Genomic DNA, 57,671 nt, shown 5'->3' with positions numbered 1-57,671 from the left:
CACAGGCAGTAGATACGGAATGGCGTATCGGACGATGTAGCCAAAAAACGAAGGCATGGGTACCCCTTCCTTTTCCGCAATGGAGCGCACCAAAAAATTGGGTCCGTTGCCGATGTAAGTGAACGCGCCAAATAAAACCGCGCCGCTGGAAATAGCCCGCAACAGCGGCATAGTCAGATACGATAAGGCAAAGGCCTGTACATCAGTGTCTTGGTTTATGTTGAGATGATGGCTAGCCATACTCAGCGACAGGAAACTGGCGTACGTGGGCGCGTTATCCAGAAAAGCGGAAAGGCTGCCCGTTAGCCAATAAAGGGCAGTGGGCGTCAGATTACCGGCCACCGAAGGCTTGGAGGCAACGGCCGCCGCCGTCTGCAAGGCGGGCATCATGGTCAGGAAAATGCCGAAAAAGAGAAAAGCTACCTCGTGCATCGGCTCGAAAGTGAAGTGATTGGCACCTAAGGCTTTGCGGTCGGCGGTACGGTAGCAGCCCCAGGCGGCCACTAGCTGGAGCATTTCGCGCACGAAGGAGAGGTGCAGTCCGAAAACATGGAGCGCCGGTACCCACGACACGCGCGCAGGGTCTAGGAAAACGCTGACCAGCACCAATAGCAGCCACGGAAGGTTTTGTGCCCCGTTGAAGTCGTAGAGCGGCAGGCCTTTTTCCTGCCGTTCGCGGCGCCTTTCGTTGCGGGAGAGGCGGCTGGGATAGGGGTTACGGCGGTCTTTCAGCCAAAACAGCAGTAAAAGCGCGCCGGTAGCCACCAGCCATGGCAGCAACAAGTGCCAGGCAGTCCAGAAAAAAGGCACGCCGCGCAGGTACCCAATAAACAGCGGCGGATCGCCGAGCGGCGTGAGCAGGCCTCCGGCATTGCTGACCAGAAAAATGAAAAAAACGATCTGGTAGGGCTTGGCCCGTTGGTCGTTGAGCCGAATAAACGGCCGGATCAGCACCAGCGAGGCGCCGGTGGTGCCAATGACGCTGGCCAGCATAGCCCCGGCCAGCAGCAGAAGCACGTTGCGGCGAGGTGTGGCTTCTAAGTTGATATTCAGATACATAGTGCCGCCGGTTACGTATAATGCCGTGAGCAACACCACGAACGAGGTGTATTCGGCCAAGGTCTCGACGGTGGTGTGCCAGTCGTGGCGGACGAAGCCGTAGTAGCCCAGCATCAGCAGGCCCAGGCCAACGGCAATGGACGCGTACCAGCGCGTCCAGAACTTAGGAAAGAACAATGGCCCGGTGGCAATCAGGGCTAACAGACCAAAAAAAGGCAGCAACAACCAGTAAGCCACTGGCCAAGAAGCGCCAGCATCCAGAAACATTGGCGCAAAACCAGGGGCGGCACGGTTAAATTCGATCATAGACCCGGCAAAAGTATCTTATTCTCAAAAGGCAGAGGTACTGCTGCGAGGATGGGATATCGCTTATATATAGCATTTCTAAATAAAGCTTCCGGTTGTTGTGTAACTTTGCAACTTCTGGTGCCGATCTTGGTTTTATAATCGATACCAGCCGCAAATCCGTATGAGGAGGCGCGCACTGTACTCACGTTTTCAAGACCACTACCATGGCTGATCATATCACCACTCCCGCTGCGCCCATCTCGATCTACGCTGAGGCCAGCCCCAACCCCGAATCCATGAAATTCGTGCTCAATACCACGCTTCTGAGCGAGGGGGTGAGCGTCGATTACCCGAATGTGGAGGCGGCGGCCAACTCGCCGCTGGCACAGGAGCTGTTCAATTTCGACTACGTAGGCCGCGTTTTCATCGCCGCGAACTTCGTAACGGTTACCAAAACCACCGATTTGCTGTGGGCTCAGCTCATCCCGGAGCTGCGCACGTTCCTGAAATCGTACGTGGAGTCGGGCGGCCCGATTTTCACCGTCGATCCGGCTGCTGAGCAGAAAGCTGCGCAAGCCGCTGCCGCCGGCGACTCGTCGGAAGCCGACCAGCAAACCAGCCAAAAAATCATCGACCTGCTCGATAACTACGTGCGCCCCGCCGTAGAGCAAGACGGTGGCAACATTACCTTCCGTAGCTACCAAGATGGCGTCGTGACGGTGAACCTGCAAGGCTCGTGTTCGGGCTGCCCATCGGCGACGGTTACCCTGAAGTCGGGCATCGAAAACCTGCTCAAGCGCATGGTACCCGAAGTAAGAGAAGTGGTTGCAGAAGGCGTTACGGCTTCTTTCTAAACAACCTCAAGCCAGAAATTAAAAAGCCCGGCCATTTTTGGCCGGGCTTTTTAGTGGGCATAGCTAAACGGATATTTACACAAGTATCTGCAAATAAGATAGTTGCTAAAACGCCGGGAAAGGGTTGAGAACGGCGGGTTCGAGAGCGGCGGGCCAGAACTCGGGCTATCTGGCCGGGCCTCGCGAAGCGTCTGGGGCCGCAAGCGCTGCAACGAATCGGCTACAGACCTTCGCGCAAGACAGGCGTACCTGCGGCACCGACCATTCCCAACCCACTTCCACAGCACACCTACTTGGTGTAGAAAAAAGCACAGTAGCGCAGGCTCGCCGTCCGCGTCCGTCGGATAGCATCCGGCGGCGTGGGGCACGCAGACCAACAAGTCCGCACTACTGGCTTAGGAGAGTATAGGCGTGGTATTTGATTGTTTATCAAGCCTTTGGTTTAAGGGTAAAGGCTCTGGAAATATTAAAGCCAAAGTAGATGTCGCCTTTCTGCCACTTGCCGGTGGTTTGGGGAATGAAAAACTTCTCGATCATGCCGCGGGAGTTGGTGAAGTGCAACTGAAACACGTGCCCCCCGGTCTCGATGTCGAAGCCCGCCGACAAGGAATTGCGAAACTCGTCGGCCGTGTGGCCGGGCAATAGGTAGTAATATTCCATCGTGAGCGCCACGCGCTTGGTCAGCTTTTGGCGGCCTGCAAATCCCAGCGCGTACACGTCGTTTTGCTCCGCGCGGGTATCGACCAGGTTGCGGTGCACCAGCGTGGGCATCAGTTGCAGCGATAAATTGGTGCTGAACTTCCGCGCAATCAACGCCTGGTACGTGTAAGTGAAACGCGTATCCGTGGGGTGCTCCGGTCCCGTAAATTTCAGCGAATTCAGCGCCGCGCTGGCAAATACCGTTACCGAAACGGGCATGGTGTGCAGGCCGGTGCTTTGGCGCAGCAGCCGGTATTTGCCAAACCCATCGAAGGTTTTCTCCAGCGAACTGCGTCCGACGCCCACCGTCAGCTTGTCGGTAAGCCCATACTCCAGGCCCAGACGAATCGTGGCTTCGTCCAGGCCGAAGAAATTGTAGGCGCCGCTGTTGAGCGTCCCAAATCGGTGCGAAATCAGAAACAGCAGCGTGCCCTGCCCCGGCGTTTCCACCGAGTGCCCGTTGATGACGCGCGTGCCCTTGAAGGTGGCCTGCGTGTAGTCGGTGTGGAGGCTGTCGGTGGTTTGGGCTTCCAGCTTTTGCAGCAGGTCATCCTGGGCCCGCGCTTTGCTGCTGCACATCAGCAGCAAAGCCACTGCCAGCCCATACGCGCCAAATGAAGAAAAACGATGCTTCATATCTCGTTGATATTAAGGCTGTTGTGGAGCAGGTTCGCAGGCCAGGGACACGGTTACTTCCACAGTTTTGGCAATGTTTTCGCGGACCAGCGCCGGAATCTCGATGTTGTAATCGGCAGGGGCCACAATGAACTTCGACTTGGCCAAGAGCTGGTTGCCCTTCAGCTCCAGCGTGCCCGGTACCTTGATGTGGCGCTTCACCCCATGAATGGTCAGATCGCCTTCTACCTGCACCTCCTGCGGACCCGGCTGGTTGAGTTGCGTGGGCTGAAAGTTGAGCAGCTTGCCCGCAAACGTCGAACGCGGAAACTTGTCCGATTCGATGTAGTTCTCGTTGAAATGCTCCTGCATGAGCGTGCGCTTAAACTGAAACGCCTTCATCGTCACCGAAAAAGCCACTTGGCCGCTCGTCAGGTCCAGCAGGGCACCCACTTGGTTGTTGTGGGCTTCAATATCTTCGATGAACGTGCTGGAGAAGAAGGAAATCATCCCGGTTCGGGTCGAATATTTACTCGCCGCATCCGGACGCGCAAGCGGGAGCAGATACAGCACCAGTAGCAACCAGTAGTTCATAAGCGTAGCCGTTAGGGTGAGTTTCAGTTATTCGGAGCGCCGTCGTCTACCCACTTCTTGATGCGGGCAATGTCGCAGTCGGCGAGCTTGGGCAAGCCAAAAGGCATCTGCTTGTAGCCCGGCGCATGGCTGACGACGCCCACCAGCAAGCCGCTGCTAGCGATGCGCTTCACGTCGGCGTAGTTTTCCAAGTTCACATTGCCATTTGTGATCTGACTGTTGTGGCAAACGCGGCAGTTCTGCGTCAGAATCGGAGAAATGGTGCTCGCGTACGTGACGGCCGAAACGTCGCAAGTGACCGCGGGCTGGTCTTTGAAAAGATCCTCGGCGTTGTCGTAGGCGCAGCCGGCCAGCACCGCCAGCGCACCCAGCAACAACCCGCGTATTGAGCGACGGCTTCCAAATGGTTTGTTCATAATTATTTATAAATCAATTAATTATGGGGCGGCCGCAAACCACAGATCACCCGATTCATTCAGGTCATGCCCTTCGACGCGCCCGCGTGTGTCGTTGTCGGCGATGTAGTAATAGAGGGGTCGGCCTTTATAAGTCAGCTGCAAATTGGCCTTGCTGGTATTGCCGTAAGGCCCGGAAGCAGAGCCCGCATCGGTGCGCGTAATGGTGCCGAAGTCGCTGGCTTTCAGCGAGGAAGGCACGGTAGGCGCGCTCATGTACACAGGCGGCCAGGTAGTGGCGCAGCTGCCGGTGCAGTTGGTCGCGAGCGTATTGGGGTTTTTGGTGTCTTTGGCAAACACGTACATCGTACGCCCTTGTGTGTCAGTTAGATAGGTGCGGCTAACGGTCGCATTGGTAGTTTTGTCAACCACACTCTTGCTGGCAATCACCACCGAATACCCGGGATTTACGACGTGCCAGATGGTACCCACGCCGTTGCCGCGGGTTTCGCCCGGTAATTCGCGCACGTTCTGACCATTGACCGCTGGGGCGTAGTAATACAAAGGCCACCCTTTGTAAGTCGTTTGCTGGCGGCCGTCGGGAGTGGTTTTGGAGCCAAAATCCGAGGCGTTTAACGCCTTCGTGACCAGCACGTTAGGCTCGTAATAGACAGGCCAAACGGCCGAGCAGCCACCGGTGCAAGCATTGGTGCCGTCGACGTCGCGGGCAAAGAAATAAAGCGTGTTGCCTTGCGAATCGGTGAGGTAAGGCCCGAGAGTAGCGGAGGTAGCCAGCTTCACCGTGGCTTGCGCATCGGTGATTTCGACCGGCTTGTTGTCGTCCTTGTCGTTGCAGCTAACAACCAGCAACGAAACCGAGCTAAGTAGTGAGGCGCCTAGCAAAAAGGTGAGGCAGCGCATCAGAGTAAAATAAGAGAGTCTTGACATGGCTGGTGAATTAATTGTCTGTAGCTCAATGGTTTGGAGGTGAGTCGCTGGCCTCGGATAAGGCACAGCAAGGACTGCTCGGGTGCACACAGAGTGTCCGGGGAAGCAGGCTTTGTCGCGAGCAAAGCCAAGGCAAGAGTCAGGAAAGTGGGTGGCAGCGCTACGGCTGCACGAGGGGCTGCATGGGCAGCAAGCTGTATTTAAGCGAGAAGAAAGCGCCGGCGCTGCTGAGCTTGACTTTGCCAAAGCCCACCCCGCCCAGCGGGATTTTCACGTAGGGTTCGCCCTGCACCGACCAGCGCCCGCCCAGTGCCCGCTCGTACCCCGCCGACAGATTGAGCACGCTGAAGAAGTGGTTGGAGCCGTTGTGGCGGGTCCACTCGCGGTTCAGAAGCTGCCCCGCCGAGTAATATGCGTAGCGGTACCGTTCGTTGCGCATTAGCAAGGACGAAAGGCCCGCCCCGGCAAACAGTGCGTATTGCGGCCGGCTCACGACATCGTAGCGCAGGTTGAGCGGCAAATCCAGGATGCGGCAGTTGGCATACACCTCGTCGAGCTTAAGGTAGTTGGTCCAGTAATGCTGTGGGGGGTGGTAATCGCTGCCCTTGGCATCGTATTTCTTCACCGACTTGATCAGGCCGGCCGCTATCCGCAGGCGAGGCGTGACCCGATACTCAAGCATCAGGCCCAGGTTGCTGCCCGGCGACGTCAGGCTGGAGGAGCGTACTTTGCTGAGTTCAGGGGCGTATAAGAAGTTGACACTGAAGCGATAACCCAAGCGTGGCGCGGGTTTTTCCGGCTCTTTACGAGCTGTCGAGTCCGGTGCGGGCGCGGTGGGCAGCGGCCGAGTACGAGCCACAGAATCACTGCTGACACTGGCCGGCAACGCTTTGTTTGACGCTTCGGAAGGTTGGTCGACCGGAACCAGCGCTTCCGAAGGAGCCGCCGCTATAGTCGGGTTTTCGTCAACTTTAACTGGGGCTTTCGGAGCCGCTGCGGTTTGTGAACTGCTTGTGTAAGAAGGTTTTGATGATAAGTCGGACCCCTTTTTTTCTAGATCAGTTCGTGGCCGCGGTGCTTTGCGGCTGCCAATGCCGGCTGCCAGTGCGAAAGTTGGTGAGCGCCGAACAACTGGCCGATTCGAGCCGGTAACTGTGCTGCGTTGGACCGCAGCCTTAGCCGATTCTACGGCCGGTTGCGTTGGCGTTGCGGGCGTGATGGCTCTACTACCAATCCCTGGGAGCGGTGACTGAACTGGGCGCCCAGATTTTGCTTTTGTAGAAGAAGCAACAGCAGCGGAGGCTAACTTCTTGGGAGTGACGGCTTTATTATGGTTATTGACAACTATTTGGTTATCAGGTACTTGTGTATTAGGAGAAGGGCTGATTCTCGGGCTGAAATGTACCCAGAGTACTGCCAATAAGGCGATCAAGGCTATTTCAGCGGCAAAAAAACCGGCGATTTTCCGGTAAACAAGTTGTTGAACAGCAGCTGCTTCCAGCTTTTGTTCCATTTGCAACCACGCGTTGAGGTTGTGTTCCTCCGGGTAGTTTTCCGCGCCCTGTCTGAACAGAGCGTCAAGCTCTTCATCCGACATTTCCGGCGTATGCATGGTGGCTAGTTTTTTTTAATAAATCCTTGAGGTGTGCCCTCGCTTTCGACAGGTTCGACTTCGAAGTACCCACCGAAATGTGTAGGCGGTTGGCAATCTCTTCGTGCGTGAAACCGTCGATAACGTACAGGTTGAATGCAGTGCGGTAGGCCGGAGGGAGTTGGTGAATCATATGCAGCAGCTCGTCGTAAGAAAGCGAGTCCAGGGCTGAGCCTCCTTCGTCGGCGAGGGCGTAAGCAGTTTTGTCCAGATCCTGCTGATGTTGGTGCTTTTCTTGGGCGCGGTAGTGGTCAATGGCCGTGTGAATCATGATTTTGCGAAGCCAGCCGCGGAAAGAGCCGCTGGTTTCGTGCTTCGTGGGATCGAAATGGCTCACGTCGCGGAATACTTTCATAAACCCGTCGTTGACTGCTTCCATCGCTTCGTCGCGCGTGCCGGCGTAGCGCAGGCAGATGCTCATGCTGTAGCTATAGTACAGCGAGTACAGACGGCGCTGACTTCCCCGGTCAGCACGCCGGCACCCGGCCAGTGTGGCCAGTAGCATCTCGAGGTCGTGTTCAGGTTGGGGCACGGTCGCGGGGTTTATATCTAACGACTCGGACGGACGGACAAAAGGGTTGCCTGTAGCTACACAAAAGATAGCGAAATAGTAATTCTTTATTTCAAGCTGTTGATAATGAAATAGTTGTGGTGTAAAGTTGGGATGCTGTTTACTCAGGATGAATTTGACTACAACAAAAAAGGCCGCTCCCAGTGTGGGAGCGGCCTTTTAGAAGCCGGAAATCGGGACTGGTTACTTAACAGCCGTCGAGAGCTTGGGAGCGTCGGCGCTGGCCACGCTAGGCGTGTTGGAAGTGCCGCGTTCGCGGGCTTCCTTGCGGCCATAGGTGTCGAGGATCAGCGGAGTCGCAATGAACAAGGACGAATACGTACCGAAGACGATACCCACCAACATGGCAAACGAGAACGAACGCAGCGTTTCGCCGCCGAAGATGTAGAGCACCAACACCACCAAGAATACCGTGGTGAACGTGATCATCGTGCGGGAGAACGTGCTGTTCAGGGCCGGATTCACAACCTGCGCAAACGTCAGGTTGGGGTTCTCACGCAGATATTCCCGGATGCGGTCGTAGATAACCACCGTGTCGTTCATCGAGAAACCAATAACCGTCAGCACAGCCGCCACGAACACCTGGTCCATTTCGTAGTTCAGACCCAACGCGCGGGCAATCGGGAAGGCCGCGATCACGAGCAGCGCATCGTGAAACAGTGCCACAACCGCTGCCATCGAGTACTGCCACTTTTCAAAGCGCAGTAATACATACACGAAGATGCCCAACAAGGTCAGGCCCAGGCTCAGAATCGAGGTTTTCTTGATGTCGTCGGCAATAGTAGCGCCTACTTTCGAAGTGCTGAGCACTTTCGGATTGTCGGCGCCATATTGCTTCAGGCCCGTAGTCAGAGCAGCCAGCACTTTCTGGTCGCCGGCAGTGCTTTCGTCTTCCGCCAAATAGCCTGTGGTGATGCGCAGACGATTGGCGGCGCCAAAGGTTTTTACCTCCGTACCCGCACCTTTAAAGTCATCGTTCAAGGCTTCTTTTACATCCGAAGCCGCTTCTGATTTGCTGAACTCGACGAGGTAGCTGCGGCCACCGCGGAAGTCAACCCCTAGGTTCGGGCCGCCTTGGATCGCCATCAGCACGAAGCCAACCACGATTACGACGGTCGAGAAGGCGTAAGCGATTTTGCGCTTACCCACGATGTCGAAGTTGACATTCTGGAACAGGTTACGCGACAGGAACGTGCTGAAGGTGATCTTCGACGTGTCCTTGCCTTTGGTCAACCACTCGATGATGAGGTGGGAAATGTAAACTGCTGACAGGAAGGAAGTTAATACGCCAATACCCAGCGTGATTGCAAAGTTTTGTACCGGGCCCGTGCCGAAGAAGCCGAGAATCACGGCAATCAGCATCGTGGTTACGTTGGAGTCGAAGATGGCCGAGAACGCCCGCTTATAACCGGCGTTGATGGCATCTTTCAAGCCGTGGCCGTGGTTGAGTTCCTCGCGAATCCGCTCGAAGATCAACACGTTGGCATCCACCGACATACCGAAGGTCAGTACCATACCGGCAATACCCGGCAGCGTGAGGGCCGTGCCAAACTGCGCCAACACACCCAGAATCAGGAACATGTTGAACAACAGAGCTGCGTCAGCTACCAAGCCCGCGCGGCCGTAGTAAATGGCCATGAACACCATGATGATGATCAGACCGGCAACCGAGGAGTAAAGACCTTGGTTAATAGCTTCTTGACCCAACGACGGACCAACTACCGCTTCTTCCACAATGCGGGTAGGAGCAGGCAGCTTACCGGCCTTCAGTACGTTGGCTAGGTCTTGCGCTTCTTCAATGGTAAAGTTGCCCGAGATGCTGGAGTTGCCACCGGCAATCTCCGACTGCACAACCGGGGCCGAGTACACATAGTCGTCGAGCACGATGGCTACCTGACGGCCGATGTTGGCGGCGGTCAACTTCTGCCACTTATGGGCACCGTTTGGCGACATCTGCATCGACACTTCCGGGCGACCGTTCTGGTCGTAGTCCTGACGCGCGTCGGCCACTACATCACCAGCTAGTGGCGGCGTAGCTGCGCTCGATTTGCGGATAGCATACAGTTGGAGGTACTCCTGGCCTTCGATGGTCGTCGGCTTCACGTCCCACAGGAACGTCAGGTTTGGAGGCAATACAGCGCGTACTTCCTGCGTTTTGAACAGCGAGTTTACGCGAGCCGTGTCGCGGACATTACTGCCCAACGCGCCTGGCATCGTGAACAAGCGAGCTAACAGGCTGCTTTGCTGAGGATTAGCGGAGTCGGCTTTCGCAACGTTTTTCGCGGCGTTCTTTTTGGCCAATTGGCTAGCCAATGAAGTTGAATCGCCCGTGGCAGCGGTGGCGGCAGTAGCCGTGGTATCCTTTTTTGCGGCCGGAGCGGCAGCAGTGCCTTGCAGTTTGTCAGCTTCTTCTTTGGCCGACAATACGCTGTTGAGTTGGTTGAAATACGGTGCGAACTCATCCGTGCGCCACACTTCCCAGAACTCCAATTTGGCCTGGCCTTGGAGCAGTTTGCGAACGCGGTCGGGGTTGTCGACGCCGGGCAGTTCGATTTGCAGACGGCCCGTGCCTTTCACACGCTGAATGCTGGGCTGGTTTACGCCGAACTTGTCGACGCGGGTACGCAGGATGTTGAATGAGCGGTCGATGGCTTCTTCTACTTCCTTGTCGATGGCGCCGATCACTTTCTCGTTGGTCGAGTTGATGTCGATGCCGCGGCTCTTGTTGGTAGTGTTGGCAAACAAGCGAGCGAGCTTGTCGTTAGGCGCCACCGTGCGATAAGCCTGCGCAAACAACGCCGTGAAAGGCGTCGAAGGGTTGGTTTTCTGCAGCTCCTGTGCTTGGGTCAACGCTTTGTTGAAGTTGGCATCTTTGGAGTTGCCGGCCATCGCGCGCACAATCTCCACGGGCGATACTTCCAGCGTCACGTGCATGCCGCCCTTCAAGTCAAGGCCCAGGCCGAGCTCGCTGGCGCGAACGTCGCGGTAGGTATAATCAACACCCAAGATGTTGGCAACAGGGGCGCGCCATACCGAATCGAGGTAGTGCTGGCGTTGTTGCTGATCCACCGTGCCATTGTGCGTGGCATAGGTCACGGCGTTGGCTTGCACCCGCCGCGAGATAAAGGTGAATGTGAAAAAGTAGGCGCACAGCAACGACACGATGAGTGTCAAAGCAATGATAAGTCCTTTGTTACGCATTTATAATAAAGAAAGGTGGTTACCTAAGAATGCCAAAGACGCATCGTCTGGCGTAGTCAATCTGCTTATAAATCAGGTGCTTATGAATGGCTAAATGCCAATTCATCGTTTTTAATTCCTGACTTCGGTGCGAAAGCTAGGGCGCCTGCGGCGACAACGCCGCGAGCAGCAACCGCGAGCGGAACAAATCCGGCACGGCACACGGGCGGGGGCGCGGCGCAGCCAGGCTGCGAACGGCTACGGCCCAGGTCAGTGGTTCGGGAGCAGGCAGCCAAGCCTCAACGGCTGGTGCCAGCCACGGGGCCAAAGCGGCCGTGGCTTCCAGGGTAACTTTTTGCTTTACCACGGCTGCCTTCGGAGCAGCGCCCACGTGCGCAGCCTTGCCCACCGGGACCCGGAAGGTAGCCACGGCCTGGTGGTTCAGCGACAGCACAAACAGCAGCGTGGCTGTGAGCATCGCAAAACGCAGGCGGGGTAAAAACGTGGTGACGGACAAGAACATGGTCAGGGTAATGGCTACAAATATAGCCAATTGCGCGGGCCAACGAAATAAGAACCTGTAGGCGGCGGCTGGTTTGGGGGTAAACGCAAGGTGTTGGCGGGGCGCAGGCAAACAAAAAGCGAGCGCTGCCGGTCCGGCAACGCTCGCTTTGGCAACAGCCTAAAGCTGCTTGCCGGTGCTTGCTACTCTGATTTGGTTTTGGTCGGAACCTTGCTTTTTAGGAAGGTAACGAGCACTTCCAGCCCCTTGTCAAAATGCCGATTGTTCGGGATGATGAGGTCGGCGTCGTGCTTAAAGGGCTTGATGTATTTCTCGTACGTGGGCGCTACGTGGTTGGTGTAGCGGTAGAGCACGTCCTCCAGATCGTAGCCGCGTTCGTCGCGGTCGCGGACGATGCGGCGCTGCAACTTCACATGCTCGCGGGCATCGATATACACTTTCAGGTCGAGCAGTTTGGCTACTTCCTCGAAGTAAAAAACGAAGATGCCTTCTACAACCACAATAGGAGCCGGATGAAAAACAAGTTCGCTGGGCGTGGCGTTGGGGTTGTTAAATGTATATTCCGGTCGGCGTACCTCCTGGCCCTGACTGATGCGCAACACATCGGCGGCGTAGGCTACAGAGTCGATGGAAGAAGGAAGGTCAAAATTTGTAACTCCTTGATCATCAACTTGTTGTGTTTCGCGCGGGTGGTAATAATTATCCTGCGAAATCAGACAAATGTCTTCCGATGGGAAGGCAGCCAGCAGCCGGCGCAAAAACGTGGTTTTGCCGGAGGCGCTGCCGCCCGTAATACCGACGATGAAAGGATGTTGCATGGGGTGGGGAAACGGCCCGTACCGGAAGGGCCAACCGTGCAAATTTACGAATGCGAAACGAGGAATTGGAAATTCGCCGCAAACTGCCCCTTATTTCTCTGCTCCAACGTCGCCCGCCGCCTGGGTATTGAGAAAGGCAACCAACTGTTGCACAGCCCGGGCGCGGTGGCTCATCGTGTTTTTTTGCGCCAAAGTCATTTCGGCAAAAGTTGCGTCGTGGCCTTCCGGCCGAAACACAGGATCGTATCCAAAACCATCTTTGCCCTGTCGCGTGTCGGAAATTGAGCCGCGCACTTCGCCATCGAACTCGTGCACTTCGCCGCTTGGCAGGATCAAGGCAATGACCGTCCGGAACTGCGCGCTGCGGTCGCTGGCCGTGCCCAACTCGTGCAGCAGCTTCGTCACATTATCCGCAGCCGAGCGCTGTGGCCCCGCATAGCGCGCCGAATACACACCGGGTTCTCCATGTAAGGCATTTACTTCCAGGCCGGTATCGTCGGCAAAGCAGGATACGCCATAGTGCTCCCACACGTATTCGGCCTTTTGGCGAGCATTGCCGGCGAGCGTATCGCGGGTTTCGGGCAACTCTTCCTCACACCCAATGTCGCGCATGCTGACTAGTTCGATGAAAGCAGGCAACAGCGGACGTACTTCGGTCAGCTTGTGTTCGTTGTTGGTGGCAAAGCAAATGCGCATACTTGTTTAGAAGTAAATAAGGGTAATTAGCCGCGTGAAGGCACAAAAATTGGCGGCACCAAACTACAACCTCAGCTTGGAATGCCCTGCGCATCCTGCGCTCATACGCCGCGTAACACCGGATAGCGCGCTTGCACCAGCATGTAGAAGCCATACGCCATCAAGCCCAGCGCTACTACCCCGAGCACAGCCGGGCCCATAGTTGCCAGCAAATCAAAGGCTTCATCGGTGGCGCCAACTGCCGAGGCTCGGGACTCACGGCCTGCTTGCACGAAGAAGTAGCCAATAATAACTAGCACAATGCCACGGGCTGTGTAGCCAATCTGTCCGGCACGGTATACAACGTTCTGCTGGTTCGGCGGAAGGTTGCTGGCGTTTATATACTGTTGAAACCTGCCGGAGTAAGCATTGATGAGCTGATAAATGCCAACGACGATAATAATCAGGCCCAACAACAACACCAGCCAGTCACCACCGGGCCAGCTGAGCACTTTGGCTGTGAGCGTTTGTTGGGTGTTGCCGCCACTGTCGGCGGCCCCATTCCAAGCTAGGCGCGCGGCAAACCACGCCAAACTAGCGTACACCAAGCCGCTGCCAATGTAGCTAAGCCGTTGGCCGATGCCTTTAGCACCGGAACCTTTGCTTTCCGTATCGCGCACGGCCTGCACGATTCGCCAGATGATGTAGCCAAGCAGCCCAAACGCAATCAGGCCCAAAAGCACTGGGCCGCCGGGTAGGCCCTGTAGCGTCTGCACGGCTTGTTTTTTATCGGCGGTTTGGCCACCCCGTTGGCCCAAAGCCGCTAGCAAAGCCAGAATGCCCATCAACAGATACACCACCCCAATGGCCGCAAAACCAAAGCGGGCCAGCATCCGGATGCCAGGGGAAGGGGAAGCCGGAAGCGCAGACGAAATGGAATCGGTTATGGACATAGGTAGGAGATCTGGCAGAAGGTGCCTCCTCCCGTACGCAGAAATCCCATAGCAAGGTTAAACGGCCGCCTGCCTGATACGCAGCTTGATTTCCCAGATCACACCAGCCTGTATCGAAAGCGTCTTACGTTAATGAAATAACTACTTGATAATTAAACAGTTGTATCTACTTGAATATAAGCTTGATACTGGCCCAAGAGCGCTGCACGGCTCTGGGAGCCTTTGCTAGCACGCTGGTATACGATCGGTCGAGAGGCACGCTGCGCACCACCAAACGGTAGGCGACCGGGCTGGCTATCGTCGGGCCAACATCGAGGTAGCGGTAGTGCTGCTGGCCCGTAGGTGCAACAGAAGCCAAACGGATATAGCCGGATTCGTGGTTGGTTTTGCGGTACAAATCGTAGGCTTGCACCACCGGCTCGCCGGCTACTTGCCACTCCAGCTGCACGTTGTTGCCCACGTATTTTGAGTGGAAGGCTGTAACGGTCGCAGTCCCAAACAGCATGGCCACGCTTGCCAACACAAGGCCTGCTACCAGCAAAAGTTTGAAGGTGAAATGCATACGCTCCGCAATCTGAAACCAAGAAGATAACGACAGCGCAGGATTAAAAGTATGTAAGTGCCGGGTGTGGCCTTGGTTTACAAGCAGTTTCGGGGAGCTTTGGTACGAAATCGGGTGGTAGGTTTTTGATTTACAGGGATAACACGTACTTTTGCAATCCCTTCCGCAAAATCGGCAGGCCCTGAAGGTTTTAACGGTATTACGACCATGAAAAAAGACATCCACCCCGAGTATCGCGAAGTCGTGTTTCAGGACACGTCTAGCGACTTTAAATTCATCACGCGCTCGACGATGACCTCCAACGACACTATCACGATGGAGGATGGCAAAACCTATCCTGTCATCAAGGTGGAAGTTAGCAGCGCATCGCACCCTTTCTACACCGGCAAAAACGTGTTCATCGACACCGCTGGCCGTGTGGAGAAATTCCGCAACCGCTACCAGAAGAAGTAATTATTTGGTTGTCAGCTTGGAGCGGCAACCCAGTAAGCAAAATATTTGGAACTCCCGCTGGCAAGTCTGGCGGGAGTTTTTATTTGTGCCAACTTGCCGTTGCTAGGCACGCGCAACCCGGCGCCTGCCTCCGGAAACGAACCACAGTCGACTTATTGCCATGACCGTTCTGCTCTTCGACGACCCCGACATTCGGCAAAATCTGTTGCCCTTTACCTTCACGCGGCCGGTGGCGGCTCTGCGCTGCGGCATCCTGACGATCGCCGAAAAGTGGCAGCATCGCTTGCGCCAGGAAGTTCATTACCTGACGGAGCCTTACTTGCAGGCAAAATACCCCGCCGGCCCCGTGGCAGGTGCCGCGCTGGTTATCAACGGCGCCATTTGCCCCGACGACGTGCTCGTGCAGCAGATTGAAAACCTCCAGCCCGGGCAGGCCCTTTTTTGCAGCGAAACCCTGGTAGCGGCCCACTTATCCGATGCTTCCAAGGTGGCAGAGCTGATCCAAGATGGTTTTGCAGACGAGAAGGAAGTTGCTGAACCCGTGACACTTATTCGGGAGGTGTGGCATTTGTTTCTGCGCAACGGCCGCGAAATCCGGGAAGATTTTGACATGCTTACCCGCGGTCGGCAATCCCAGCCCATCACCGATCCGCATACCATCGTCTACGGCGCCGAGAACATCTTCCTTGAAGAGGGCGTGAAAATCCGCGCCGCCATTCTGAACGCCGAAGACGGCCCAATTTACCTGGGCAAGAACTCGCAGGTACACGAAGGAGCCATTATTAAAGGGCCGCTGGCATTGGGCGAAGGATCTCATATCAATGCCGGCGCCAAAATGCGCGGCGACAACACCGTGGGGCCTTATTGCAAAGTAGGCGGCGAAGTCGGCAACTCCATCTTGTTTGGCTATTCCAACAAAGGCCACGACGGCTACCTCGGCAACTCCGTGATTGGCGAATGGTGCAACCTGGGTGCGGATACCAACACCTCCAACCTCAAGAATAACTACGCGCCGGTCAAGATCTGGAGCCACGCCAGAAGCCGTTTCGTGAACACCGGCCAGCAGTTTTGCGGCCTAATGATGGGCGACCACAGCAAGTGCGGCATCAACACCATGTTCAACACCGGCACGGTAGTAGGTGTGGGCGCCAATGTCTTCGGGGCGGGCTTTCCGCGCACGTTTATTCCCTCGTTCAGTTGGGGCGGGGCGGCTGGTTTCGAAACCTTCAAAATGCCTAAAGTAGCTGAAGTAGCTGAGCGCGTGATGGCCCGTCGGCACTTGGCATATGATGCTGTGGAACAAGGCATTATGCAGCACGTCTACGATGCCACGGCAAAAGACCGGGTGTGGGAACGGGCCAGTTAGAGCCTGCTGTCTACTTTCGCTACCCCGACCTTTCTTTGCGCTGGGCACAGCAAGGTCCTTTGTAGATTCAGGATGGCACTTTGTGGTAATTTATTGATAATCAATTGGTTGTAGTATAATGCGTTTTGCTGAAATTCCGGGCCAGAATGCGGTGAAGAAGCTGCTGGTGCAGTCGGTGCAGCGGCAGCATGTGGCGCATGCACAGCTGTTTCGCGGGGCTGAAGGCTCGGCGGCGATGGCGCTGGCTTTGGCTTACGCCACGTTTCTGAACTGCGAGGCCCGCCAACCCGACGATGAAGATTCATGCGGGCAGTGTGCTAGCTGCCAGAAGATTGACAAGCTCATTCACCCCGACCTGAATTTCATCCTGCCCGTTACTTCAACCAAGCAAGTGCCGAAGGACGCGGTCAGCAGTAAGTTTGCGGCCGAGTGGCGCAGCTTTGTGCTCGAAAATCCCTTCCAAGGCCTCAACGACTGGATGCAGCACATTGGCGCCGAGAACAAACAAGGCAGCATTTCGAAAGAAGAAAGCCTGCAACTGCTGAAGCTCGTGTCGCTGAAGGCGTTTGAAGCCCAATTCAAAATTGTGGTGATCTGGCTGCCGGAACTGATGCACCCGGCCGCGGCCAATGCCGTGCTCAAACTCCTGGAAGAGCCGCCGGCCGCTACCATTTTCTTGCTGGTGAGCCACGCGCCCGAGCAACTGTTGCCCACCATCGTGAGCCGCGTGCAACCCGTGGTAGTGCGCGCTTATTCGGAAGAAGAACTAGTTGATTATCTGCGAGATGTACAAAAAGTGCCCGAGGTGAAAGCCCGGCAGTTGGCGCAAATTTCCGATGGCAACCTGGGCGCAGCACTCGCCGCTCAAGATTCGGCCGACAGTGACTATTTCGCTTTGTTTGCGGAGTGGATGCGGCATTGCTACGGTCTGAAAGTAGATAAGCTGCTCGCCACCAGTGACGAATTTCAGAAGATGGGCCGCGAAAACCAGAAAGAGTTTCTGCAATACGCGCTGGGCCTGTTGCGCAAGGTGCTGCTGTTTGGGATCGACGCGAAGTTTGTGCCCCATCTGCCCGCCGCTGAGCAGCAGTTTGTCACGGGTTTCAGCCGCTTTGTAAGCCTGCACAATGCCGACCCAATTACGCGCGAACTCAACGAGGCGCACTACCACATCGAACGCAATGCCAACCCACGAATGGTGTTTATGGATACCTCGCTGCGGGTGGCCGAGTTGCTAAAAATGCCAGCCTAAAGGCTTCCAACGCCGAAAATACAGTTTGGTAAGTTGCTATAGCTAGTGCTAAATCAGCTATAGCTTATGCAAAGCGCGGGGGTGTTGTAGCTTTGTATTTCGCGGAAGCGTAGGCAAGAAACGAAATGCTATTGGTTTGGCCGCGGCATTATTTTGGCCTCCGTGGATGTTCAGGCTTCTGTATTGATTGAAGACTTATTTATGCCTACTACTCGTCCGATTCGCATTGGTACCCGCGGCAGCAAGCTTGCGCTGTGGCAAGCCCACCACGTTGCTGCGTGCTTGAAGCAGGAGCAGATTGCTTCTGAAATCGTCATCATCACGACTACCGGCGATGTGATTCAGGATCGCTCACTGGCCAAAATCGGGTCGAAGGGCGTGTTCACGGAGGAGCTGGAAGAAAGCCTACGCACCGGCCACATCGACGTGGCTGTGCACAGCGCCAAGGACGTGCAAAGCACCATTCCCGACGATCTGGAGCTGCTGGCCTTTATGAAGCGCGAACGGGTCAACGATGTCGTCCTGAGCTTCGATTCGACATTTTCTTTAGATCGGCCGGGCATTACATTGGGCACCAGCAGCACCCGCCGCAAGGCGATGTTCCGGCGTTTTTATCCCAACGCCAGCACGGCCGAAGCGCGCGGCAACCTGCAAACGCGGCTGCGCAAGCTCGAAGAAGGCCAGTACGATGCCTTGGTGCTTGCCTACGCCGGCGTGCATCGCATGGAGTACGACAAGCTTATCCGGCATATGCTGCCCGAAAAGCAGTTTGTGCCGGCAGCGGGCCAGGGCAGCGTGGCCATCGAGTGCGCCCATACCCTGGACGGTGAGCTGAAAGCTACCCTGCAGCGCATCCTCGACCACCCGGCCACGCACACCTGCCTGCTAACTGAGCGCGCGTTTCTGCGCACCATGGAAGGCGGTTGCAGCATTCCTTCGTTTGCGCTGGCTACTTTCACCACGACCGGTACGCTGCAACTCCACGGCGGCCTCATCAGCCTCGATGGGAAGCAGTACATCGACGAAACCTTTTCCACCGTTGACGCCCAACAGGCTGAGGCCATGGGAGTTCGGCTCGCGGAAAGCGTGCTAAGCAGGGGCGGCCGGGAAATACTTGACGCCATCCGGCATCACCGCACCGAAGCCTAAATTCTGGTAATTACTTACAAAAAAGCCGTCTGACATCAGCCAGACGGCTTTTTTGTAAGTAATTGATTGCTAATTATTTATGATTATTGGAAGATTTGCTTCGTAGCCAATAAATAATCAGGGCGAAGACAGCGCCACTAGTATCAGCGAGCATATCTTTTTGGGCATCCCAAATGTCGCCTTGGCTACCCAGGAATGCAGCGCCGGCCGATGGATCGCTTAAATCGGCGTATAGCCACTCGATAAGCTCGTAACTCATGGCGATGGTGGCAATGGCGAACAGCGCAAACAAATACGAAACCGCGCGGCTGCGGATGGTGCCGTTGCGGTCGGTGAGCTCGATGATGGCAAAGGCGTAGAAGCCCACGCTGAAGTGCGCCACGCGGTCGTACATGTTGCGCTTGAAGCCAAAAAGGTTGTTAAACCAATCAAAAGGCACCTTTTCGAAAGTGTAATAACCGCCAATGGTGTGCAGAAAGAGCAGCACGCTCATCAGCACATACGCCAAATTGGAGAAGCGCACGCCACGCATATACAGCACCACCAGCAGCACCGCAATCGCTACGATGGGCGTATTCTCGGCCACCCACGTCCCGCGCTCTGCCGGGTGAATAGCCAAAGCAGTAAATAAGAGCACGTAAAGGCCAAGCAAAACTTTGGGCAGCCACTGGGACTGAGCGACGGGCGTAGAGCGTTCGGGCATCAATAGGGGAGTTGGGTACGGTGCAGCTTACGTGGATTTTGGCATTTCGCCTCAGTTTGCCGCGCGGCCAACCCGGGATTTTCTCGCCGCTCCAGCCGAAAGCGCGTAATTTCGCTGTGTTATCTTTCAACTCTTACGCCTTTATGAAATCAATATTCCGCGTTACGGTGCTGCTGTGGGCCTTGTGGCTGGCGGCATCACCGGCAGTGTTCGCTGCGAAAGCCCCGAAGAAAACCAAGAAAGACGAGGTGGTGACCATCAGCACTTCGTTGGGTGACATCAAGCTGATTCTGTTCGATCAAACGCCGCGGCACAAAGCTAATTTTCTGAAACTGAGCAAAAGCGGCTTCTACAACGGCACTACGTTTCATCGTGTTATTCAGGACTTTATGATTCAGGGCGGCGATCCTAATTCCAAGGATGCGGATGCCGCCAACGACGGAGCCGGCGCTGATAACGAGAAAATGATCCCGGCCGAGATCCGGCCCGAGCTACATCATCAGTACGGAGCCGTTGCCGCCGCCCGCCAGGGCGATTTTGTGAATCCCGAGCGCGCGAGCAGCGCCTCGCAGTTTTACATTGTGCAAAACCACCGTGGCACGCCGCATCTCGACGGCGCCTATACTGTATTTGGCCAGGTGATAAGCGGGATGGATGTGGTTGACAAGATTGCTACACAGCCCAAAGATGAACGCGACCGCCCCACCACCGACATCAAGATGACGGTGAAAGTAGAAAAGCTGAAAAAGAAGAAAATCACGGAGCTGTACGGCTATCAGTATCAGTAAGCATGAAAAAGCGCATCCTGATTACGGGCTCGAACGGATTGCTTGGTCAGAAACTTGTTGCGCTACTTCGGGAGCATCCGGAGGCGGAACTCATTGCCAGCTCACGGGGGCAAAACAAGCTTGCCGACCTGTATCCGGACGTGAAGTTCGTGGCCCTCGACGTGACCAACGGCCCGCAGGTGCAGCAAGTGTTGGCGCAGGCGAAGCCAACGCACGTCATCCACACCGCCGCCATGACCAATGTAGACGAGTGTGAGCTAAACCAGGAAGCGTGCTGGCTGCAAAACGTGACTGCCGTTGAGAACTTGATAGCGGCTTGCGAAGCCTTGCACATTCACTTTGTACACGTCAGCACCGACTTTGTCTTCAGCGGCGAGGAAGGCCCGCTGACGGAAGAGGCGGTGCCGGCACCCGTTAATTTTTACGGTCAGAGCAAGCTGGCTGCTGAAAAGGCGGTGCAGGCCTGCAAAACGCCTTGGGCTATTGTGCGTACGGTGCTGGTGTATGGCATTGTGCACGAATACGGCCGTACCAACATTGTGCTCTGGGTGCGCGACTCGTTGCGGGCCGGCAAACAGATAAAAGTCGTCAGCGACCAGTTCCGTACGCCCACGCTTGCCGAAGATTTGGCCGAAGGCTGCTGGTTAGTAGCCAAACACAATGCGACGGGCATTTACCACATCAGCAGCAGCGAACTGCTCACGCCCTACCAAATGGCGTTGCAAGTAGCCGATTACTTTGGGCTAGATAAGTCGCTCATCGTGGAGGTGGATGCTACCACGTTTACCCAGCCGGCCCGGCGTCCGGCTCGAACCGGATTTATCATCTCGAAGGCACAACAGCATTTAGGCTATCGGCCGCATACGTTTCAGGAAGGTATTGCTTTGCTGGCGCGTCAAACGCAGGATGTATAGCTTTGATAACAAAAAACATAGACGCAAAAAAACCGCCGGCAAAGCCGGCGGTTTTTTTACACACCTATTGCAACAACCTTAAGGATATTGAAGCAGTCCGCATGTAATGCGGCAACTTCAATCCTATTTTTTATCTTTAAAAGTAAGATCCTGTTGATCCTACCAGCAATCCTCCCACCATAATGGCGGTACCGTTGCGCAGCGCTGCCTCCGCCGACTCAGGTGACACTAGCTCCCCGCCTAAAGTCAGGCAACCAGTAGTCTTTGTGCGTTGCCGTGAGGGCATATCCAGCAAAACCAGATCCAGAGCCAAGCTCCGACGACGACGAGTAAGCAAAGAGCAATTCATTATAAAATCACGAGCTGTGACAAGCAGTATTCAGAGGATTCTTGCTGTTATCTGTTACAAATATATAGTAGCAGTATAGCGAGATAAAGGAAGATATCGCAGCAGTTGTGACTACCCCGCCAGGGGCGTTGGTAGCCTCAAAATCACATTCGACAATCTGTGGGTATTATGCAATTGATTGATTAATAATTGGTTGTATTGCGTGCTGCTCGGTGTTCTCCTCAGTAAAAGTCTAGTTTCAGCGTGATTCGTGTGGCGATTGTGGAGTTAGTTTGTGACATTGCCTTGAGCAAGACCGGGAGATTTTATTGCCCTATTCATGCCGAGTTGCCGCAGCGCCAATACGGTCAAGACCAACGCCGCGCCGGGGAATAGAACCAGCCACCAGGCAGAGGTATCGAGGCGAGCGGTAGCCAGCGTTCGGCCCCAACTGGGCACTTCGGGCGGCAATCCAATGCCAAGGAAGGAGAGCGTTGCCTCCAGTGTGACTAATGCGGCCATACTCATCGGGAAACCAACCCATATCGGACGCCAAGCATTGGGCAGCGCATGACGCCACAACAGACGCCAAGTTGGCAAGCCAGCAGCTAGCCCCGCCTCCATAAAAGGCAGCGCACGCACGCGCAGCAGTTCCGCTCTTATCAGGCGAGCCGGTGCAGTCCAGGAAGTACCGATCAGGATTAAAAGCAAGCTGCCCAACGATGGTTGGAGCACAGCTGTGAGCGCCAACACCAAAATGAGTTGTGGCATTGACGAGAGCAGTGCCACAAGTCCCAAGAACAGGCTGTCGGCTGGAAGAGCCCAGCGTTTGGTAGCAAGTGGGGTACGCGATAAGATAAAGTATAGTATTGCGTATAAAGTAATGATTATCAATGATTTATAAAATAAGCTAATAGGTGGTATAGATCCGACGGCTATAAGAACCACTGGTAAAATCAGGGCACTGGAAACCCACCAGGGTGCGGCGATTTTTAGCGTGTGGTCGCCCCAGAAGCCGGCCATGCTACCGAGTGCAATACCGAGAAAAGTAGCGAGTAAGGCAGCAGGCAAACTCACCAGCAGCGTCGTCTGGGCGCCGAAGAGGAGCATGGATAATACATCGCGGCCCAAGGGATCGGTGCCCAGCCAATGAGGTGCATCCGTTCCGGGCCTTACAAGGCTGGAAGGTGCCACCGAAATGGATTGCTGGTCCGATGCGTCGGGTGGGTAAGGTATTGGTAGATAAGAAGTTGTGAAGGAAATAATAACAACAAACAGCAGCCAGCCCCAAGCCAGCTTCTGCATCCCCGAAAGCGAAGCCCAGTAGCGCCTCATGCCTGCAGACGAATGCGCGGATCGGCCTGAACATACAACCAATCCGTTAGCAGTTGCGCTGCCAGTCGAACCAGCGTGGTCAGGACAACGCCCCCCATAAGTACTGGGTAATCGCGGGTGGCCGCTGCCTCGGCTAACAGCAGGCCCATGCCGGGCAAGGCGAAAATCATTTCGACGATCACAGCTCCCGCCACCAGCGACGGCAAAAATTCAGTGATCAGCGTGAGCGTCGGCAGAAGGGCATTGCGAAAGGTATGCCGCCAAATCACTTGTACTTCCGATAAGCCCTTAGCGCGCGCGGTAGTGGCATAGTCGGTGCCGCGCTCGTGTTGCAGGGCCGCCTCGAGCTGCACAACCAGCCCCGGCAAGCTCACCATCACCAAGCTGACCACTGGCAACACCAAGTGATAAGCAAAATCAGCCAGCGCACTTAAGCTGCTTTCGTCTGAAGATTGGCTACCTAATCCGTAGGCCGGAAACAGAAGCAGTGCATCCGGGTTGGCAAACAGCAGCAACAACGCCGATGCCACCACAAAAAGTGGCACCGCATCCAATGCATATATTGTAGTCAGAACGGCGCGACGCCCACGCCCCGGTTTGGCCAACCAGGTACTTACTTGAATTGCTAAGCCAATGGCGACGACCGCGGCAACCAGCGTAAGGGGCAATGTGTAGCGCAATGCATTGCCAATCGTTTCGAGCACCGGACTGTCGTCGCGGTAAGAATGGCCTAAGTCGCCCCGCATAAGGCTACTAAACCAAACATGGTATTGGTTAGCTGCGCCATGCCATCGCCAATGCCTGGTAGCTACGCTTTCCTCTAGAGTAATGTAAAATAAGGGCAAGTCAAGCCCTAGGCGGTGGATTAGCTGACGTTCGGCAGCCTGTTGTTCGGCAGCGGAAGGCGTAGATAGCCCGCTGTTGTCGGAGAGGCTTTGAAGCTGCTGCGGAACCGACAAGGTTCGGCTTAACAAAAAGATAATTGACACAATACCCCACGCCGCAAGCAGGGTCCGCAGGAGCCGTTTGAGCAAGTAGCGCTTCATAGCTCTAATTGCTGGGGTCCGTCTTCGAAATAATGGTGGTAACGTAATAGTAGGGCTTCAGACCCGATACGTTTAGCTGTGCCAAGCGCTTGGCAGCCGCCAACCGGTTACGCATAAAGTACAAGACTACAAGCGGGCTTTCCTGCTGCATCAACTTCTGAAAACGGCGCAGCAAAACCGCTTTGCGCGTAGAATCCTCCTCCTGGGCTATAGCATCTATCAATTGGTCGCTGGCGGCAGTGCCAAAACGGGAGTAATTACCCAAGCCAATGCTTCGGGAATGGAGAATGGCAGCGAAGTTGAAGTTGAACGGATTGCCGTACAGCATACGTAAATATACGTCCACATCGCCCTTGCGAAGTTTGCTCGACATCAGTGTAGCCTCAGTAGGTTGTAGCTGAACCGGAATGCCAAGAGCGCCTGCCGCTGTTCTGAACTGCAACGCTGCCGCTTCAAAAGCTGGCTCGTTGATGCGGTAGCTGATGGTGAGGCTCAAGCGCTGGTCGGATTCGCTGGGTTTGGAACGCCGCACCCAACTGTTGTCGCTTTGTTTGCGCCAACCAGCCTGTTGCAACAACGCAACCGTCCGATTGGGAGCGTAAGCAACCGGAGCCAAGCTATCGTTATAATACCGCTGATCGTGCGGATTAATCAGGCCTACACTTGGGTAAGCCATGCCCTGTTGCGAGCCTTGGATAAGAGAAGTGACGTTGACCAAATGGCTCAGTGCCTGGCGTGTATAGCGATCTTGCAGCGCCGGATGGCTGGTATTGAAGCCCAGTGCCACCATATCGTACGAGTCACTGGTGTAGAAAGCCAAGCGCTGGCTTTCCTCGCTTTGTTTCAGGCGGGTAAAATCTTTCGCTGGCAACATCGGATAAATGTCGATGTCGCCGCGGCGCAAAGCCAGCAGGCTCGTTGCGTTATCCGGAATTATCTGAAAATCAATGGATTGCGGGTTGGCCTGCAATTGAGGCGGGATGGGCTTTATTTTATGGCCCCACCAGTTGGCTTTCCTTTGAAACGTTAAGTAACGTCCACTTTGCCAAGCAGTTAGCTTGTATGCCGTACAGCCCGGCAACCGCGAAGGGTTACGGCTAAGCTGTGCAGCTGAGTAACGCTGAACCAGAGCCGCCAACACAGGATTTGCTGCCGATTCGTGCTCTGAGAGAGCCTGCACCGCCCGGAGGCTAAAGCTTCGCAGCTGCCGTTGCGGGTCCAGCGCGTGCTCGGGTAAAATAGGAAAGTCGCCAGAGGACAAAACATACTCCAGCGACCGGCCCTTACATACAAATGTAAAATTCTGATAATCAGCAGTATCTATTTGAACATCCTGGATAAAACCAAATTTAGCCCTAGCTGCTTCGTTTGGCAAACCTGGCAAGTTCATGAGTTTCAGCGTGAAAAGCACATCAGCACCCTGCACCGGACGGCCATCGTCCCAAACCGCTGCTTTGCGCAAACGATAGGAGAGAAACGTAAACGAATTTTGGCGCTTTACTGTGGGCAAGGCTTCTGCCAGCCAAGGCACGTACGTCTGCTCCTTGGGGTCAACGGTGAGTAAGCTGCAGTATAACAAGTTGTTAGCTTGCAGCGCGTTGCTGTTGGCGGTCAAAGTCGCCAGCGGATCAAGATTTTGAGGATCAGAACTCCACCGGATACGAACAGCGTGTGTTGAAGACGACGAAGGGGAGCAAGCCGTAAGTCCAACGCCGCTCAGTAGCAGCAAGGCAATAATCAGTTGCTTCATTACTGGGCAGATGAACGCAAGTAGTGCCTCGGCAATTTAGCCAAGATTTCTACAGCAAAGCTTCTGCCGACCCGAAGTAGCTGGTATCTAGTTACAATCTACGCAACATCACCGCCCCAGCCGCCGGCACCGGTCTCAACGCTGGCGAGGTCACCGCCCCAGCCACCAGCACCAGTTCCTTGGTAGGCAACATCGCCACCCCAACCACCAGCACCCGTCTGAACGTGGGCGAAGTCGCCGCCCCAGCCGCCCGCGCCGGTTTCTGCACGGACGATATCACCACCCCACCCGCCAGCGCCTGTCTCAGCGCTTTTGTAATCACCACCCCAGCCACCGGCACCGGTGTAGTTGGACGTCTGTTCGGAAGGCGCAACGCTAGTCTGGGAAGTCTTGGCAGCTGAAGGCGAAGAAAGGGTCAGGAGCTGAAAGAAGGCGATGGCTAGGATGTCAAACATGACGCAGGTGATTTGATGTGTTTCAAGTAATTGAATGACACAAAGTTGGGCTGCGTCGCTGCGGAAGCAAAGGAAGAACCCCGTATAAAATAGACTTGTACTTTGCGGGCTTTAATTTATAATATATTTATTGTCTATTAAGTTCACACATTACTTTCAGCACCATTACCTCGCGGAGCCATCAAAAAATAGATATTTTTAAACTGATTTGTGACATTAATCGTACTAAAAGTCTATAGAATTATATTTTACAAAGATTAACTCAATAAATTCCAACGAAAAGGAAAAAAGGCGTTTTTTTGTGACACGAGCCGCCCTATCTTTTACCAGCTCAAAGCTTTTTAACGAACCTAAAGAGGCGTTTCCTGGATGGATGAACTGAATATTTTAACCCGAATTGTGACAGGGAGGAAAATACCCGTCACACCATTACTAGATTTCAGTGATCGGAAAGGGACTAATAAGGAAGTTCGTCTTATTAGGTTGCTGGAGAAGTCGCCAAATTGTACTCCTCTCCAACTTACGAAACTTTTATATACAAAGACAACTCCGGCCAGCCAAGCAGCATTTCGGAAGCTGAAATCGCGTGTCCAGCAAAAGTTGCTGAACAACCTGTACTTCCTAGAACATACCGACCCTCGGCACCCGGTTTGGCGGCGATACGAGCTCCAATGCACGGAACTCTACCACCAAGCAAACGTGCTCAAACTAGAAGGCGAGTACACGCTCTCGGAACGGATGATGCGCAAATGCTTGCGAATCGCGCAGGAAGCAGAGTTTACGCAATACGCCGTCATGAGTGCGCAGGCCCTACGAACCCTGTATGCCGAGTTGCGTCAACCGGCTCGTTACAAGACCATTAGCGCCGAACTAATGCGTTTGCAGACGCTGCTGACGTTGGAAGAAACCGCCGCTCAAGTGTACTGGGATACCAAAATTGCTCTTGCTCACTCGGTGAAATCCCGGCGGTTTTTGCTGAACGAATTGCCGGCGCATATCAAAGAGTTAGAGAAGCTGCATCAGCAAGCTGGGAGCTTTACCACCTTCAACTACTTGTATAACAGCCTGTTGTTTCAGCAAGGCTTAGTGGGCGACTACGACGGCATCATTCGCCTAACCGCAACCACGGCCAAGGACTTTGCCAAGGGCAAGATCAATGCGAAACGCTTCGACAAGCGCTTTAACAACTTCATGAGCGTATACGCCCACCTGCGCTGCCGACGCGTGCAGGAAGGGCTGGTGCTGGCCGAGCATTTCCTCCAAGATTTTCACCACTCTTCCGGCAACTGGTTTTATTTTCTGGAGCATTACCTGTTGTTGGCCATGCACGCTGCCAACTATGCGCAAGCGCGCGATCTGATTAATATGGCGCGCAAAAATCCATATTATCGAAAGCAGCGGGTGGCAGCGCAGCAGCGCTGGGATCTCTACGACGCGTATCTGCAGTTCGTGCTGCCGGATCAGTCGCCGTTGCGGGCCATGCACTTTGCCCAATTTGTCCAGACCGTTCCGGATTATAGCCGCGACAAGCAGGGCTACAACGTGGCAATCCTGATTTTGCAGTTTCTGCACTACCTGCGGCGGCGCGATATCGAAACCCTAATGGCACGCTTGGAAAGCTTGCGCAAATACCAGCAAACGCATTTGCGCGACCCGGCTACCTTGCGGAGTCAGCTCTTTTTTCGGCTGCTGGTACTGACTGTGAAGAAAGATTTTGATTCAAAAGCCAGCGAAAAGCACGGGCAGGCATGGCTGGCTCGCTTGCGCGAAGCGCCTCAGCCCGGCGAGGCATTTGCCGAAATCGAAATCATTCCTTACGAAGACCTGTGGGCCCTAACCCTCAATATTCTGCGCACCGCGGAAGTTAAACACTAGTGCATAACTATTTGATTTGCAAATGGTTATGCACTAGTGTTATGATTGATGAGCAGGTTTACGGATGCTGCTGCCTACGCGGGGTTTGGAAGGAAGGGCTTTTGTAGGGGCGACTTTGAGTTTGGCTTGCGGGGCTATTCTGGCTTTGGCTGGTGGTACAAGCGAAGTGCGAGATTTCTGTATTTGTTGGGTAGCAGGCGTTACTGCCACAGCCGGGGGCTGAATGGCTGCCGCAGCCGAAGAATTCAGGGCCAAGTAGCGACTAAATTGTGTTTCGTTGACCACCGTCTTGAGTTCCAGAGCGTAATCGTGCTCGATCTCGCGTAGTTTGTTGCTGCGCATGGCTGGGTCGTTGCTATACAGCTGCTGTACTTCCGATTCTTTGATTAACCGATCATAAATCAGGCGGCGAACCTTGATGGTGCGGGCATCGTCGAGCGAAATCTGGCCTGCTAACTGGCGAGTTAGCTCTGTGGCCTGCGTACGCAACTGATCGGAATTCTGCTGAGCCAAACCAGCATGGGCAGAAAATAATATGCCCGTCAGGAACAACAGAAAGTAGAGTCTTGGCATGTGAATATTCGTTAGAAAATAATGCAAACGCCCAGCTCTGCAAATACCGAACCTAAATAAAATAGAGGGGAATAGTATGACGTAATTATTTGTTAATCAAATATTTATAATATAATAAGGACTGCTTTTTCCTTGCTATGGCCAGTGCTAAACAGCAAGCCCACCCGCCAACGTTTTGGCGGGTGGGCTTGCTGTTTCAACAGTTACTTACCCGTGACTTTGAACTCCGTCCGGCGGTTGAGTTGGCGACCTTGTTTAGTAGTGTTTGGGGCCACCGGTTGGGTATCGCCGTAGCCCGCAAAAGTAAGGCGGCCTTTGTCAATGCCTTTGCCAATGAGGTAGTCAACCACCGCTTTCGCCCGCCGTTGCGAGAGGTCTTTGTTGTAAGCGGCATTGCCCACATTGTCCGTATGGCCCGAAATCTCGAGGCGCAACGCGGGCGTTTCGGTGAGTAGCTTTTGCAGACGCTCCAATTCAGAGGTGCTTTCCTTGCGTAGAGTCGCCTTGTCGAAATCGAAGAAAATGTTGTTCAAAACGACTTTGACGCCTACTTCCAGCTTTTTCAGCGCAATGTCCTTCACCACTTCCGAATAAGCAGCGCCACTGGGCAGATCGAAGTTTTCGGAGTGGAACAAGTAGCCTTCCTGCCGCACCACAATGCCGTAGTTGACGCCCGAGGGCAGCGACACCAAGTAGCGGCCCGATTGGGCGTTGGCCCGGAAAGAGGCAATTACTTCATTGCGCTGATTATCAATCACATCGATGGTGGCTTCCAGTGGTTGCTTAGTCGCTTCGTCGGTTACTACACCTTTCAGAATTGTTACCTGAGCCGACGCAATGGGCACCGGCGGGGCTAGTAGTGCCTCTTTCACGGGTTGAGCACGCGAAGCCAGCAACTGGTCTTCTTGGCTCAGCACAGGCGGTTTTTCGGGCCCTAGAAAGGTGATCTGGTAAATGTCTTTACTGCCCAAGCCATCGTCGCGGAACGAGGAATAGTAGCCGTGGCGACCGGAAGCAGAAATCACAAAAAACACGTCGTCGTCGGGGGTATTGATGGGCCAGCCCAGGTTTTCGGGCTCGCTCCACTTGCCGTTTTCCAACACCGATTTGAAGATGTCATAGCCGCCCATCGAGTTATGGCCTTCCGAGCTGAAATACATCGTTTTGCCGTCGGGGTGCAGAAATACGCCTTCCTCGCCGTAGGGTGTATTGATGACCGAACCGACATTCTGGGCCGGGCCGCGCCCTTCAATTTCGATCTGGTAGATGTCACGGCTGCCCAAGCCGCCTTCCTTGTCACTCACGAAGTATAGGTTGCGGCCATTGGGTGTGAAGGCAGCGGATGATTCGTGGTACTTGCTGTTGATGCGCGAACCGAGCTTTTGCGGCTTGCCCCACGTCGCGCCCCGCAAGTTCGATTCCTGCAAGTCGCCGCCGTTGTCTTCTACATACACCAGCATGCGTTGGCCGTCGGGGGCCAGGCCCACGGTGGCATCATGGCCTTCGGTATTGACGGGGGCGCCCAAATTGCGGGCCGGCGACCAGCCTGTGCTGGTGCGTGTGCTTTGGTAAATGTCCTCGAAGAAACCGCCGGTTTCTGGGTCGTTTTGCCCCCCTGTCGAATTGTTGCGGCGGGACGTAAACAGGATCACCGACTCGTCGGCAGAAATTACGGGGCCGTAATCGGCGTAAGGGGAGTTAACACCAGGGCCGGCGTTGTCAATAAAGACGCGGGAGGGCTTCTGCATCAGCTTCTGGCCGTTTTCGCACTCCGTAATCTTCTTGCGGATATCGGTCATGAAGGCCGCCGTATTCTTGCCACCCGCAGCCGGTTGCGCCGCTTTGTATTCGACAATAGCCTCTTTCCACTTCGCATTCAAGTGTAGCCCACGTCCCAGTAAGTAGTGGATTCGCGGATCAACATCCGCGTTCAGCTTATACGCTTTCTGCAAATACGCGAGGGCCCGCGGCTTGTAGCCCGAGTGCAAGTAGCAGTCCCCGATTTTTAGGTTTAGCTCGGCGTTGTTTGCGTTAAACTTCTGGGCTTCTAGGTAATGGGGCAGGGCCTGCTCGTAGCGGGGTGGGTCGTTTAGGTACCATTCATCACCCTGCTTGAGCTCGCGCAACGCCGCCTTAAGGCCGTCTTTGTCGTTGCCGAAGCGGTCCTTGCTGAACTCCACATCCTGGGCATAAGCCGCGTGTGTGAGTAACAGTAAGATTATCAAGTATTTATACATAATGTCGTGCTGTTGTTCAGCAGTCGCTCTTGGTAGAATTCGCCAAAGAGCGGCCGCTGGGGTAGGCAGGGGTTATTTCCAATTCCTCACGTTATTCTGCACCACAACCCGAGTTGGCCGCGTGGGTAGCTCCCACTTCGAGGCCGAGCTCAGCTGCTTTGCGCCAATCTTGACAGGCGCCGTCGGCCTCGCGCAACATCTCCCGGGCGTGGCCGCGGTTGAGGTAGGCTTCGGCATACTGTGGGTTCAGCGCAATGGCTTTGGTGGCGTCAGCCGCAGCTTTCTGGTAGTCTTCCAGCTTGAGATAAGCGGCCGCGCGGTTGTTCCAGGCAAAGCTGTACTTGGCATCGAGCTCTACGGCTTTGCTAAAATCCTCAACGGCCCCGCGGTAATCGCCGGCTTCATAACGCGTGCTGCCGCGGTTGGTGTAGGCAATGGGGTTATCCGTTTTCTTCTGCACGTACTCATTGTAATCTGCCAAGGCGCCTTTCAGATCGCCGGCTCGCCGCTTGGTAGCCGCCCGGTTCAGCAGGGCAGGGAGCAAGTCTGGCTGCAAGCTGTAGGCTTTGCTATAATCCTGAATAGCAGCCTGATAATTACCAAGCTGGCGCGAAGCACTGGCCCGGTCGTGGTAGGCATACGCGTAGCTCGGATCGACTTTGATGGCTTGGTCGAAATCGGCGCGGGCAGCTTGGTACTCGCCTTTCTCAAAACGCAGCGCGCCGCGGTAATACCACGCCGGTGCGTAGTCGGCTTTGGTTTCGGTGGTTTTGGTGTAGTCCTGTTGGGCCTCGTCGCGTTGGCCAAGCGCTTCGCGGGCCTGTGCCCGCCCGAAGTAAGAAGTGAAACTCGGCTCGAGGCGCAGGGCTTGGTCGTAGTCCTGAATGGCTTGCTGATACTCTTTCAGCTCGTAACGCGTGGTGGCGCGGTTGTAGTAAGCCTTCGCAAAATCGGGGCGTGCGGCCAGCGCTTTGTCAAAATCCTGCAAGGCGGCTCGGTAGCTTTTGCTGTTGTACTTAGCTACTCCGCTGTTGTAGAGCTTCTCCGCCTGTTGGGCCGGGGGCAGGGTAGTAGCCCGCACAGAATCTACCTGGGCTTGTGCGGCTAAGCTGAAAAGGCAGCTTATCGCCAAAAGAAAAAGTTTTCGCATAGCTTCCCGCCGCTAATCATCGACGCAGGCTAAATGTAATTTTATTTGTCGGAAACCAGAACCTTAAGTTGAAAAATTAGTAGGTAGTATAATTTTATAAAGAATTGTTATTCTGGATTTTATAAAACCTGAACCATTGAAGTTGAGTCGAAGCCATCATTCTTTCTGTAGCTGCGCCAGTAGCATTTCCCGAAGCTCATCGGCTAAAGTTCCCTGAAACACAGGGCGGCTGGCTCGCCGGTACCAGTAAGCCGCGTTGCTTCGGTCGCCTTCTAGGCGGTGCAAATACGCGTGCAGCCAATTGTGAGCCGCATCCGATTCATTTTCCTGTGCCAACTCGTGCGCCTGTTTCCACTCTAAGCGGGCTGCGTGCCACAAAGCGCGCAAAAGAGGGGAGAAGCTGGCCGGAGGTGCCGAAGCCGTAAGCGAAGCCGAAAACTGGTCGTAAGTCATGGCAGAGCAAGTCAATCAAAAAATTGTACGGGTAGTATAACTAATGTGTGGCCGGTAGGGTTAAGCAGAAACGAAAAGATAGAACCGGACTTTGCGTATTTTTGCAGGGCCTCCGGGCAGTTACTCCTTACGTTTTCTCACTTTCAGTCCATTCTGTACCATTACAATGGCAACATACCCCGAATACATGGTGGCTCCCATCCGGCAAGACCTCGTCGAAGCTGGTTTTGAGCAACTGATGACCCCCGAAGAAGTTGATTCTGTGCTGCAGCAAGATGCTGGTACTGTGCTGGTTGCAGTAAATTCCGTATGTGGCTGCGCAGCCGGCAAAGCCCGGCCGGCGCTGAAGCTGGCTTTGGCTAGCTCCGAAAAAAAGCCCGCGAAGCTCGTGACGGTTTTTGCCGGCATGGAGACCGAAGCCGTAGCCAAGGCGCGTGAGCACATGCTGCCCTATCCGCCTTCGTCGCCGTGCATTGCGTTGTTTAAGGACGGCGAATTAGTGCACATGATCGAGCGTTACCACATCGAAGGCAACGACATGATGCGCATCGTCGACAATCTGCAAGGCGCTTTCGAAGAGTATTGCTAGGTTAAGGTGCCAAATGCATTTTCCTGAGAAAACGGCCTGCGGTTGCTCCGCAGGCCGTTTTCTTTTTATTTAAGCGCTCGCTTATGTTAGAAGCCATCCGGCCGCTGGCCTGGGACAGTGAGTTTTTGGGGTTCCTAGTTGGGCGGATGCACGGCACACAGGTCGCGCGCCAAGAGCTAGAACAGTTGCTGGCCGTCGCGCGTCAGCAGGGCTACCGGTTGCTGTATTACAGCGTTGCCCCCGATGACGACGAATCTGCGGCTAGTGCGAGCGCGCTTGGGCTGTTGCTGGCCGACCGCAAAGCAACCTTCGTGCAAGATATTGACTGTGAGATAGATACACTTTTTCCTCCTGCAATAGAACCTGTTTCCACTATCAGTACTGATGTCGTAGCGCTGGCCCTGCAAAGCGGCGCCTTCTCTCGCTTCCGGCGCGATCCGAGCTTTGCGGCCGGGACTTACGAGCGGCTTTATACCCGCTGGATCGAGCAATCAGTGGCTGGCGAAAGGGCTCGCGAAGTGCTGGTGTACCGCCAGGCCGACGCCGTGTGCGGGTTGATTACCCTGAGCCCCTTGACTGCCGCGTCAGCACCCAATTCGTGCGTAAGCATCGACCTCCTTGCTGTCGATGCCAAGGTGCGCCGGCAAAGCATTGGTACGCAATTGCTTGTGGCTGCTCGGCAACGTGCCCAAGTTTGGGGCTACGGCCGCCTCCACGTAGTGACCCAACTGGATAACGAAGCTGCCTGCCGTTTCTACGAGTACGAAGGCTTTCATTTGGAGCAAGTCGAACACGTGTATCACGTTTGGATGTAAGTGATTGAATATGAATTGTTTATAAAAAGAGCCGCCGTCTATACAGACGGCGGCTCTTTTTATATTTAGAAGATGCGCTTGAGTTAGTTTGCGTATTCGCTTAGAAACTTGATGCGCATCAGCCGCAAATCTTCCTCCGTATAATCGTCGGTGCCGAGCTCTTTCAGAGCCACCGCAATGTTATCGGTGTTGGCCTGCATGAAGTAGTCGATGATTTCGTCTTGGCGCTCCTCGTCCAGCACCCCGTTGATGTAGTAATCAAGGTTGAGTTTGGTGCCGGCGTAGCAGATGTGCTCAATTTCCTCAATCAGCTCCCGCATGTCGATGCCTTTGGAAGAAGCGATTTCTTCCAAATCCATCTTCTTGTCGATCTGCTGAATGATGTAAATCTTGATTTTCGACTTGTTGACGGCCGATTTTACCACCACATCGGCGGCCGTCATGATGTCGTTGTCCTCGACGTACTTCTGAATCAGCGCCAGGAAGGGCTGTCCGAATTTCTGTGCTTTGCCATGGCCCACACCGCCCACGTGCGAAAGGTCGTCCATCTTCACCGGGAAGGTGGTGGCCATTTCCTTCAGCGACGGATCTTGGAAGAGGACGTAGGGCGGCAGGCCTTTTTCCTTCGCGATTTTTTTACGCAAGGCCTTCAACATTTCAAACAGCGTGGCATCGTGGCCGGCTGCTTGCTGCACTTCTTCCTGCTCCTGCTCTTCCTTAACCTCTTCCTCGTAGTTGTGGTCTTTGGTGAGCTTGATGGAATGCGGGTTGTCGATGAAATCAAGGCCCTTCTGCGTGATTTTCACCACCCCGAAGTTGTCGATGTCTTTTTCCAGAAAGCCGTTGAGCAGCACCTGGCGCAGCAGCGAGTGCCAGAAAGCCGCGTCATGCTCTTTGCCCTGCCCGTAGATAGACAGTTTATCGTGGCCGTAGCTCTCGACATGGGCGTTGTTCATGCCCATAAGTACGGTGCCGATATGATCCAAGCCGAAACGCTCTTCGGTTTGCACCACGGCTTTAAGCGCCATGATAACTTCATCCTTGGCTTCGAAACGCTCTTTCGGGTGCAGGCAGTTGTCGCAGAAACCACAGTCTTTCTCGAAGGTTTCGCCAAAATAATGGAGCAGTTGCTTACGACGGCACACCGCCGAATCGGCGTAGTTGGCCATTTCCTGCAACAGCAGCTTCGAGTTGTCGCGCTCGGTTACGGGCTTGTCCTTGTTGAATTTCTCCAGCTTCACGATGTCGTCGTAGCTGTAGAACATCAGGCAGTTGCCTTCCAAGCCATCGCGGCCGCCGCGGCCGGTTTCCTGGTAGTAGCCCTCGATGCTTTTAGGCGTATCGTAGTGAATCACAAACCGCACGTCGGGCTTGTCGATGCCCATGCCGAACGCGATGGTAGCGACGATGACGTCGGCTTCCTCGTTCAGAAACGCATCTTGGTTTGACATCCGCACGTGCGGATCCAAACCAGCGTGATAAGGGAGGGCCTTCACGTCGTTAACGCGCAGTAGCTCAGCTATTTCCTCCACCTTCTTGCGGCTCAGGCAATACACAATGCCTGCTTTGCCTTTGTGCTGCTTGACGTAGTGAATGAGCTGCTTTTTGGTGTTATGCTTTGGCCGCACCTCATAGTAAAGGTTGGTGCGGTTGAAGGACGTTTTGAACACCGAAGCGTCGTCCATTTGCAGGTTTTTCTGGATGTCCAGCTGCACCTTGGGCGTGGCCGTAGCCGTGAGCGCGATGATCGGTACCTGCCCGATGTTATCGATGATGCCGCGGATCTTGCGGTACTCCGGCCGGAAATCGTGGCCCCACTCCGAGATGCAGTGCGCCTCGTCGATGGCGACAAACGACACCGTAGCCTTCTGCAAAAAGTCGATGGTTTCGTCTTTGGTCAGCGACTCGGGTGCCACGTACAGCAGCTTCACGTCGCCGCTGATCACGTCGCGCTTTACCTTGTTCATTTCGGCCTTCGACAGTGTCGAATTCAGAAACTGAGCATTTACACCGAACGCGTTTAACTGGTCCACCTGATTTTTCATCAGAGCGATCAGGGGCGAAATCACAATGGCGGTGCCAGGAAGCACAAGGGCAGGCAGTTGGTAGCACAACGACTTGCCAGCACCCGTAGGCATTATGACGAAGGTGTTATTTCCTTCGATGATATTCTGAATTACGGCCTCTTGGGTGCCCCGGAACTGGCCGTACCCAAAAACTTCTTTTAACTTGCCTTTCAGATCAGCCCCTTGCTTGACTGCTTGTTTTACGGCTGGCATAGACATCCTCACTTGCTCGATTGGGGTTCAGACTTGAGCACCAACACCTCGGTGTTGCATTCTCAATCTAGACAAATTTAGATTGAAACAGCAGAACGATATCAATACAATTGCAAAAAAAGTGCTTCTGCTAGAAGCAGAAGCGGTTAGGGGAGTAGCCGATGCACTCGACCAAACACCCGATTTTGCACAATGCGTAGCTGCAATACTCTCTTTACGGGGTAGGGTAGTTGTGACCGGCATTGGGAAGAGCGCGCACATTGCCGGCAAAATCGTGGCTACGCTCAACTCTACGGGCACGCCAGCGCTGTTTATGCACGCCGCCGACGCCATTCACGGCGACTTAGGCATGATTCAGCCAGAAGATTTTGTCATTGCCATCAGCAAGAGCGGTGATACGCCCGAAATAAAAGTGCTGGTGCCGCTGCTCAAGCGAAAAGGTGTCCCGCTGGCGGCCTTGGTCTCGAATGCCGATTCATACCTGGGCATCCAGGCCGACTACATTCTGCATGCGCCGGTTACGCGCGAAGCTTGCCCGCATAACCTAGCCCCAACCACCAGTACTACCGCAGCCCTAGCGCTGGGCGATGCTTTGGCAGTGTGTCTGCTGGAAAGCCGCGAATTTTCATCGGCTGATTTTGCGCACTTGCATCCGGGCGGTACGCTGGGCAAGAAGCTGTATCTGAAAGTCGGCGATTTGAGCCGTCAAAACCAGATGCCTCAGGTTCAGGAAGATGCGCCGCTCAAGGATATTATTCTGGAAATATCGGGCAAGCGCCTAGGAGCCACAGCTGTGCTAAGCAACGGCGACGGAGCGCTGTTGGGCATCATTACCGACGGCGACCTGCGCCGGATGCTCACCAACTTTACGCGGCTGGAAGACGTAAGGGCCCGGGACATTCTGACCCCCTCGCCCGTAACCATCGACGTGGATGATTTTGCGGCCGAAGCCTTGGCTCGCATGCAGGCCCGTAACATCACCCAGCTCATTGTAACCGAGCGTGGCCGGTTCAGCGGGTTTATTCACTTGCACGATTTGCTGCGTGAAGGACTTGTATAATACCTATATTGTCATTTTTACGGCGCCTAGTTCTTCCTTCTAATTCCACTAATCCGTCTGTCGGCTGTTAAGTCGTTTGTTATGGAAAATACCTATCTCGTTGTGATGGCGGGCGGCATTGGCAGCCGCTTCTGGCCTTTTAGCCGCACGCATCATCCTAAGCAATTTCACGATGTACTCGGCGTGGGCCGCTCCATGCTCCAGCTGACCGTCGATCGCTTCCACGGCATTTGCCCGCCCGAAAACGTGTTTGTTGTCACTAACCGCGACTACACCGACCTCGTGCAGCAGCATCTGCCCGATTTGCCTGCCGATCAGATCTTGGGCGAACCCATTGGCCGCAATACGGCGCCTTGCATTGCTTATGCTAGCTACCGCATCATGCAGCGCGACCCCAAAGCCACCATCGTCGTAACGCCCGCCGACCATGCGGTGATGCACGAAGAGGAGTTCCGGCGCGTCATTCGGCAGGCCGTGGATGCCGCACGGGCACACGAAGTGCTGATTACGCTGGGCATTCAGCCTTCGCGGCCCGACACGGGCTACGGCTATATCCAGTTTATGGACGACGACACCAGCGGCTTGGCGGGCGGCCTGAAAAAGGTGAAAACCTTCACGGAGAAACCGAATCTGGAGTTGGCCAAAATGTTCGTTTCCAGTGGCGACTTTCTCTGGAACTCCGGCCTGTTTGTGTGGCGTGCCGACGTGATTGTGAATGCTTTCCATCACTATCTCAGCGACATCGCTGAAGTATTCGACGAAGGTGCCCAACAGCTGGGTACCGACCAGGAAGTCGACTTTATCTCGCGCGCTTATACGCGCTGCCGCAACATCAGCATCGACTATGGCGTGATGGAAAAGGCTGATAATGTGTACGTTCTGCCTGCTGACTTTGGCTGGAGCGACCTCGGTACCTGGGATTCGCTGCACCGCATGGGCCACCACGATGCCGACGACAACGTGGTCGATGGGGATGCCTTGCTCTACGATACCCGGGAGTGCGTGATCAAAACGCCTCTCGAACGCTTGGTTGTGGTGCAGGGTCTGGAAGGCTACATTGTGGCCGAGTACGACAACGTGCTGCTCATCTGCAAGCGTACGGAAGAACAGCGTGTAAAAGAATTTGTAGCGGATGTAAAGGCCAAAAAAGGCGCTGGCTACAACTAGAATAACTATCTGATTACTAAATATTTATTAAAAATTAAAATATAAAAAGTCCTTTCTCTGCTACGCACTACGCGAGCAGGGAAAGGACTTTTTATGTTGAAATGCGGCTTCTGAATTTGTGGATTGCCTTCGGGCATTCTACGCCTTACGCAGGCGCTGACGAAGCACTTCAAAGAGCATAATGCCGCTAGCCACCGACACATTCAACGAGCTGATTTGACCCGCCATCGGGATGCGAACCTTGTAATCGGCCAGCTTGAGGTATTCGGGCGAAATCCCGTCTTCTTCGCTGCCCATCAGCACGGCTACCGGCCCGGTGAGGTCCACGGATTCGGCTTCTAGACTAACATCCGCTTTTTCAGTACATGCAACTATCTGTACGCCAGATTGTTGCAGGAACGTGATTGTGTCTTTCAAATTTGACTCGCGGCAAACCGGAATCAGGTTCAGGGCGCCGGCTGAGGTTTTGAGGGCGTCGCCGTTGATTTGGGCGGCACCGCGGCTGGGCACCACAATGGCGTTGGCACCCATACATTCGGCGTTGCGGGCGATGGAGCCGAAGTTGCGTACGTCCGTAATGCGGTCCAGAATCAGCAGAAGCGGCGTTTTGCCTTCCTCAAACAAGCCGGCCAGAATGCTGTCCAGCGGCGCGTAGTCGATGGGCGACACGAATGCCACGGCGCCTTGGTGATTTTTGCGCGTCAGGTCGTTGAGCTTCTCAATCGGAACCAGCGATATCGGGATCGTACGTTCGCGAGCTAACTCGTTGATTTCCTGCGTGACGCTGTTTTTGGTGCCGCGCAGCAAAAAAATCTTATCCAGGGTGCGTCCCGCGTGCAGTGCTTCCAGAATGGGACGCAGGCCAAACAGCATGTCGATGCTGCGGTCGGCGGCCGGACGCTGTTGGTACCGGGGCTTTGCGTTGTCGCGGTCACCGCGGTTTTCGCGCCGTCCTTCGCCGCGGTTGTCGCGGCCGACGGGGCGATTTTCGGCATCATAGTATTGCCGCCGCTCGTTCAGCGGCTGGTCTGGGCGATCAGTCCTTTTCTCCATTGCTCGACGGCGGCATACCAGAGCAATTCGTACTCAGGGCGGCGCACCAATTCATAGTGTTCGGCCGCAAAGGTACTGGGTTTGGAGCGGAACACGTACGTACCGCCGCTGACTTCCACGTTGCGGTACACCCATTGCTCTTCGCCGGCACTTCTATACACGACATCGGGCGGACCCAACACGACGTACAGTATGCCCCGATCCGTCATCCAGCCGTCTTTGTGCGCCGAAAAGAGCTGGTTGGCCTCGGCCACGCGGCCGTAATAGGTCCGGATGAGCAGTTTCGCCACACTCTGTTGGCCGGCGGCCAAATCGAGCCAGAAACGATCGACGGCGCGTTTGGGCTCGGGCGCGTCGTAGAGCTTTTTGCGCTCGGCGGACGTAGTAAGGTAAATAAGAGGCTGAATCAGTTCGGCAGCGGACGTGAGCGCCGGGAAAGAAGAGTCCTCAACCAACAGCCCCGTGGACGTACCGTCGGCTGTGCGCAGGTTGTAAAGTCCGGCCGTGGACAGCACCAGCAGCTGGCCTGCCCGGAACGCCAAGGTGTCCTGAACGCCCAAGGTCGGTGGCGGGGCAGGCTGCGTTTTGGGGTCGGTCATGGGAGGCAACGCTGCCCCGAAAGTAGCCGCGTACCGCTTGGTCGCAATGGGTTGGTCGGGACCGTAAGTATCCAACAGAAAAGGCTCTTGCACGCGCACGTAGCGGCGCAGCAGGGGCGAACCAGCCGAATCGGTCAGCACAAAGGTGCGCCCGAGGGTTTCCGTAGTCACTTGCAGCCACGCCGAATTCTCAACGGCTTCGTCCTTGCTAACCGGGCTCGAACTTACTTGTACCACTTGGCCCGGCACAAGACGAGCGGCGGGCAAGCAGAACTCGACCCAAGTTGCCGCTTCTGCACGGCGTATCCGCCAAGCCGACTGCCGAACTGAATCTAGGCGCATCGGCCGTTTGGCGTCGTAGCTGCTCCAAAGAGCAATGTGCAAAGCCCTTTTTGGGGGCAGAACAGTGCTTTCCGGGAAGCGCAGATAAATTCGAACGCTGTCGGCCTCCCGGCGAGTATCAACAGCTACCCGCTGCCCCAACCGATACAAAAAGGCAAAATTGCGGCGAGGCGCTGCTTGCAATGGGTTGATTACCAGAATGCTAGTAATGCAAACCAATGATAAAAATAACCAATTGATTGTCAGATGTTTATAAGAGGCGTTGGCAAAGTTGTCAAGCCAAACAGCAGGCCGGAAAATTGAATTGACGCGCATATCTCAACCGAAACTGTTTTCCTAACAACGTTCAGGATATCTATAACATACGTGTGAAAACAAGAAAAGCCAGTTTCCGGCCGGAAACTGGCTTTTTTAAGCATTGTCGTAATCTGCGTGCGGCTTATTGCTGCTGACGCGGATAGTACTGATTGAGTAGCTCCACCGCCTTAGAAGCCCGCTGCTGATCCTTGATTTGGTCGGCCGCGCGGTACACGTTTTGCAGCGTAATCAGGTTCATCGTGATCTCCGAATCGAACAAGCTGCTGTTGTGCGTGCTGTAGTACGCCAACGCTTGCTGCGCCCGGCTGGTCATCAAATCCATGATCTGATTAGCCTGTTGCTGCTCACCTACTGCTACCATGATGGGCACAAACTGCGGCACATAATAGTCGTAAGGAATTGATTTATCGGGCATTACCGCAAAGCTCTTATCTACAATCTCTTTGGCTTTGGCCTTGTCGCCGGCTACCAAATACGATTGTGCCAGCCGCGCCAGCTTGTCGCGGTAGTTGGACGGGAAACGCAGGCTGTTTTCGTCGTAGTATACCTTCGGGTTGTCGAGGCTGCGGTACGCGAACTTCTTCATGAGGTTCTCGAACATTAAATCCTTCTCCACAAACCCATCATCCTGACCTTTAGGGTCATAGTTCGGATCTTTGGCGGGCAAAATACGGTACGCCATGCCTTCGAGCTGGAAGTACGGCATCAGGTTCATGAAGTCGGCCGCGAACACCGTGCTGGAGAAGTAGATGGGCCGCTTCCAGTTGTTGGTCGCCAGCATATCCAGGATTACCAGATTCTTCTTCTCGATGGCCCGCTTGCCCATGTCCCACTCCATGCGCGTAACAAGCTGCTTGCGACGATCTTTGGGAATGATGCCGGTGCTAGCCACCGCCGCCGTGTCTACGTTCAGGAAGAACTTATTTGTAGGGAAGGAGGTGAGGGTCGGGCCGCCTTCGCCGTAGCTCACCTGTAGGAGCGGGCTTTTTTGGTCAACTAACTGAATGAATTCCTGTAAGTTAACTTCGCTCACGGCCGGGTTGGCCGCGTAGGGCAAATAGTCGTTGGTGCCCTGCGTGTAGCTTTCGCTCTTCATCGAAATGGGCAGCGGCTGCGAGGCGTAGCTGCGGCGCTTCATCTGTTCGATGTACCAATCGGTGTTGAGGTAGCTCAATACAGCCACGCGCACGTCGGTGCGGAAGCCTTCCACCTCCTGTGCGTACCACAACGGGAACGTGTCGTTGTCGCCGTTGGTAAACAGAATCGCGTTAGGCGCGCAGGAGTTCAGCAGGTTCTTAGCCGAATCGACGGAGATGTAGCGGTCGGAGCGATCGTGGTCGTTCCAACCTTGCGCTGCCATCAGCCCTGGGGCCAACAACGCCAAAACGGTGGCCACGCCCGCGCGCGTCGTATCGGATTTGATAACGGCACGCAGCATTTCAGCTAACCCAATGACACCCAGGCCAATCCAGATGGCAAAGGCGAACGTGGAGCCTGCAAATGTATAGTCACGCTCGCGCGGCTCGATGGGCGGCTGGTTGAGGTAGAATACAATGGCGATGCCCGTAAACAAAAACAGCAGCCCCACAATAAAGGCGTTGCGTCCGTCGCGGCGAACGTGGAAGAATAAACCTATCAGTCCCAGAATCAGGGGGATAGCGTAAAAGTTGTTGCGGGCTTTGCTATCGGCCACGCGCTCGGGAAGGCCGTTTTTGCTCGCGTCCCAGGGCCAGACTACGCCGGCTTGCTGGATGTCACTTTCGCGTCCCACATAATTCCACAGGAAGTAGCGCCAGTACATGTGCCCGATCTGGTAACGGAACAAAAATGCTAGGTTCTGGCCCATTGTCGGTTTCACACCCTCCTGAATATCAACCCATTTCTTGTAGTTGTAGATATGATCGGGCTGCGAACTGTAGAGGCGCGGGATCAGCATTTTGTCTTCGTCGCGGTAGATGGTTTCCAAGCGACGCTCGGCTACCACGTACTTATCGCCCTTGCGCACGTAACGCGGCGCTCCTTCCACCTGATCAATAGGCTGGGCGTTGAACTGCGGCCCGTAAAGCAGCGGACGGTCGCCGTATTGTTCGCGCTTTAGGTAGCTTACAAACGACAGAATATCCTCTGGATCGTTCTCGTTGATGGTTGGGTGGTAGCTCGACCGGATCGGCACGATTAGGTACGATGTATAGCCGATCAGAATAAATACCAAGCAGAGCATGGCCGTGTTTACCAAGCGGTTGCCTGTGTGGAACGAATAGCGGAAACCAAACCAAAGCAGCCCGATGAACAACAGCAGGAAGAAGATCAGGCCGGAGTTGAAGGGCAAGCCGATGCTGTTGACGAAAAACACCTCAAACCAGCCCGCCAGCGACGGCAATCCCGGAATGATGCCAGCAAGTATCAGCCCGACAATTACGCTGCTCACCACCAAGGTGATGATGCCACCTAAGAGTGTGGGGTTAGCGTGACGACGGTAGTAGTAGATAAAGCCCAAGGCCGGTACTGCCAACAGGTTGAGCAAGTGTACACCGATGGAAAGGCCTATTACATAGGCAATTAGGATAAGCCATTTGTCCGAATCGGCTTCGTCGGCGCGGTTGTCCCACTTGAGCATGATCCAGACCACAACTGCGGTGCACAGCGATGACATGGCGTATACTTCGCCTTCAACGGCATTGAACCAGAACGAATCGGAGAAGGCGTAAGCCAATGCCCCGACGGCCCCGGCGCCCAAGACCAATAGAGTTTGGCCGAATGTTGGTTCGAGGCCGCGATCGTCGTGCATGCCCGGCCGGTTGAGCACCAGCTTTTTAGCCAACATGGTGATGGACCAGAACAGAAACAACACGGTAAAGGAGCTGCTCAGGGCCGATAACGTGTTTACCAACACCGATACCTTCGTGACATCACCAAAGGAAAAGAGCGAGAAAATGCGCCCTAGCAGCAGAAAGGTAGGTGCCCCCGGAGGGTGCGGAACCAAGAGTTTGTAGGAACAAGCAATGAACTCGCCACAGTCCCAAAAGCTGGCCGTGGGTTCGAGCGTGAGCAGGTAGGTGACGGTGGCAATGGCAAACACCAACCAGCCGACCAGATTGTTCAGGCTTTTGTAATTACGCATAGATGCTTAGTCAGAGAAGGGCCAAAAGTAGGCAATAAATCCGGCTGAGCCGCACGCCTTTTGCGGCTCTGGTAGGCCGGGCGGGCCTCACGGGCATAAAAAAAGCAGCCGAAAGAAACGGCTGCTTTGGAAGGCGAAAACGCACGAAACAGAAGATCAGTTCTGTAAGACGAGGCGTTTGGTAGTCAGTACTTTATCGTTGAGGAGCAAGCTGTAAAAATACATGCCCGCCGGCAGATCGGAGAGGTTGACGGCCATGGCATTGTTGGAAACTTCCGGCAAAACCGTGATGGTGCGCACTTCGCGGCCGATAATGTTGCTGAGGCGCAGCTTGTAGGGCTGCCCCAGGTGTTGGCTAACCGATATCATCACCATGCCACGGGCTGGGTTAGGATATAAGCTAAGCGTCGGCGTCAGGGTGCGTGAGCCCAACGAGGAAACGGTATTGCTGGCGCTGACCGGCGAACTTGTTTGAAGCTGACGCGGAAGGGCGCCAAGCTTGCCCGCTGTTAGGGTAGCAGCCACAGCAGCAAATTGCGCCGATAGCAGCAGTACCATGAGCGTAATACGGGTAAAGGTTTTCATAGCATGTGGGAAAGTAGGAGTGGCGATGAGCCAAGAGCTTCGTTCAAATATAGCGGTTATGCTTTGAATGAGTAAATTCATTGTGGGCATGTTTATATAAAAACAAGCACCGTGCCTGAATTTTTTCTGTCAGCTACGACCGCACTTTTGGCTCAGCAATTTTATAGATACTTGGTTGGAGAAAATGGTTGCATTCGGAGTGCCGCATTTCCTTTTTCGAATATGGATGTTGTGCTATGAATAATTTATGAAGTTACAGAATATACTTAATCTCTTGTAAATCAAATGATTGTAACTTGCCCTCGATTTCTACCGTCAAGCGTCCGTTTTCGTCTGTGCCTACAATCTGACCGGTTACGCGCGTGCCATTTATTTCGTATTGGTGCCATTCCCGATAGCGGAACAGCACTTGTAAATAATCGTGGCGCAGTGCGTTTACATTGCCGGCTCGCAGCTGTAAGTATCGCCGCTCCAAGCATTCGAGCAGGCGTGCGGCGAGCGTAGGAAGGGAATAATGGCGACCAGTAAGCCGAGACAAAGACGTGGCCGTGGGCACGCCGAAATCTTGTTGGTTTATATTCAATCCGATTCCGGCGATACTAGACTGAATTTTCGCGCCGTTAAGCGTGTTCTCAATCAGGATTCCTCCTAGCTTTTGATCACCGAAAAAAATATCATTGGGCCATTTCACCCGCAGTGCCGGATCGGGGCCCAGCAAGGCCCGCCCCCAATCGTGTACGGCCAAAGCTACGGCCATGCTCAGGTGAAATTGCTCGGAAGCGGCCAGAAACGTTGGCCGCCACACCACCGACAAGGTGAGATTCTCGCCTGCGGCAGCTTCCCAGCGGTTGCCACGTTGGCCGCGGCCAGCGGTCTGTTTGTCGGTAATGACGGTGCAGCCATCGGTGGCGCTGTTTTTGACTACTAACGCCTGTGCTTCTGTGTTTGTGGAAGCACATTCAGGCAACCAGACAAGCTGTTGGCCCGTGAAAAGAGTTTGCGGGGAAATTGCCTCCACCTGATTTTGTAAGTTGTGACGTTCAAACCTAATAATACCCTAATGAAAATTACCTCGGTTCGGCAGGATTCGGACAGATTGGCAGATGTAGTAGTACGCGGCATGCAGGAAAAAAAAGCAGCCGATATTGTAGTACTCGATCTTAAGGAACTTAAAAACGCCGTGGCCGATTATTTCGTCATCTGCTCGGCTTCATCCGATACTCAGCTCGACGCCGTAGCCCGCTCGGTGGAAGAAGAGGTAGAAAAGCTAACCGGCCAGAACCCTTGGCAAACCGAAGGCCGGATGAACCGCGAGTGGGTGTTGCTTGACTACGTTGACGTAGTAGTGCACATCTTCCTCCGCGACCGGCGGCAGTTTTACGCACTCGAAGAACTCTGGGGCGATGCCGATATCAAATATATTACCGAGGAAACGGCAGTTCTGTAAAGTAAAATGGAACTGAGCGCGTCTTAACAATTAGCGCAGACGGCGTGTTCCGTCTATGTTTATCGCTTTCGTAATCCTTTTTTCATGCCTGATAACACGCCCAAAAAGAAAAAGAACATGTTGCCCTCGCCTGCTCCGCGGCCGAGCATGCAGCTGTGGGTGCTGGCCGGCTTGGTAGTATTCATCTTCGGGATGTTCTACTTCAACAGCAGCAATTCAGCAATCAAAATCAACCAACAGCGGTTTGAGCAGATGCTGACAGCTGGTGACGTGCGCGACATTACGCTCGTCAACGAGAAGCTGGTGGAAGTAACCATTAAGCCTGAAGCTGCCCGTAACGCCAAGTATACCCAGGACTTAACCCGCCGTGGCATGCTGGCCATGGACCGCGGTCCACAATATTATTTCCCCGTTGTCGATGGCAAAACCTTCAAGGAAGACCTCGACAAGGCCCAGGCCAACTTGCCCCCCGAGCAGCGCATTGGCCTCAACATCGACTCGCGGCAGGGTTACGGTGACCTCATCACGAGTTGGGGCTTCATCATTATTCTGTTCGTAGGCTTCTGGTTCCTGATGCGTCGCATGAGCGGCGCGGGCGGTCCTGGCGGTCAGATCTTTAACATCGGCAAGAGCCGTGCTGCTCTTTTCGAAGGCGGTGACAAAGTGAAGATTACGTTCAAGGACGTAGCCGGCCTGGAGGAAGCCAAAGAAGAAGTAGAGGAGATCGTGGAGTTCTTGAAGAACCCCTCGAAATTCACGGTTCTTGGTGGCAAGATTCCGAAAGGCGCTTTGCTGGTCGGACCTCCCGGTACAGGTAAAACCCTGATGGCCAAGGCAGTAGCTGGCGAAGCCGACGTTCCGTTTTTCTCGCTGTCGGGTTCCGACTTTGTGGAGATGTTTGTGGGCGTAGGTGCAGCTCGCGTACGTGACTTGTTCAAGCAAGCCAAAGCCAAAGCGCCTTGTATCATCTTTATCGACGAGATCGATGCCATTGGCCGCAGCCGTTCGCGTGGCAACGTACCCGGCGGTAACGACGAACGCGAAAACACGCTCAACTCGCTGCTGGTAGAGATGGACGGCTTCGGTACCGACTCCGGCGTTATCATTCTCGCCGCTACCAACCGCCCCGATACGCTTGACTCCGCGTTGCTGCGTCCGGGTCGTTTCGACCGTCAGATCTCCATCGACAAGCCCGACATCAACGGCCGTACGCAGATTTTCGACGTGCACTTGAAGCCACTGACCCTCGGCCCCGACGTTGATGCCCGCAAGCTAGCTGCTCAAACTCCAGGTTTTGCTGGTGCTGAAATTGCCAACGTTTGCAACGAGGCAGCCCTGATTGCTGCTCGTCGCGACAAGAAGATGGTAACGATGCAGGACTTCACCGATGCCGTTGACCGGGTGATTGGTGGCTTGGAGAAGAAGAACAAGATCATTTCTCCCGACGAGAAGCGCATTGTGGCCTACCATGAAGCGGGCCACGCCATCGCGGGCTGGTTCTTGGAGCACGCCGATCCGTTGGTGAAAGTGAGCATCGTACCGCGTGGCGTCGCGGCGTTGGGTTATGCCCAATACTTGCCCCGCGAGCAGTTCCTCTACAACACCGAGCAACTCACCGACGAAATGTGCATGGCCCTAGGCGGTCGCGCTGCGGAGGAGTTGGTATTTGGCAAAATCTCGACCGGTGCTTTGTCTGATCTGGAGCGCATCACCAAGATGGCATATTCCATCGTGACGATGTACGGCATGAACAGCAAGCTCGGCAACATCTCGTACTACGACTCGAAAGGGCAGAACGAGTACGGTTTCAGCAAACCGTATTCAGAAGCTACTTCGCAGATGATTGACGAGGAAGTTCGCAACATTATTTCGAACGCGTATATCCGCACCAAGGAACTGCTGACCGATCGCCGGCACGAGCTGGAAGTGATCGCGAAAGAGCTGTTGGACAAGGAAGTACTGCTTCAGGAAGACTTGGAGCGCCTCGTTGGCAAGCGTCCTTACGATACCAAAACTTCGTATCAGGCGCACATGGCCGGCACCGACCGCAGCGAGACGCTCAGCGAGCGCAAGCAGGAGCACCCGGTTCCGCTCAGCGAAGACCTCCCGGACATGAATCTGCCCGGTGTCGACGACGAATCAGGCGAAAGCCAGCGTGATGTTCCTACAGGTAGCTCAGTCGCTCCTGTATAAATTATTGATTATCAAGTGATTGCAAAACGCCGGTTTCCTAAGGAAGTCGGCGTTTTGTTTTATAGACGAATAAGCTTCTTTACATTCCAGCGCTGTTTTTACCCAGTGTAGCTTCGCAACTGCCTATCTTTATCGCGCCGCTTTCACCACATTCCGGCTTTCTTATGTCCGAAACTTCCCGCGACATTATTCTGCGTCGAATCCGCGAATCCTTGCAAAAGCCTTCGCCTCAGCCTTCCGCCCCCGATTTTACGGCGCCTTTGCATCCTGCTGCCACCGAAGACTTGGCGGTGGCATTTGCGCAGAGCTTTCGCCGCGTAGGTGGCGAATTCTATTACTGCGCGACGGAAGAAGATTTCTACGACCAGCTCTTCACTTACAAAAAAGAGAAAAGTCTGGAGAACCTTTATGTGTGGGAGCCAGAGCTGAAAAAGCTTCTTCACGCCGGCGGAATCGTGTTTCTGGGCGACGAGAAGGATTTCATTCAACACGCCGATGCGGGGCTTACTACCTGCGAAGCCTTGGTGGCACGCACGGGCAGTGTGCTGGTAAGCGCGGCAACCAGCAGCGGTCGGCGGCTGAGCATTTACCCCGATCAGCATTTAGTAGTGGCTCGTACGTCGCAGGTGGTAGCCGACATTGGCGACGCGCTGCAAATCGTGCGGGAGCGGTATGGCGACAAATTGCCGTCCATGATTTCGCTCACGACCGGCCCAAGCCGCACCGCCGACATTGAAAAAACGCTGGTACTCGGTGCCCACGGCCCACGCAGCATCGCTTTGTTTTTAATTGATGACGCGCCCGACGCAACTGCCTGATCTTGCGCTGCCACCCGGTCGCAACGTGTATTTCGCTTCCGATTTCCACTTGGGCGCCCCCACTGCGGCCAGCTCGGCGGCGCGTGAGCGTAAAATCGTGCGTTGGCTCGACCAAGTAGCCCCCGACGCGGCCGCTATTTATCTGCTCGGCGACATCTTTGACTTTTGGTTTGAATACCGGCACGCCATCCCGCGCGGCTTCATCCGGTTGCAAGGCAAGCTGGCCGAACTAACCGACGCCGGTGTTCCCGTCACGTTCTTTACCGGCAACCACGACATGTGGATGTTCGACTACTTTACAAAGGAGTTGGGCATTCCAATTCTGCGCAAGCCGGTTAGTCAAGTAATTGGCAATCAATTATTTCATATTGGCCACGGCGATGGACTGGGGCCAAAAGACTACACGTATAAAGTACTGAAGCGCATTTTTGCCAGCCCAGTTGCGCAGTGGCTTTTCGCCCGTATTCATCCCAACTTGGGCATTGGCATTGCCAACAAATGGAGCCAGCGCAGCCGCATTCAGAACGCGGCATCGGACGAAAAATACTTCGGTGACGACGAATGGCTGCTGGTGTATTGCCGGGAGCTAGAACAGCAGCAACACCACGATTACTACGTGTTTGGTCATCGGCACTTGCCCCTTGATGTGGCCGTGGGCGAACACAGCCGCTACGTAAACCTTGGCGAGTGGGTCAATTATTGCTCTTACGCGGTTTATGATGGCAAGCATTTGGCCCTGCGGCATTTCGAGCAAGCGTAACCGCTACAAGCGTCTTTTGCAGGGGCTGCTTATAGCAGGGAGCTGTATTGCCGCTGCTACTGCGCAAGCTCAAACAACTGTGCCTCAGGCCGCTTCGGTAGCTCCGCCTTCTAAGCAAGCGCCGGTATCGACAACGCCTACCAGCAACGGCATTGCTGCTCTGAACGCGGCCAACTCCTGGACGCTGGTGCGTACCATCAAGCTGCCGCAACCCGGCGTTGCGTCCGTCGATCGGCGGGGCACGCTCTATGTGGCTGACCAGCAAAACAATATTCACCAATACGGCCCCGATGGGCAGCCGCTCAACACGTATTCGCCGCCTTTGCCGGGGCACGTAGCGCAGCTGGAAGCCTGGAACACCACCAAGATGCTGGTCTTCTACGATGACCGGCAGGAAGTGCTGCTACTCGACCGTTTTTTGGCCCCGATTACGCAGGTTCGCATTGCGGATTTTCTGGACGGCATGGTGCGGGTGGCCACCCTCGCGCCCGACGACAAGCTGTGGCTCTTCAACGAAAGCGATCTGAGCTTGCAACTCTACGACCCCACGCCGCAACGCCTCACGCTGCGCACCCCACTCGACCTCATTATCGGGCGTACCAAACCTGATTTTCGCTTTCTGCGACAGTACCAAAACAACCTTTACCTAGTCGATCGGACAAGCGGTATCTATGTGTTTGATAACTTAGGTAATTATCGTAAGAAGCTGCCGTTCAATGGGTTAAGCTTTGTGGGCTTCCGTGGCGATGAGCTGTATTATGTAGGCAGCGACAATGCCCTGCATTTCTTTCAACTCTACACCTTCGCCGAGCGGTTGCTGCCGCTGCCGGCCGTTGGCGATGTGCGGCAGGTGGTGTTGGGGGAACAATACACGTATGTACTTACCGCAGCCGGGGTCTTGGTATATCGACTCTAGCGCTGCCTCAGGCACAACGGACCCAACGGCAAACGCCTCGTCTATAAGTCTGTAGACGAGGCGTTTGCCGTTTGTGAACTAGCTACTGGAGCTCGGCAGTAGTAACCCGGCCGTAGAGCGGTGCGTTAGTCAATACCGTGGTCTGCCAGGCCATTTTATGCCACCCCATCTCCAAAACCAAACCCTATTTTTATGAAAGCACTCGTGTATCATGGAATGAGAGACGTCCGCGTCGATACAGTAGATGATCCTAAAATTGAAGAGGCACGCGACGCTATCATCCGCGTTACCAGTACCGCCATTTGTGGTTCCGACCTGCACATTTACAACGGTAGCATTCCGCAACCCCGTCCAATGGTACTGGGGCACGAGTTTATGGGCATCGTTGAGGAAGTTGGCAAAGGCGTAGGCAACCTGAAAGTGGGCGACCGCGTGGTAGTGCCCTTCCCGATTGCCTGCGGTACGTGCTTTTTCTGCAACCACGAGTTGCCCGGCCACTGCGAAAACTCTAACCCCGACCATTACGGTCCCGAAGGTGGCCTCATGACGCAGAAAGGCGGTGCCTTGTTTGGCTACACCGACCTGTACGGTGGCTACAACGGCGGCCAAGCTGAGTATGTACGCGTACCGTATGCCGATTTTGGCCCGCGCGTGATTCCGGATAGCCTCACCGATGAGCAGGCCCTGTTCCTGACCGATATTTTCCCAACGGGGTACTCCGGCGTAGACTGGGGCGAAGTGAAAGGCGGCGAGTTCGTGGCCATTTTCGGTTCGGGCCCAGTCGGGATTATGGCGGCAAAGTCGGCGTGGTTGCGTGGCGCTGCTCGCGTGGTCATCGTGGATACGCTTCAGTATCGCCTCGACAAAGCCCAGCATGCCACCCATTGCGAAACCATTCTGTGGGAAGATGCCAAATCGGTAGTGGAACAAATTCGGGCCATGAGCAACGGCCGCGGTGCCGACGTATGCATCGAAGCCGTAGGATTTGAGCCTGATCGTGATCTTCTGGATCGCGCCAAGGCTGTAATCAACTTCGAGAAAGGCTCGCCCAAAGTGCTCGAAACTTGCATGAGCGCCGTGCGGCGTGGGGGCATTGTGTCGGTGCTGGGCGTGTACAGCTCGCCTTACGACAACTTCCCCGTGCACCAGTTCTTCGACAAAGGCATCACGTTGCGCGGTGGCCAAGCACCCGCCCAAAAGCACATCGACAAGCTGCTGCAATACGTGATCGAAGGCAAAGTAGTGCTGGATGACATCATCACGCACCGCCTGCCGCTGGCCGAAGCCGCCCACGGCTACGACATCTTCCGCAACAAGAAAGACAACTGCGTGAAGGTGGTGCTAAAACCATAACGTCTCAACGGCGTTCATGTCGCTGTAAAAGGGCCTGCTTTAAGCAGGCCCTTTTTGCGTTTTTACACGATTATTTACCTGTTTTTCACCGCGCATAAAGTTTGATGCAATTATGAAATATATTGATTGTTAGGTATTTATATAATAGCACTCAGCTTCTTGCGATTGGGGGCTTTCCTTATCTTTGGAAAGGACTGTTTTGATCCGGCCGCCGCTCTTATCCGCTCTCACCCACCGTTTCGTTAATGCGCGATTTCTACTGTTTGTTCTGGTGCCAAGCCAGCCGAAAGCTATTGGTGCTGGTGTTATTGCTGAGTTATAGTAACAATTTATTTGCTCAGAAGCGGCTCCAAGATGTTCCGCGAGACAAGATGGCTCCTTCATTGCATAATGCATTAAGCGAGAAGGGGTTACAAAGCGTTCGGGTAAGCGTGCAGGATGCCGCCAGCTTTCGGCAGTGGCTGCGCGAACACCTACCAACCGCGGAGGTTACCCAACCGGCTTCGTCTAAAGGTGTGCTGGCATTAAGTAAGCTGAGCCCGGCCCAAGTGCAGCAGCTGGCCGTGTGCCCGCTAGTCGAGTTTGTAGATGTGCCCAACCGCCGCGCACACGAAGAAAGTCAGCAGAACAAGTCCGATCTGAGCCTGAACAAAATAACGGTCGTGCACAGCCGCTTCCCGCAGATGGCGGGCCAGGGCATGACCGTGTCGGTAAAGGAAGGCCAGTTCGACGCCGCCGACATCGATTTCAAAGGGCGTGTACTCAACGCCAATCAGTTTTCGGGGCCACCTTCGGCGCACGCCACGGCCATGGCTACGTTTATGGCCGGCGGCGGCAACTCGGCCCCCACAGGGTTGGGCGTGGCTTGGAAGGCTCAGCTTGCCACTTCCGATTTTGCGCAATTGCTTCCCGACGATGCCCAGCAACTTCTGCGAACTGGGGTGTCGGTCCAAAACCATTCTTACGGTGTCGCTATCGAAAATTATTACGGCCTCGAAGCCCGTGAATACGACCGCAGCACCTGGCAGAATCCAACGTTGCTGCACGTGTTTTCGTCGGGCAACGACGGCGACAAAGCCAGCCCCGATGGACCGTATCGGGGCATTGCGAACGTCGCCAATCTCACGGGGCAGTTCAAAATGTCGAAGAATACGCTCAGCGTGGGGGCAACCGGTGCCACGGGCCAGGTTTCACCGCTTAGCTCGCGAGGCCCTGCCTACGACGGCCGCATAAAGCCCGAGATAGTCGCCTACGGCGACGGCGGCACTTCTGATGCCGCCGCGCTGGTATCGGGGGTGAGCTTGCTGGTGCAACAGGCTTACCAACAGCAACATAGCGGCGCGTTGCCGCCTGCTGCTCTGGTGAAAGCCGTCCTGCTCAACAGCGCCGACGATGCAGGGCGGCCCGAAGTTGATTTCGAATATGGCTTTGGCCAAACAAACGCACTCGGGGCTGTCCGGACCGTGGCCGACAATCGTTTTTTCACCGATGCGCTCACCCAAGGCAGCGATAAAGTTTTCCCAGTGACCGTGCCGCCGGGCGCGCGGCAGTTGAAAGTGACACTGGCCTGGCACGACCCGGAAGCCGCAGCCAATGCCGCTCAGGCTTTGGTCAACGATCTGGATTTGGAACTCGTGCAAACCAGTACATCTGCGCACTGGAAGCCTTGGGTGTTAAGCACTTACCCTCATGCCGATTCGCTGATGCTGCCCGCCCGCCGCGGCCCGGACCATTTGAATAACGTCGAGCAGATCACGGTTGCAGTGCCAGAAGCGGGTCAATACGAGGTGCATGTGCGCGGCTACCGGGTTGCGACTGGTCCGGCCCAGCCTTTCAGCGTTGCTTACGAAACCAGCAGTGGCTTCGAGTGGGTGACGCCACTTCAGGAAACCGCTATTCGTCCCGGCGCGGCTACGCTTTTGCGCTGGCAGTGGAGTGGGCTTGCTACTACCGGCCACCTTGAGTATCAGACCGTTGGTAGTTCAACGTGGCGGCTCGTCAATGCCAACGTCGGCTTGGCCCAAGGGTATTATTCCTGGACTGCACCCGATACGGCGCAGGTGGCGCAGGTCCGCCTGCTAATTGATGGGGTAGCGTACCCGTCGGAGTCGTTTCTGATTGCTCTCCCGCTGGCGTTGCAAGTTGGTTATGCCTGCGCAGACGAAGCGCTGCTGTATTGGCGGCGCGTGCCAGAAGCCTCTGGTTATCAAGTATATAAAATGGGGGCAAATTCTCTGGAGCCAGTTGTGCTCGCCACCGATACCACTTTGGTCATCAACCGCAGCCAGTCGCCGGCCTTGCAGTATGCGGTGGCTCCGGTGTGGCAGGGCCGGGAGGGCGCGCGCAGCATCACCATCGACTATACGCTACAGGGCACGGGCTGCTACGTCAGAAACTTCCTGCCCCGCCAAGCCGTGACCGATACCGTGCTGCTCGACCTAGAGATCGGCAGCCTGTACCAGTTGCAAGCGCTACGCTTGGAAAAGCGGATCAACGGTACGTACCAACCCATCCAAACGATTACGCCGGTGACGCAGTTGCGCATGGCCCTAACTGACCCGGCGCCTAACCCAGGCCAGAATATGTACCGCGTCCAGCTCGTAACAGCCGACCGGCGCACCTACTACAGCCAACCGGAAGCGGTGCAGTTTGTGCCGACCAACGACGTGCAAGTGTACCCCAACCCAGTAGCGGCCGGCCAACCGCTCAGCATAATCAACGGCGAAGACACGCCCGTGCACCTGCGCCTCTACGACAGCATGGGCCGCTTGCGCCGCGCCGCCACCGACAACGGCGTCACCAAAACCTTCGATACTTCTGGTTTAGCCAAAGGCCTCTACTTCCTGCAAGTGCGCACCAAAGCCGGCCGCCAAACAACCCGCAGGGTAGTGATTCTGTAATTGTCAGATTGTCAATTGGTTACGGATAAACAAAAACCCTGGTCCGTAATGGGCCAGGGTTTGTCTTTCCTTTACCTAGAGTTTACAAGCTGGAAGGCCGATTAATAGAGGTAGTTGAGAGCCGTGCGGTCGTTGGTGTTGAACGGACGGTTTACGCCAGTACCGATGCAAGCCAGCATCCACGAGTTCGGATCTGGGCCGGAAGGAGTGCCGGGAATTAGCACGGCGCCAACGGTGCTCGCGCCTTCGTTTACGGCTGAGCCACCGCAGCTATACTGCCGGCTCATGTAGTCGGTGTGGCGGAAACCGATGCAGTGACCGATTTCGTGAGCCAGTACGCTGGCAATGGTCGTGGTGGCATAGCTGGTGCCTAATGCATCGGAGTTGACCAATACTTGGTTGTAAGGATTACCGCCCGAAGGAAAGCCCGCCGAAGCCAAGTAAGAAGAGCCACTGGGCGCTTTGGTAAGAGTAATGTTAGCGCCCGAAGTAACGCGGCGCATCGTAATGCGCAATCCCTCAGCATTATAGCGACGAATGGCTTCGTCGGCGGCCGTTACGTATGCCGATGGCAACGTGCTCGACACGGCCACCGTGATGGTGCGGGGCAGGCCGGTTACCAAGTTATTGGTGCGGTACTGCTCTTCTTCGCCAACGCGCATGAGCTTATACTCGGGGGCCGTGCCCAGCTGTGCTGCGTCGATGCGGATATCGCCTTCTACCAAATACGAATCGCCTTCGCGGGTAATATTTTGGGTGCTGAAGCCTAATTGTTTAATTTGAGCCAGCGCTTGTGCCGAAACCTCTTCTTTTTTGGGAGAGTTGGTCGCAACGCCTTCTTCTTTCGAGCAGGAGGCCAACGCAACCAGCGAGCAGGCGCCAATAGTAAGGGTGGAAAGTAAGTGGGTGAATTTCATAAGGGACTGTGGTTGGATAATGTGGGTGAAGGGAGATAGGTAAGTGAAAGAGTGGTCAAAAAGTATTGTGATATTTTCAAAAATCAACCGCAACTTTTAAAATATTTATACGTATCGGCCTGTTTTATTGCGAAGAACGCAATAAATGGATAGAAAAATCTCTTTCTGAGCGCAAGAATGTTCTATCCAGTTGGGTGGAAATTGCTACTGCCGGTATTCCGAGCGCGCTGCTTTACTGGCTACCTAATGCATTTGGCAATGCGCGTAGCACCCTCGGCTAGGCAGGACAACCTATTATCAGGGATAGCGAGCAATTACGGTCCGGCTAAGAATTATTTATTTGTACATAATAAGTTGATTATCAAATTATTATGTCTTTATAAAACTCGTCCGTATTGCTTCAGCGTTTGAGAAGTCGTATAAAGGTGAGGGAAAGGTTACTCGACGCGCCCAAGGAAAAGCCTGGGCAGGGGGGAGGGCTTTGAAATTCCTATCTTTGTAGACAACCGATTTCGTGCGGACACTTGTCCGCCTCACGATATATATATTCTCAAGCCGTGGCTTGTTCTTCTTGTTCTTCCGGTGGCGGTTGCTCCACCACCGCTGCCGGCTGCGGCTCCAAAGGGAGTTGTAGCTCGGGCGGGTGCAACCGCCTCAATGTATTCGACTGGCTTCAGGACCTTGACCTGCCCAGCGATTTTAAAGAGTTTGATTTAGTGGAAATCCGCTTCAAGGGCGGACGCAAAGACTTTTTTCGCAACGCCAGCCGGCTACCCCTCGTCACCGGCGATCCGGTAGTGATTGAAGCAGCCGGCAACGGTTGGCATCTGGGCCACGTCTCGCTGAAAGGGGAGTTGGTGCGCCTGCAAATGCGCAAGAAAAAAGTCCCCGTCGACTCCAAGGAAATCCGCAACATCCTGCGCGTCGCTTCTCCTCAGGACGTGGAACGTTGGGAAGCCGTACGCGACCTCGAAACCGGCACCATGTTCCGGGCCCGTTCGGTGGTCGAAGAGCTGAAGCTGAAAATGAAGCTCTCCGACGTCGAGTACCAAGCCGACCGTTCGCGCGCCACGTTCTTCTACTCCGCCGACGACCGCGTGGACTTCCGCGACCTGATCAAGCGCTTGGCCGATGAGTTTCGTATCCGTGTGGAAATGAGGCAGATATCGCTTCGTCACGAAGCCGGCCGTTTGGGCGGCATTGGTTCGTGTGGCCGGGAGCTGTGCTGCTCTACGTGGCTCACCGATTTCAAAAGCGTAAGCACAACGGCGGCTCGTTACCAAAACCTGAGCCTCAACCCGGCCAAGCTTTCGGGTCAGTGCGGCCGCCTCAAGTGCTGCCTTAACTATGAGCTCGACACCTACCTCGACGCGCTGAAAGACATTCCGCAGGTGTCGCGGGCATTACAGACCGAAAAGGGCGAAGCCTTTTTGCAAAAGACTGACATCTTCAAGAAGCGCATGTGGTTTGCACTGCGCGGCGACAACAACTGGGTGATGCTCGACACTGCCCGGGTGCGCGAAATTCAGGACATGAACAAGCGCGGCGAAAAGCCTGAGAGCCTGCTGCCCCCGGTGCGCGAGGAAGACAAAGCGCCCGAAGTTTCGGCCATTGTGGAAGGCAACCTCGATCGCCTCGACGACAAAATCAAAGGCGCCAAGCGGGCCAAACGCAAAAAGAAAAAGTCGGACAAGCCGGCTAGTTCTATTGTCGGCACGTCGATGATTGGAGTGCCCAACACACCTTTGCCGTCTGCGCAGGTGGTTGTCAAAACTCCCGGTACTACTAAGGCCCCCGACGCTCCAGCCGGTACTGCTAACGCTGCCGAAGAGCCGCGCCGGCCGCGCGGGGCTGCTGCCCGGCCCCTCAACCGTCGGAACAACCGCAACCGCAACGCCGACGGCAATCGCCCCGAAAAAGGCGACGCCCGCCCCGATACCCCCGCCGAGGGCCGGCCACCCCGCCCAGAGCGGACGTCAGAGCGCCGCCCACGGCCCACGCCGCCGGCTGGCCCGGAAGGTTCGGGTCGCCTAGCAGGTGAGCCGGGTAGTGGCGAGCGCGGCAACCGCGAAGGCCGCTCCTCTCGCCGTGGGTCGCGCTCGTCGCGCTCGGGCGATAATGGCGCGCCAGGTTCCACTCCTTCGCCCTCAGCTTCCTAAATGGTTATGGTTCAAGTACTTCGTGCACTACCATTTTTGGGGTTGCTGCTGATGCTGGCGTCTTGCGA

Annotated in this window: 50 protein-coding genes (2 of these 50 running past the window's edge); 21 read left to right on the top strand and 29 right to left on the bottom strand. The window is 55.0% G+C overall.

Annotation, left to right across the window (positions count from 1 at the left end; translation table 11 throughout):
- Positions 1 to 1,365, bottom strand: the 5' portion of a protein-coding gene (locus H9I52_RS13705) for a sodium:proton antiporter (protein ID WP_262386074.1). The gene continues 36 nt to the left of window position 1, outside the view; 1,365 of the gene's 1,401 nt are visible here — the first part of the coding sequence; it begins with the start codon at positions 1,363 to 1,365; the stop codon falls past the left edge of the window.
- 206 nt (positions 1,366 to 1,571) lie between these two features.
- Between H9I52_RS13705 and H9I52_RS13700 the strand changes: the two genes are divergently transcribed.
- Entirely contained in the window at positions 1,572 to 2,201 is a 630-nt protein-coding gene (locus H9I52_RS13700) for a NifU family protein (protein WP_139516025.1), read from the top strand.
- Between the two features lie 429 nt (positions 2,202 to 2,630).
- Here H9I52_RS13700 and H9I52_RS13695 read toward each other — a convergent pair whose 3' ends face one another.
- The 12 genes from H9I52_RS13695 to H9I52_RS13640 all read right to left on the bottom strand — a co-directional run bounded on the left by H9I52_RS13695 (position 2,631) and on the right by H9I52_RS13640 (position 14,385).
- On the bottom strand, positions 2,631 to 3,536 hold the full coding sequence (locus H9I52_RS13695; protein WP_222940504.1) for a DUF5777 family beta-barrel protein: 906 nt from the start codon (positions 3,534 to 3,536) through the stop codon (positions 2,631 to 2,633).
- A gap of 12 nt (positions 3,537 to 3,548) precedes the next feature.
- On the bottom strand, positions 3,549 to 4,109 hold the full coding sequence (locus tag H9I52_RS13690; protein WP_187454327.1) for a YceI family protein: 561 nt from the start codon (positions 4,107 to 4,109) through the stop codon (positions 3,549 to 3,551).
- A 23-nt stretch (positions 4,110 to 4,132) separates the two neighbouring features.
- A complete protein-coding gene (locus H9I52_RS13685; protein ID WP_139516028.1) occupies positions 4,133 to 4,525 on the bottom strand; it encodes a hypothetical protein in 393 nt (130 codons plus the stop codon).
- A 21-nt stretch (positions 4,526 to 4,546) separates the two neighbouring features.
- The gene (locus H9I52_RS13680) at positions 4,547 to 5,452 is read right to left on the bottom strand and encodes a hypothetical protein (protein ID WP_187454326.1); all 906 of its coding nucleotides are present in this window, start codon (positions 5,450 to 5,452) and stop codon (positions 4,547 to 4,549) included.
- A 160-nt stretch (positions 5,453 to 5,612) separates the two neighbouring features.
- Positions 5,613 to 6,311 carry a hypothetical protein gene (locus H9I52_RS13675; RefSeq protein ID WP_187454325.1) on the bottom strand — a complete coding sequence of 233 codons (699 nt, stop codon included), beginning with the start codon at positions 6,309 to 6,311 and terminating at the stop codon, positions 5,613 to 5,615.
- Positions 6,312 to 7,038: 727 nt separating this feature from the next.
- Positions 7,039 to 7,635: an RNA polymerase sigma factor gene (locus tag H9I52_RS13670; protein WP_230471106.1), complete on the bottom strand. Its 597-nt coding sequence runs from the start codon at positions 7,633 to 7,635 to the stop codon at positions 7,039 to 7,041.
- Between the two features lie 222 nt (positions 7,636 to 7,857).
- Positions 7,858 to 10,875 (bottom strand): protein translocase subunit SecDF, encoded by a 3,018-nt coding sequence (gene secDF, locus H9I52_RS13665; protein ID WP_187454324.1) that lies wholly within the window; start codon positions 10,873 to 10,875, stop codon positions 7,858 to 7,860.
- Between the two features lie 136 nt (positions 10,876 to 11,011).
- On the bottom strand, positions 11,012 to 11,377 hold the full coding sequence (locus tag H9I52_RS13660) for a hypothetical protein (protein WP_187454323.1): 366 nt from the start codon (positions 11,375 to 11,377) through the stop codon (positions 11,012 to 11,014).
- A 182-nt stretch (positions 11,378 to 11,559) separates the two neighbouring features.
- Positions 11,560 to 12,195: a uridine kinase gene (udk, locus tag H9I52_RS13655; RefSeq protein ID WP_187454322.1), complete on the bottom strand. Its 636-nt coding sequence runs from the start codon at positions 12,193 to 12,195 to the stop codon at positions 11,560 to 11,562.
- 90 nt (positions 12,196 to 12,285) lie between these two features.
- Positions 12,286 to 12,891 (bottom strand): RdgB/HAM1 family non-canonical purine NTP pyrophosphatase, encoded by a 606-nt coding sequence (gene rdgB, locus H9I52_RS13650; protein WP_187454321.1) that lies wholly within the window; start codon positions 12,889 to 12,891, stop codon positions 12,286 to 12,288.
- Positions 12,892 to 12,992: 101 nt separating this feature from the next.
- Positions 12,993 to 13,823, bottom strand: coding sequence for a DUF1206 domain-containing protein (locus H9I52_RS13645; RefSeq protein WP_187454320.1), 831 nt, complete (start codon positions 13,821 to 13,823; stop codon positions 12,993 to 12,995).
- A gap of 166 nt (positions 13,824 to 13,989) precedes the next feature.
- The gene (locus H9I52_RS13640) at positions 13,990 to 14,385 is read right to left on the bottom strand and encodes a hypothetical protein (protein WP_139516036.1); all 396 of its coding nucleotides are present in this window, start codon (positions 14,383 to 14,385) and stop codon (positions 13,990 to 13,992) included.
- A 207-nt stretch (positions 14,386 to 14,592) separates the two neighbouring features.
- Between H9I52_RS13640 and H9I52_RS13635 the strand changes: the two genes are divergently transcribed.
- The 4 genes from H9I52_RS13635 to hemC all read left to right on the top strand — a co-directional run bounded on the left by H9I52_RS13635 (position 14,593) and on the right by hemC (position 18,605).
- Complete coding sequence (locus H9I52_RS13635) at positions 14,593 to 14,838, top strand: type B 50S ribosomal protein L31 (protein WP_139516037.1); 246 nt, start codon at positions 14,593 to 14,595, stop codon at positions 14,836 to 14,838.
- Positions 14,839 to 14,998: 160 nt separating this feature from the next.
- The gene (locus tag H9I52_RS13630; protein ID WP_139516038.1) at positions 14,999 to 16,204 is read left to right on the top strand and encodes a GlmU family protein; all 1,206 of its coding nucleotides are present in this window, start codon (positions 14,999 to 15,001) and stop codon (positions 16,202 to 16,204) included.
- Between the two features lie 118 nt (positions 16,205 to 16,322).
- Positions 16,323 to 17,456: an ATP-binding protein gene (locus H9I52_RS13625; protein WP_187454319.1), complete on the top strand. Its 1,134-nt coding sequence runs from the start codon at positions 16,323 to 16,325 to the stop codon at positions 17,454 to 17,456.
- Positions 17,457 to 17,657: 201 nt separating this feature from the next.
- The gene (hemC, locus tag H9I52_RS13620) at positions 17,658 to 18,605 is read left to right on the top strand and encodes a hydroxymethylbilane synthase (RefSeq protein ID WP_187454318.1); all 948 of its coding nucleotides are present in this window, start codon (positions 17,658 to 17,660) and stop codon (positions 18,603 to 18,605) included.
- A 73-nt stretch (positions 18,606 to 18,678) separates the two neighbouring features.
- On the opposite strand, the gene H9I52_RS13615 is transcribed toward hemC, so the two are convergent.
- Positions 18,679 to 19,308: a DUF2238 domain-containing protein gene (locus H9I52_RS13615; protein WP_187454317.1), complete on the bottom strand. Its 630-nt coding sequence runs from the start codon at positions 19,306 to 19,308 to the stop codon at positions 18,679 to 18,681.
- 143 nt (positions 19,309 to 19,451) lie between these two features.
- Between H9I52_RS13615 and H9I52_RS13610 the strand changes: the two genes are divergently transcribed.
- On the top strand, positions 19,452 to 20,096 hold the full coding sequence (locus tag H9I52_RS13610; protein ID WP_187454316.1) for a peptidylprolyl isomerase: 645 nt from the start codon (positions 19,452 to 19,454) through the stop codon (positions 20,094 to 20,096).
- A gap of 2 nt (positions 20,097 to 20,098) precedes the next feature.
- On the top strand, positions 20,099 to 21,010 hold the full coding sequence (locus tag H9I52_RS13605; RefSeq protein WP_187454315.1) for an SDR family oxidoreductase: 912 nt from the start codon (positions 20,099 to 20,101) through the stop codon (positions 21,008 to 21,010).
- Positions 21,011 to 21,626: 616 nt separating this feature from the next.
- On the opposite strand, the gene H9I52_RS13600 is transcribed toward H9I52_RS13605, so the two are convergent.
- From H9I52_RS13600 to H9I52_RS13585, 4 genes are all read right to left on the bottom strand, one after another.
- Positions 21,627 to 22,643: an ABC transporter permease gene (locus tag H9I52_RS13600; RefSeq protein ID WP_187454314.1), complete on the bottom strand. Its 1,017-nt coding sequence runs from the start codon at positions 22,641 to 22,643 to the stop codon at positions 21,627 to 21,629.
- A 26-nt stretch (positions 22,644 to 22,669) separates the two neighbouring features.
- Positions 22,670 to 23,419, bottom strand: coding sequence for an ABC transporter permease (locus tag H9I52_RS13595; RefSeq protein ID WP_187454313.1), 750 nt, complete (start codon positions 23,417 to 23,419; stop codon positions 22,670 to 22,672).
- Between the two features lie 304 nt (positions 23,420 to 23,723).
- Positions 23,724 to 25,469, bottom strand: a complete 1,746-nt coding sequence (locus H9I52_RS13590) for an ABC transporter substrate-binding protein (protein ID WP_187454312.1) — start codon at positions 25,467 to 25,469, stop codon at positions 23,724 to 23,726.
- Positions 25,470 to 25,567: 98 nt separating this feature from the next.
- Positions 25,568 to 25,924, bottom strand: a complete 357-nt coding sequence (locus H9I52_RS13585) for a hypothetical protein (RefSeq protein WP_187454311.1) — start codon at positions 25,922 to 25,924, stop codon at positions 25,568 to 25,570.
- Between the two features lie 699 nt (positions 25,925 to 26,623).
- On the opposite strand from H9I52_RS13585, the gene H9I52_RS13580 reads away from it, so the two are divergent.
- On the top strand, positions 26,624 to 27,799 hold the full coding sequence (locus H9I52_RS13580; protein ID WP_187454310.1) for a hypothetical protein: 1,176 nt from the start codon (positions 26,624 to 26,626) through the stop codon (positions 27,797 to 27,799).
- A 39-nt stretch (positions 27,800 to 27,838) separates the two neighbouring features.
- Here H9I52_RS13580 and H9I52_RS13575 read toward each other — a convergent pair whose 3' ends face one another.
- The 4 genes from H9I52_RS13575 to H9I52_RS13560 all read right to left on the bottom strand — a co-directional run bounded on the left by H9I52_RS13575 (position 27,839) and on the right by H9I52_RS13560 (position 32,212).
- Positions 27,839 to 28,372, bottom strand: coding sequence for a hypothetical protein (locus tag H9I52_RS13575; RefSeq protein ID WP_187454309.1), 534 nt, complete (start codon positions 28,370 to 28,372; stop codon positions 27,839 to 27,841).
- Positions 28,373 to 28,575: 203 nt separating this feature from the next.
- Entirely contained in the window at positions 28,576 to 30,597 is a 2,022-nt protein-coding gene (locus tag H9I52_RS13570; RefSeq protein WP_187454308.1) for an OmpA family protein, read from the bottom strand.
- 103 nt (positions 30,598 to 30,700) lie between these two features.
- Positions 30,701 to 31,759: a tetratricopeptide repeat protein gene (locus H9I52_RS13565; RefSeq protein WP_187454307.1), complete on the bottom strand. Its 1,059-nt coding sequence runs from the start codon at positions 31,757 to 31,759 to the stop codon at positions 30,701 to 30,703.
- A 156-nt stretch (positions 31,760 to 31,915) separates the two neighbouring features.
- Positions 31,916 to 32,212 carry a hypothetical protein gene (locus H9I52_RS13560; protein WP_187454306.1) on the bottom strand — a complete coding sequence of 99 codons (297 nt, stop codon included), beginning with the start codon at positions 32,210 to 32,212 and terminating at the stop codon, positions 31,916 to 31,918.
- 166 nt (positions 32,213 to 32,378) lie between these two features.
- Between H9I52_RS13560 and H9I52_RS13555 the strand changes: the two genes are divergently transcribed.
- Positions 32,379 to 32,801, top strand: coding sequence for a BrxA/BrxB family bacilliredoxin (locus tag H9I52_RS13555; RefSeq protein ID WP_139516053.1), 423 nt, complete (start codon positions 32,379 to 32,381; stop codon positions 32,799 to 32,801).
- 83 nt (positions 32,802 to 32,884) lie between these two features.
- The gene (locus H9I52_RS13550; protein WP_187454305.1) at positions 32,885 to 33,616 is read left to right on the top strand and encodes a GNAT family N-acetyltransferase; all 732 of its coding nucleotides are present in this window, start codon (positions 32,885 to 32,887) and stop codon (positions 33,614 to 33,616) included.
- A gap of 83 nt (positions 33,617 to 33,699) precedes the next feature.
- Here H9I52_RS13550 and recQ read toward each other — a convergent pair whose 3' ends face one another.
- Positions 33,700 to 35,895 carry a DNA helicase RecQ gene (recQ, locus tag H9I52_RS13545; RefSeq protein WP_187454304.1) on the bottom strand — a complete coding sequence of 732 codons (2,196 nt, stop codon included), beginning with the start codon at positions 35,893 to 35,895 and terminating at the stop codon, positions 33,700 to 33,702.
- An 82-nt stretch (positions 35,896 to 35,977) separates the two neighbouring features.
- Between recQ and H9I52_RS13540 the strand changes: the two genes are divergently transcribed.
- Entirely contained in the window at positions 35,978 to 36,955 is a 978-nt protein-coding gene (locus tag H9I52_RS13540; protein ID WP_187454303.1) for an SIS domain-containing protein, read from the top strand.
- 81 nt (positions 36,956 to 37,036) lie between these two features.
- Positions 37,037 to 38,122: a mannose-1-phosphate guanylyltransferase gene (locus H9I52_RS13535; protein WP_187454302.1), complete on the top strand. Its 1,086-nt coding sequence runs from the start codon at positions 37,037 to 37,039 to the stop codon at positions 38,120 to 38,122.
- A gap of 138 nt (positions 38,123 to 38,260) precedes the next feature.
- Here H9I52_RS13535 and rlmB read toward each other — a convergent pair whose 3' ends face one another.
- From rlmB to H9I52_RS13510, 5 genes are all read right to left on the bottom strand, one after another.
- Positions 38,261 to 39,175: a 23S rRNA (guanosine(2251)-2'-O)-methyltransferase RlmB gene (rlmB, locus tag H9I52_RS13530; RefSeq protein WP_187454301.1), complete on the bottom strand. Its 915-nt coding sequence runs from the start codon at positions 39,173 to 39,175 to the stop codon at positions 38,261 to 38,263.
- On the bottom strand, positions 39,139 to 40,158 hold the full coding sequence (locus tag H9I52_RS13525) for a GWxTD domain-containing protein (protein WP_187454300.1): 1,020 nt from the start codon (positions 40,156 to 40,158) through the stop codon (positions 39,139 to 39,141). The genes rlmB and H9I52_RS13525 overlap by 37 nt, the downstream gene beginning before the upstream one ends.
- A 397-nt stretch (positions 40,159 to 40,555) precedes the next feature.
- Complete coding sequence (locus tag H9I52_RS13520; protein ID WP_187454299.1) at positions 40,556 to 43,555, bottom strand: DUF2723 domain-containing protein; 3,000 nt, start codon at positions 43,553 to 43,555, stop codon at positions 40,556 to 40,558.
- 156 nt (positions 43,556 to 43,711) lie between these two features.
- Positions 43,712 to 44,140: a T9SS type A sorting domain-containing protein gene (locus tag H9I52_RS13515; RefSeq protein ID WP_187454298.1), complete on the bottom strand. Its 429-nt coding sequence runs from the start codon at positions 44,138 to 44,140 to the stop codon at positions 43,712 to 43,714.
- A 253-nt stretch (positions 44,141 to 44,393) separates the two neighbouring features.
- Positions 44,394 to 45,158 (bottom strand): biotin--[acetyl-CoA-carboxylase] ligase, encoded by a 765-nt coding sequence (locus H9I52_RS13510; protein ID WP_187454297.1) that lies wholly within the window; start codon positions 45,156 to 45,158, stop codon positions 44,394 to 44,396.
- Between the two features lie 42 nt (positions 45,159 to 45,200).
- On the opposite strand from H9I52_RS13510, the gene rsfS reads away from it, so the two are divergent.
- From rsfS to H9I52_RS13475, 7 genes are all read left to right on the top strand, one after another.
- Positions 45,201 to 45,587, top strand: coding sequence for a ribosome silencing factor (rsfS, locus tag H9I52_RS13505; RefSeq protein ID WP_139516062.1), 387 nt, complete (start codon positions 45,201 to 45,203; stop codon positions 45,585 to 45,587).
- An 84-nt stretch (positions 45,588 to 45,671) separates the two neighbouring features.
- Positions 45,672 to 47,780, top strand: coding sequence for an ATP-dependent zinc metalloprotease FtsH (gene ftsH, locus H9I52_RS13500; protein ID WP_187454296.1), 2,109 nt, complete (start codon positions 45,672 to 45,674; stop codon positions 47,778 to 47,780).
- 164 nt (positions 47,781 to 47,944) lie between these two features.
- Positions 47,945 to 48,598: a lactate utilization protein C gene (locus H9I52_RS13495; protein WP_187454295.1), complete on the top strand. Its 654-nt coding sequence runs from the start codon at positions 47,945 to 47,947 to the stop codon at positions 48,596 to 48,598.
- Positions 48,573 to 49,358, top strand: coding sequence for a UDP-2,3-diacylglucosamine diphosphatase (locus H9I52_RS13490; protein WP_139516065.1), 786 nt, complete (start codon positions 48,573 to 48,575; stop codon positions 49,356 to 49,358). Before H9I52_RS13495 ends, H9I52_RS13490 begins: the two co-directional genes overlap by 26 nt.
- A 79-nt stretch (positions 49,359 to 49,437) precedes the next feature.
- Entirely contained in the window at positions 49,438 to 50,274 is an 837-nt protein-coding gene (locus H9I52_RS13485; protein WP_187454294.1) for a hypothetical protein, read from the top strand.
- A 192-nt stretch (positions 50,275 to 50,466) separates the two neighbouring features.
- On the top strand, positions 50,467 to 51,627 hold the full coding sequence (locus H9I52_RS13480; protein WP_139516067.1) for a zinc-dependent alcohol dehydrogenase: 1,161 nt from the start codon (positions 50,467 to 50,469) through the stop codon (positions 51,625 to 51,627).
- 371 nt (positions 51,628 to 51,998) lie between these two features.
- Positions 51,999 to 54,527 carry a S8 family serine peptidase gene (locus H9I52_RS13475; protein ID WP_187454293.1) on the top strand — a complete coding sequence of 843 codons (2,529 nt, stop codon included), beginning with the start codon at positions 51,999 to 52,001 and terminating at the stop codon, positions 54,525 to 54,527.
- Positions 54,528 to 54,628: 101 nt separating this feature from the next.
- On the opposite strand, the gene H9I52_RS13470 is transcribed toward H9I52_RS13475, so the two are convergent.
- Positions 54,629 to 55,444 (bottom strand): M57 family metalloprotease, encoded by an 816-nt coding sequence (locus tag H9I52_RS13470; protein WP_187454292.1) that lies wholly within the window; start codon positions 55,442 to 55,444, stop codon positions 54,629 to 54,631.
- A gap of 557 nt (positions 55,445 to 56,001) precedes the next feature.
- On the opposite strand from H9I52_RS13470, the gene ricT reads away from it, so the two are divergent.
- On the top strand, positions 56,002 to 57,603 hold the full coding sequence (gene ricT / locus H9I52_RS13465; RefSeq protein ID WP_187454291.1) for a stage 0 sporulation family protein: 1,602 nt from the start codon (positions 56,002 to 56,004) through the stop codon (positions 57,601 to 57,603).
- Positions 57,604 to 57,609: 6 nt separating this feature from the next.
- Positions 57,610 to 57,671, top strand: the start of a protein-coding gene (locus H9I52_RS13460) for a gliding motility lipoprotein GldH (RefSeq protein WP_187454290.1). The gene runs 421 nt beyond the window's last position; only the first 62 of its 483 coding nucleotides appear in the window; it begins with the start codon at positions 57,610 to 57,612; the stop codon falls past the right edge of the window.

Origin of the sequence: Hymenobacter sp. BT491 (assembly GCF_014349165.1) — a bacterium.
Taxonomy (GTDB): Bacteria; Bacteroidota; Bacteroidia; order Cytophagales; family Hymenobacteraceae; genus Hymenobacter; species Hymenobacter jejuensis.
Note: the sequence above shows the minus strand (reverse complement) of the source record. Positions and strands in the feature narration are given on the sequence as shown.

Bases quoted from the DNA above. Each gene is read 5' to 3' on its own strand.
- H9I52_RS13700 (WP_139516025.1), top strand. From the start codon at position 1,572: ATGGCTGATCATATCACCACTCCCGCTGCGCCCATCTCGATCTACGCT.
- H9I52_RS13695 (WP_222940504.1), bottom strand. From the start codon at position 3,536: ATGAAGCATCGTTTTTCTTCATTTGGCGCGTATGGGCTGGCAGTGGCT.
- H9I52_RS13690 (WP_187454327.1), bottom strand. From the start codon at position 4,109: ATGAACTACTGGTTGCTACTGGTGCTGTATCTGCTCCCGCTTGCGCGT.
- H9I52_RS13685 (WP_139516028.1), bottom strand. From the start codon at position 4,525: ATGAACAAACCATTTGGAAGCCGTCGCTCAATACGCGGGTTGTTGCTG.
- H9I52_RS13680 (WP_187454326.1), bottom strand. From the start codon at position 5,452: ATGTCAAGACTCTCTTATTTTACTCTGATGCGCTGCCTCACCTTTTTG.
- secDF (WP_187454324.1), bottom strand. From the start codon at position 10,875: ATGCGTAACAAAGGACTTATCATTGCTTTGACACTCATCGTGTCGTTG.
- H9I52_RS13660 (WP_187454323.1), bottom strand. From the start codon at position 11,377: ATGTTCTTGTCCGTCACCACGTTTTTACCCCGCCTGCGTTTTGCGATG.
- udk (WP_187454322.1), bottom strand. From the start codon at position 12,195: ATGCAACATCCTTTCATCGTCGGTATTACGGGCGGCAGCGCCTCCGGC.
- rdgB (WP_187454321.1), bottom strand. From the start codon at position 12,891: ATGCGCATTTGCTTTGCCACCAACAACGAACACAAGCTGACCGAAGTA.
- H9I52_RS13645 (WP_187454320.1), bottom strand. From the start codon at position 13,823: ATGTCCATAACCGATTCCATTTCGTCTGCGCTTCCGGCTTCCCCTTCC.
- H9I52_RS13640 (WP_139516036.1), bottom strand. From the start codon at position 14,385: ATGCATTTCACCTTCAAACTTTTGCTGGTAGCAGGCCTTGTGTTGGCA.
- H9I52_RS13635 (WP_139516037.1), top strand. From the start codon at position 14,593: ATGAAAAAAGACATCCACCCCGAGTATCGCGAAGTCGTGTTTCAGGAC.
- H9I52_RS13630 (WP_139516038.1), top strand. From the start codon at position 14,999: ATGACCGTTCTGCTCTTCGACGACCCCGACATTCGGCAAAATCTGTTG.
- H9I52_RS13625 (WP_187454319.1), top strand. From the start codon at position 16,323: ATGCGTTTTGCTGAAATTCCGGGCCAGAATGCGGTGAAGAAGCTGCTG.
- hemC (WP_187454318.1), top strand. From the start codon at position 17,658: ATGCCTACTACTCGTCCGATTCGCATTGGTACCCGCGGCAGCAAGCTT.
- H9I52_RS13615 (WP_187454317.1), bottom strand. From the start codon at position 19,308: ATGCCCGAACGCTCTACGCCCGTCGCTCAGTCCCAGTGGCTGCCCAAA.
- H9I52_RS13610 (WP_187454316.1), top strand. From the start codon at position 19,452: ATGAAATCAATATTCCGCGTTACGGTGCTGCTGTGGGCCTTGTGGCTG.
- H9I52_RS13605 (WP_187454315.1), top strand. From the start codon at position 20,099: ATGAAAAAGCGCATCCTGATTACGGGCTCGAACGGATTGCTTGGTCAG.
- H9I52_RS13600 (WP_187454314.1), bottom strand. From the start codon at position 22,643: ATGCAGAAGCTGGCTTGGGGCTGGCTGCTGTTTGTTGTTATTATTTCC.
- H9I52_RS13595 (WP_187454313.1), bottom strand. From the start codon at position 23,419: ATGCGGGGCGACTTAGGCCATTCTTACCGCGACGACAGTCCGGTGCTC.
- H9I52_RS13590 (WP_187454312.1), bottom strand. From the start codon at position 25,469: ATGAAGCAACTGATTATTGCCTTGCTGCTACTGAGCGGCGTTGGACTT.
- H9I52_RS13585 (WP_187454311.1), bottom strand. From the start codon at position 25,924: ATGTTTGACATCCTAGCCATCGCCTTCTTTCAGCTCCTGACCCTTTCT.
- H9I52_RS13575 (WP_187454309.1), bottom strand. From the start codon at position 28,372: ATGCCAAGACTCTACTTTCTGTTGTTCCTGACGGGCATATTATTTTCT.
- H9I52_RS13565 (WP_187454307.1), bottom strand. From the start codon at position 31,759: ATGCGAAAACTTTTTCTTTTGGCGATAAGCTGCCTTTTCAGCTTAGCC.
- H9I52_RS13560 (WP_187454306.1), bottom strand. From the start codon at position 32,212: ATGACTTACGACCAGTTTTCGGCTTCGCTTACGGCTTCGGCACCTCCG.
- H9I52_RS13555 (WP_139516053.1), top strand. From the start codon at position 32,379: ATGGCAACATACCCCGAATACATGGTGGCTCCCATCCGGCAAGACCTC.
- H9I52_RS13550 (WP_187454305.1), top strand. From the start codon at position 32,885: ATGTTAGAAGCCATCCGGCCGCTGGCCTGGGACAGTGAGTTTTTGGGG.
- recQ (WP_187454304.1), bottom strand. From the start codon at position 35,895: ATGCCAGCCGTAAAACAAGCAGTCAAGCAAGGGGCTGATCTGAAAGGC.
- H9I52_RS13535 (WP_187454302.1), top strand. From the start codon at position 37,037: ATGGAAAATACCTATCTCGTTGTGATGGCGGGCGGCATTGGCAGCCGC.
- rlmB (WP_187454301.1), bottom strand. From the start codon at position 39,175: ATGGAGAAAAGGACTGATCGCCCAGACCAGCCGCTGAACGAGCGGCGG.
- H9I52_RS13520 (WP_187454299.1), bottom strand. From the start codon at position 43,555: ATGCGTAATTACAAAAGCCTGAACAATCTGGTCGGCTGGTTGGTGTTT.
- H9I52_RS13515 (WP_187454298.1), bottom strand. From the start codon at position 44,140: ATGAAAACCTTTACCCGTATTACGCTCATGGTACTGCTGCTATCGGCG.
- rsfS (WP_139516062.1), top strand. From the start codon at position 45,201: ATGAAAATTACCTCGGTTCGGCAGGATTCGGACAGATTGGCAGATGTA.
- ftsH (WP_187454296.1), top strand. From the start codon at position 45,672: ATGCCTGATAACACGCCCAAAAAGAAAAAGAACATGTTGCCCTCGCCT.
- H9I52_RS13495 (WP_187454295.1), top strand. From the start codon at position 47,945: ATGTCCGAAACTTCCCGCGACATTATTCTGCGTCGAATCCGCGAATCC.
- H9I52_RS13490 (WP_139516065.1), top strand. From the start codon at position 48,573: ATGACGCGCCCGACGCAACTGCCTGATCTTGCGCTGCCACCCGGTCGC.
- H9I52_RS13480 (WP_139516067.1), top strand. From the start codon at position 50,467: ATGAAAGCACTCGTGTATCATGGAATGAGAGACGTCCGCGTCGATACA.
- H9I52_RS13475 (WP_187454293.1), top strand. From the start codon at position 51,999: ATGGCTCCTTCATTGCATAATGCATTAAGCGAGAAGGGGTTACAAAGC.
- H9I52_RS13470 (WP_187454292.1), bottom strand. From the start codon at position 55,444: ATGAAATTCACCCACTTACTTTCCACCCTTACTATTGGCGCCTGCTCG.